This window comes from Moheibacter stercoris (genome assembly GCF_040545805.1).
Classification (GTDB): Bacteria; Bacteroidota; Bacteroidia; order Flavobacteriales; family Weeksellaceae; genus Moheibacter; species Moheibacter stercoris.
Map to the genome: position 1 here is coordinate 1 of NZ_JBEPMO010000005.1, position 57671 is coordinate 57671.

Genomic DNA, 57671 nt, shown 5'->3' on the forward strand with positions numbered 1-57671 from the left:
TAAAGTATAATCTCGTTGCGTCCGTTTGTTCCTTTCGGAATTTAATTCTTTCATAATAAGTCGATTTTGTGTCAACTTATTTTAGGACGGGACAAGATATCAAAAAAAAGCCGGAAATAATTCCGGCTTTTTTTATTTAGTTTATAATTAATTTTTGTGTTGATCTTGTTGAATTTGATTGGATTTCAATTAAATAAATTCCTTTTTCCAAATTCAATTGAATTGGTTGCTTTGTTAATTCTTTCTTGGATGTAAACACTAATTTTCCATTTACATCATAAATTCGAATGATTCCTTTTTCCAAAGAATCTACTACCAGATTAGACTTGGTTGGATTTGGATAAATTTTGAAAGGAGTTAATTCTTCATTTTCTATTCCCATTACTTCTCCACAAAGGAAAGGATCAAAACTAACTTGCCCTAAACCTTGATCATCAACTTGGTGAAAAATGACATTTTCGACATCTTCATAAGTTGATTCTTGGCCTTCAATCCAACAATTTTGCAAAGCAGAAATAGAATTCGTTGAATTATTATACAATGCATAAATCTCACCTCCATTTCCATTTTCGCTGAATATATTATTTCCTGGATCGTCTGTTGTTCCCAGATCCGCGGTGGCTGTTCCGATTACAGTAATTCCCCATAAATTTTGGCGAATTTCGTTCCCACGAATTTTCATCGATTGTGTATTGTACAAAGAAATTCCGCTTCCTCCATTCATAGGATCAATTTCAGCATCGTTCTTTTCTAGTATATTTTCAATAATTTCTCCTCCAACAGGTCCGATTGCGGTAACGCCATATCGATTGTCACGAACGATGTTGTTGTGAACTTCAATTTGGGTTGGAATTCCAGTTAAACTTGCGACGGCAATCCCACCCACCATATGATGTTCTGGATTTCCAATCACTTCGTTATGACGGATGCGTAAAACTCCATCTTCACCTGATGGGCCCATATTGATTTGAGGACGATTGTTATTGGTCAAATTATTATTCGAAAAATAATTGTTTTCTATGATAGCATACACGCGTGCATTGGCTGCAGATCCTAAAGCTGGATGAATGTTGTTTTCAAAAACTGAATTTCGTACGATGGGTTCTCCGTTTGAAAAAGTGATTGCGCCTCCTGTTGAAGATCCTGTTGAGTTGTGGTTATTGGATACGACAGAATTCTCCAAAATGAACTTTGGTGTAATAACTCTTAATCCACCTCCATGTTCAATACGAGATCTTCTAATGATGACCTCAGACGTGTCAAATAACCAGAAACCTTTGTAAGGGTTTGCTATTTCTGAAGAAGTTATAAAAACGGAGTCTTGGGATTCTGTAGGTTCAGATTTGAAAAATCCTCTAACTCCAATTTCGATTCCTGCATCAATTTTCAAGGTTAATTGACGGTCCAACACCAAAGAGTCATTTGTTTCAACTACTAAATTTTCATGCAATGTATACACATTATCTTCAACTGTTAAAGTAGTTGGCGAATGAAGTGCAATGGAGTCCAATGACCATTTAACACCTGTATTGGGTGTTGAAAATTGAGCCATAGTGGGGATAGAAAAGCCTATTAAAATAAGCGAGTAAATTTTTGATTTCATATAATTTAATCGTAAAAATTAGGAATATGTTGCAAGTTAGAATAAATTGACGAAATTTGTGGGATTGGGTAATTTGAAATTGGTTTAACTAAAGATTGATATTCGGAAAAAATGCTTTCAAAGAAAACGAAGTATGGTCTAAAAGCAATGGCTTATTTAGCGAGGAAAATGGATGGAAATCCAATCTTAATTTCTGAAATTTCAGCTCAGGAAAGAATCCCACTAAAATTTCTAGAAGGAATCTTATTGGATCTTAAAAAGAACGGACTTCTGGAGTCAAAAAAGGGAAAAGGAGGCGGATATTTTTTGAATAAACCTGCGAATGATATCACAATTGCATCCATCATTCGAGTACTCGATGGTCCCATTGCCTTACTTCCTTGTGTAAGTTTGAACTATTACCAAAAATGTGAAGATTGTATCGATGAAGAATCTTGTTCGTTGAACAGAGTGATGGTAAAAGTTAGAGATAAAACATTAAAAGTTCTTGAAAGTCAGTCACTTTCGGACCTTATTTAGAATCGATTTAATTTGTAAAATTACTATACTATTTTACTAGACTTTTGTATATTTGTTATAAGCAATATGAAAATACAGTAGTTTATCTACTTTAAGATATTAAGTCTTATTATTAAGATTTTTTGTGTGTTAGTTATTTATGCCTCATGGTGAACTCTCTGCTGTGAGGTTTTTTTATACCCGAATATTTCGAAGTATTTCTAAGAATTCATCAGTTCTTTGGCTTGATTAATCGCAGTTTCTGTGATGTTAGATCCACTTAACAATTCGGCAATTTCTAGCGTTCGATCTTCTTCCGTTAACGGGAATACTTGAGTTGTGGTCACACCATCGACCTCTTTTTTCTGTACTTTGAAATGATGACTGGCTTTGGCTGCTACTTGCGGTAAATGGGTAATGCTGATCAATTGTAATTCTTCAGCCATTTCTTTCATCAAATTTCCAACTTCATTGGCTACTTTTCCAGAAACTCCTGTGTCAATTTCATCTAAAATCAAAGTAGGTAATTCCATTTTTCCAGCCATCAATTTTTTAATAGCAAGCATCAATCTCGAGCGTTCTCCGCCCGAAACATTTTTCTCAATTGATTTTGGTGTTGATCCTTTATTGGCGCTGAACAAGAATTCTACATGATCCATTCCAAAGGAATTCAATTTTGCTGTAGATTTAAGATCAATTTTTAAAACTGAATTTTCCATTCCCAATTTGGAAAGAGACTGAACCACTTCTTTTTCAATTGCTGGAATTACGCTTTTTCTTTGTTTTGAAATTTCCGATGCAAATTGATTCAAATCTTTGTCCAATTTTTGGATGTCCTTCTCAACTTGTTCAATCTTCTGTTCCAATTCTTGTAAGTTGGAATTCTCCGATTCTAATTGATGTTGAATAGCAATCAATTCTTCAACGGATGTAACACGATGTTTGGAAAGCAAAGATTGAATTAAATCCATACGATCATTTATCAAATTTAATCGTTCGGGATTTGCTTCGAGTCTTTCGATTTTAAAGGAAATTTCTTTTTGGATATCGTCCAATTCTATTTTTGTGGATTGAATTCTTTGGGAAAAATCTTCCAAATCTGAATTCAGTCCTGAAATTTTATTGATTTGAGTAGATAATTCATGTAACTGAGACAATATTCCGAATTCGGGTGTATCCAGTTTTAATTGGATTTCTGCCAAAACTGTTTGAATTTCATCAACATTTTGCAATTCCTTTTGCTCTTTTTCCAATTCGTTCCATTCGTCGGCCTTCAGTTGAGCTTGATCTAGTTCTTGCCACAAAAAGTTTTTATAGTCCGATTCTTTACTAGCTTGGTCTAATTCTGCTCTTAGTTTCGACAAAAATGAATTTTTTTCAGCCCTTGAAGAATAGAGGCTTTGGTAATTTTTGACTTGCTGAATTTGACCTGCATAACCATCCAAAATATTTAATTGGTAATCTTGTTCCAATAAATTGGCGGTATTAAATTGCGAATGGATATCAATCAAATTTCCACTTAATTCTTGAAGAATATGTAAAGTAACGGGCGTATCGTTTACAAATGCTCTTGATTTTCCAGAAGGTAAAAGTTCACGACGTAAAATACTTTGGGGCTCGTAATCCAAATCATTTTCTTCGAAGAACTTTTCCAATTCCAATTTACTTACATCGAAATGTGCTTCAATCACACATTTTTTTTCTTGGTTGTTGAGTTGTTTCAAATCGGCTCTTTCTCCAAGAATTAAACGTAATGCACCCAATAGAATAGATTTACCAGCACCCGTTTCACCTGTGATGATGGTTAATCCTCTTTGGAACTGCAATTGCAGATTATCAATAATGGCAAAATTGGATACCGAAAGTTTGGTAAGCATTATTTTTTCAAATTATTCCAAATAGAACTATTGGTTGGAGATAAAGCTGTTAAGGTCTCTTTGATGGCTGTGATATTGACAGAAGACATCATACCACCACCAAATATTTTCGAAATTTCATCCTTTTTAGCCATGAAGAAAATGTCCAACGGATAAAACAAGGCATAGTTTCCACTGGAATAGAAATTCAAGGTTTCCAACGTATTTCCAATAGCATTTTTGGCTCTTGATTCATTTTCACTCATTGCATCCAAACCTACACGGTGGTATTGATAATACACATTTCGTAAGGTTTTATTGGTAGGTTTCAGAACGTTGTTGATTAAACTTCCACGAGATTTATTTCCATCCATTTCTCCCCAACCGGAATAACTTGTACCCATTGCATTCATGGCAATTTGTTGAGCCGTTTTAAAATGATTGGTTCCTCCTTCCAATTGAAACGTATCTGCATCCATTCCCAATGCGTAATACACATAAAAGGCAATCACATCGGTTAAGTTTTTATTGCTGAATTTTCTCGGATTGAAAATTAATTCTTCGAATTCGGTATATTCAAAACTGAAATTATTGTCCACAAAATTCAAAATAGGAGTGAAGTAAGTGGAATTAAAAACAGGTCTTCTCGTTTGAATTTGTAATCTACCTTTATAAGTTGTAGAGCTTCTTTCTGTGATGATAATCAAAAAATTGGCTTCAATTTTTTCGTGTACTTTGTAACGACTATCTGTCCATTTAGTCGTGTTGATAAAATCACTCAAGGATTTCTCCAATGTTTGAAAAACCTGGTTATTGGAAGCTTGTACTGACGAATAATCCACTGTAACGCGTGCCATGAATTCTTGTGCAGAAACAGAAAATGAAATCAATAATACAACTAACAATGCTTTCAGTTTACTCATAGTATGTGTTTTTCAAGGATAAATGTAAGAATATCTTTTGCAACTTCCGATTTATTTTTTGCTTGAAAGGATATCGGATCTCCTTCCTTTGGTAGGATCGTAATTTTGTTCGTGTCTTTTTGAAAGCCAGCTTCCTCATCTTGAAGCGTGTTCATCACGATGAGATCTAAATTTTTCTTTTCCAATTTGCCTTGGGCATATTCCATCGCATTGTTGGTTTCCAAGGCAAACCCAGCCAAAATTTGATGAGTTTTCTTTTCACCTAAACCTTTTAAAATATCAGGATTTTTGACCAATTCTATGGTCATATTCTCATCGTTCTTTTTGATTTTTTGTTCGGCTTTTGTCGCAGGACGATAATCAGCAACCGCAGCTGACATGATGACGATATCGGCATTTTCGTAATTGTCTTCCATGGATTTTTGCATTTCCAAAGCCGAAATTACATTAATACGTTGAAGGTCATAGCCCGATGTAGAAATATTGGAAGGTCCGCAAACCAAGGTTACATTTGCGCCCATTTCTAAAGCAGATTTGGCGATTTCAATTCCCATTTTTCCTGAGGAGAAATTTCCAATAAATCGAACCGGATCTAACAATTCGTAGGTAGGACCAGCTGAAACCAAAACATTTTTTCCGAATAAGGGTGCTTGGGTTTCCAAATCTTTCTCAAGAAAACTAACAATGTTTTCGGGTTCGGCCATACGACCTTCACCTGATAAACCACTTGCCAATTCTCCAGATTCAGCTGGAATAATTTTATTCCCGTACGATTCTAGTTTGGAAAGATTTTCTTTGGTGGTGGGATGCTGATACATATCCAAGTCCATTGCGGGTGCAATATAGACAGGACACTTCGCGGAAAGATAGGTTGCCAAGAGCAAATTATTGGATGCTCCATCGGCCATTTTGGAAAGTGAATTAGCGGTTGCAGGAGCAACAATCATAAAATCTGCCCATAATCCTAATTCCACATGATTGTTCCAATTTCCATTTTCCTCAGCAAATTCCCATTCGACTGGGTTTTTGGATAAAGTGGAAAGCGTAAGAGGCGTGACAAATTCTCTGGCTTCTGGCGTGAGAATTACTTTTACTTCGGCCCCTTTTTTAATAAGCAAACGAACCAGAAAAGCAGATTTGTAAGCAGCTATCCCTGCGGTAACAGCCAACAAAACTTTTTTCCGGTTCAGTATTGACATAATAGTTTGTTCTTATTTTGCGCTATCTTCCTCTGGATTTCTGAAATAGATATCGTTGTTCATCCATTCTTTGATGGCAATAGATGTAGCTTTTGGAAGACGTTCGTAAAATTTAGAAACTTCAATTTGCTCGCGGTTTTCAAAGATTTCTTCTAAAGAATCTGTGTGAGATGCGAACTCATCTAATTTCTGAATCAATTCAGTTTTCATTTCCTGATTGATTTGTTCAGCACGTTTTCCCATGATTACGATTGACTCGTAAATGTTTCCGGTTTTTTCTTCAATCTTACCTCTGTTGTAAGTTTCTGTTGAAGTAGGTGCGTCGATGTCTTTAAAGTTCATATGATATTCTTTAATACTTTACGTAATTTATTAAGATTTATTGTCTTGGTTAGCAGCTTCTGCATCTGCTTTTGCTTTTTCAATCTTCGCAGCAATTTCTTTGTGTTTCACCATTTCGGCTTCAACTTTTTGATTGATTTTATCTGCTTCTGATTTGAATTTTGAATCAGGATAGGCTTTGACAAACAATTTGTATTGAGTCATAGCATTTTGTAAACGCAATTCTTGAGTTTCGAAACGGCTATAATTCACACCCAATTCATATTTAGAACGCAATGAGTACATCATCGCTTCTTCACGCAATTTGGTGTCAGGATAATCATCCAACATATTGTCAAATGCAATTGCCGCTGCTTTGTATTTTAAAGTTTTGTAATAAATTTTCGCTATCTCAAAATATTTCTTTTCTAATTTTTCGCGCAATTCATTGATGTAACCATTTGCTTCAGGAACACGAGAAGATTCTGGATACATATTGATGAACGACTGCAATTCATTAATTGCACTTAAAGTACTTGTTTGATCTAAATTGTACACCGGTGAATCGGTATAGAATGCATAAGCTGAACGATAAGCAGCTTCTTCTGCACGAGGATCAGTTGGATTGGTGATATAAAAGGTTTTGAACTGGTGCGCAGCCAAACGATAGTTTTTATCTTGGAAATTAGCATCTGCTTGTTTAAAAGCAATATCTGCAGCTTGTTCTGTTCCAGAAAAAGCGGAATTCACTTTTTGATATAATTCAATTGCATTGGCGTATTTTTTTTCTGCATAAAATTCATCTGCAATTTGTAGAATATAGTCCTTATCTGAGCTTTTCATCGCAGATTCAAATCGCTTGTTACAAGATACTAGCCAACATGAGGCAATCAATAGTATTCCTAATTTTTTAAACATTTTGCAAAGGTATAAAAATATTGCCACAAACATAAGATAAATGCTTGTGGCAAAATGTTAAGGTTTTACAAAATTAATTTTCTGCATTGAAAGTTGAAATATCCCTGTCAAATAGATACATTCCACCTTTGTCGTCACCAATTAATTTTAATTTATCCAAGATAATTCTTGCCAATCTTTCTTCTTCAATTTGTTCAGAAACATACCATTGCAAAAAGTTATGGGTTGCATAATCTTTTTCTGCCAATGTCAAGTCCACGATTTGATTGATATGTTCCGAAACTTTGATTTCATGATCCAATACCATTTGGAACACTTCATGCAAATTATTGAAATCTTGTTTTGGCATATGCAAAGATGGAATAATCGCCATTCCACCACGTTCGTTGATGAAACGAACCAATTTCAACATATGCATTCTTTCTTCGTCCGAATGTGCAAATAAAAATTCAGAAACTCCTTCTAAACCTTTTGCATCTGCCCATGATGCCATTGCCAAATACAATTGTGAAGCTCCAGCTTCCATTTCTACTTGGTTGTTCAAGGCATCAATTATACTTTGTTTGATCATAATTCTATATTAATTTTGTTAGTTAAACTTGTCCAATAAGGATTTAATTTTCATTGATAAATTGTCAGTAGCAGGCATCAATGGCAACCTTGTATAAGCATGACAAATTCCTTTGTGAGCCAATAAAGATTTGATTCCTGCTGGATTTCCTTCTACATAAATGGAACGTGTAATGTCCATCAATTCATAATGCAATTTATATGCCTCATCTACCTTTTTGTCCAATCCCAAACGAATCATTTCGGTATATTCCTTTGGCAATCCTTGTGCAATAACAGAAATTACACCCATTCCTCCCGCTAAGGTCATAGGCAATCCAAATTCATCATCGCCCGATAAAACCATGAAATCCGAAGGCTTGTCTTTGATGATTTCTGTGCTTTGCAAGAAATTGGGCGAAGCTTCTTTGATGGCGATGATGTTTTGAAAATCATTGGCTAAACGCAAAGTTGTTTCCGGATTGATGTTAGATGACGTTCTTCCTGGAACATTGTATAAAATGATGTCAGAATCTGTGGATTCTGCCAAAGCTTTGTAATGCTGATAAATTCCTTCTTGCGAAGGTTTGTTGTAGGCAGGTGAAGCTGATAATATGGCGTCAAAATCTTGTAAATCTGTTGATTTAAATTCTTCTACCAATTCCATCGTATTATTTCCACCAATTCCTAAAACCATTGGTAATCTTCCCGAATTGGCTGCTTTTATGGTTGAAAGCACTTCTTGTTTTTCCTGTTTGGTTAAGGTAGGGGTTTCGGCTGTTGTTCCCAAACACACCAAATATTCAACTCCTCCTTCTACTGCATAATCGACTAATTTTTCCAATCCAGAAAAATCAATGCTTCTATCTTCCTTAAAAGGAGTAATCAACGCAATACCTGTTCCTGTGAATTTTTTCATTCTATATCGAATTCAATTTTTTAATGATTTCATAGGTTTTCGCACCTATATTTTACAAATTTAAGGATTAATTACTCAAAAATTTCATGATAATGGCTATTTAATTTAAGTCCAATTTAATCTAAAAAAGATTCATTCTTGCTTGAAAATTTCTCAACTTTGTAGGGTTTAAAAATTAGTCAAAATGAGAAAATCCTTTTTCATTCTCAGTATACCTTTTTTGTTTTTGGCTTGTGCCAAACAGTCTTATAAGGTAACCAATATAGTTCATCCAGCCAATAAATCCATTGATGCATCTATTGAAGCCGATAAGGAAATTGAAGCCTTTATTTTGCCCTTTAAAGAAAAAATGGATGGGGAAATGAACAAAATTTTGACTTATGCCAAAATAGATCTTCCCAAAGATGGATTCAATTCTCCTTTGGCAAATTTTAATTGTGACATGATTTTGGAAGAAGCCAATTTCATATACGAAAAACGTCACGGAAAGAAAATTGATTTATGTCTTTTGAACTGGGGTGGGATGAGAAGAGCTTTTGGGAAAGGTGATTTGACCTTGAAAAATGCCTACGAATTAATGCCATTTGATAATATGGCTTGGGTCGTGACCATGAAAGGAAAGGATTTAGAACCAATGGTCAATTATCTATCGGAATCCGATTTTGGACATCCGATTGCAGGAATGACGTTTTCTCCTTTTGACTTTAAGTCTTTGAAAATTAATGGAAAACCAGTCGATGTAAATGCAACTTATACCATCGTGACCAATGATTTCTTATTGAATGGTGGAGATAAAATGACCTTTTTCAATGCAGCAGAATCCAAAGAAGACTTGGATATTAAGTTGCGCGATATGATTATCGATCATTTCACCAAAAACGATACCTTGAAAATTAATACGGACAAAAGAATTTTGAAATAATGGAAAACAGAAGATCATTCCTTAAAAAAGCAGGAGCAGCGTCTTTATTGACGATGATTCCAGCTGTTGATTTGTTGGCAGGTCAAAATCAAGAAATTAAAAAAGTCACGATTTTGCATACCAATGACCAACATTCTAGAATTGAACCTTTCGAAATTTCCACCAACGAAAGATTGTCCAACAAAGGCGGATTTGCCAGAAGAGCCAATCTTTTGCAAAGCATTCGTCAGCAAGAAAAAAACGTTTTGCTTCTCGATGCGGGTGATGCCTTTCAAGGAACTCCTTATTTCAATATGTTTGGAGGTGAATTGGAATTCAAACTCATGAGCAAACTTGGCTACGACGTCATGACGCTCGGAAATCATGAATTTGACAATGGTTTAGAAGGTTTGAAAAAACAATTTCCGCATAAAAATTTCCCAATTGTCAACGCCAATTACGATTTTACCAACACCATTATGGATGGTTTGGTCAAACCTTACGAGATTTTTTGGCGCGATGGCATCAAAATCGGTGTCTTTGGGTTGGGCGTTCATTTGAAAGGTTTGGTGGGTGACAATGCTTTTGGAGAAACCAAATTCTTGAATCCGATTGAAATCGCGCAGGATTATTCGCGCATCTTAAACGAAGACGAAAAATGTGATTTGGTCATTTGTTTGTCGCATTTGGGATACGAATATTCCGATCCCGAAACGCCTTCAGATATCCTATTGGCTCGAAAAACTTCGGGCATAAACTTGATTATTGGTGGTCATACCCATACGTTTTTAGAAAAACCAGAAAGCCTATTGAACAAGGACGGAAAAATGGTTTTGGTCAACCAAGTGGGTTATGCAGGCTTGTTTTTAGGGCGCATTGATTTCTATTTCCAATACGGGAAAGTCGTACAGACAAAAAGTTTTGCTCTGAACGATTATGCGGTTGACGAAACTTGGGCATAGATTTTTTTGGAGCCAATCCCGCTTTCTGCTTCTATCTTTTAAAATTTCACAAAAATTTTAAAAGGATATCCGCGACAATCGGGGCTATAAATTCAGATCTAAAAGAAAATCAGTTCAAGAAATTCTAGCTTTCTTTTGAAGGAGTCGGATGTTCAATATCGTCATTTTTACTTTCGTTCTTTTCTTTCAAAATTTCTCCTTTTTCCACATCGGTATCTTTACCCGTTTTGACAGCAATTTCGGTGTGGGCAACGAGAACGGCAAAGGAAGAAGGTTTAATGCCATTGTCGTAAAATTTCGCGTGTTCTTTGGTAAATTCCGCTCCGAAATACAAAATAGCCGCTGAAAAATATACCCACAAAAGAAGAATGATCACACTTCCCGCTGCACCAAAAGTACTTGCGGTTGCATTGAATTGTAAGTACATGGAAATTCCATATTGACCCAACATAAACAAAATCGCAGTGAAAATAGCACCTCCAATGATGTGTTTGTTGTTCACTTTTGCGTCAGGAAGAATTTTGAAAATACAACCAAATAATAAAGCTATGACCAAGAAAGTAATTCCATTATTGATCCAATTCAAGGTGCTCAAGGTTATTGCAGGGAAGATTTTGTTGATGTATTCAGTCATCAACATGACGATTGAATTTACCATTAACGAAGTGATTAACAAAAATCCCAATCCCAGAACCATAGATAAAGACAATAAACGATTCAATATAAATTTAAGCCAACCTTTTTTGGGTTTGGGTTTTACGCCCCAAATGGTATTGATGGAATCTTGAATTTCCACAAAAATGGTCGTGGATGTGAAGATTAAGGTGCCAATACCAATCATTAATCCCACATTGGAATCTGTTTCCAGACTTAACTTCTCAATGATGCTCTGAATTTGCAAAGCGACTCTGATTCCAAAAAGATCGGTCATTTCGCTCATCAATTCTTTTTTCGCATCATAATTCCCTACGCGTTCTCCATAAAAAAATCCGATACACCAAATCACTATCAACAACAAGGGACCCAATGAAAATAAGGTATAGTAGGCGAGGGAAGCTGCCATTTTCATACACTTGTCATCGATAAATCCCATGGCCGATTTGTAAATCAAATGAGCCATGTTTTTCCAATACTCAAGCGTGAATTTGTTTCGGATGTTAATCATAATGATTGATTTATTTCGAAATTTTTGCGGTTTTTTCCATTTTCAAAAAACACATGATGATGAAACTAACAATGAACGAGAAGCCCATCGTCAAAGTCGAAACTTTCATTCCATCGGTCATTTCAATGATAATTCCAAAGATGAAAAGTCCCAAACACAATGCCACTTTTTCAAACACATCATAAAAACTAAAAAAGGTTGTATGATCTTCAGTTGGTGGCAAAAGTTTCGCATAGGTCGAACGCGATAATGCTTGAATTCCGCCCATAACCAATCCAACCAATGCTGCCATCAAGTAAAATTGCATCTCAACGCTCGGACTGTCTTTGTTGATTAAATATCCGATTAAACAAACAATGACCCAAATGAAAATTCCAATCAATAAAGTATTTCGGTTTCCGATTTTTCCCGATAAAAAAGAAAATAACCATGCGCCTAAAATCGCTTCCAATTGAATCAACAAAATCGTCATAATCAATTTGTCGGTACTCAATCCGATTTCCTTTTCGCCAAAAATCGCTGCAATCAAGAAAATCGTTTGCATTCCCAAACTATAAAAGAAAAAGGAGCCCAGAAAAATTCTGATTCGGGAAATGCTTTTCAATTGATTCCAAGTTTTATTCAATTCCTTAAAACTCGATTGAATGATATTTTTCGGAATTTTTTTATCGTAAACTGTGTTGGGAAGTCGATTGAAGGTAATTTGAGCAAATCCCATCCACCACAATCCGACCAAAACAAAACTCAATCTTGTATAAAATCCGGAGTTTTCTTTGCCAATGAACATGATCATTACCAAACAAATCACCAATAAAATCACAGAACCAACATATCCCACCATAAATCCTTGCGCCGAAGTCTTGTCAATGCGATCTTCGGTGACAATTTCGGGCAAATAGGAATTGTAAAATACCAAACTTCCCCAGTAACCAATCGCTGCCAAAAGGTTGAGCAATAATCCCAACCAAATATTTTCCGATGTGAAAAAGAAAAGCCCAATACAACTAAAGGAACCCAAATAACAGAAAAATTGTAAAAATCTTTTTTTATTTCCAACGGTGTCGGCAATAGACGATAAAATAGGCGATAAAATGATGACCAAGAAAAAACAAATTGCCAACGAAAAGGTAAACGCAGAAGCAGGGTCAAAACCCAAAAAACGGATGGGTTCCAAGGAATCTGATTTGGTAACCGTGCTATAATAAATCGGGAAAACAGCCGACGCAATTACCAAGGAATGGACAGAATTGGCCCAATCATAAAACTTCCAAGCATTGACTATTTTTGGATTGTTCTTTTCAATCATATTGAGATTTTGATGAGTAAAGATAAAAATTCAAGTTCAACCTAAATAAATTAATCAAAATTCTGATTGAATTCTTTGAAAACTTGACTGGTTATTTCGTAGGATTTCAATTTGGATTCAAAATCATAAATATTGGAATACACCATGATTTCGTCCAAATTCAAATCTTGAATAAGTTGCGAGATTTTCGATTTTAAAATTTCCTTGTCCCCAATTAAACTTAAGGCAGTCATTTGCATCACACGCTGGTAAAGCATTTCGCTCATGTCTTCCAAATTTGTGTTTTCTGGATGCACAAGTGGCGCACGTTGATCCAACAATAAATTGACGATTGCTTGATAATGGGAGAGGGAAATGTATTGGGCTTCGTCTTCGGTTTCTGCTGCAAAAACACTCACACATAGCATGGAATAAGGTTTGTCTAAAAATTTGCTTGGTGTAAATCTGGACTGATAAATTTCAAACGCTTGTCGAAATTGTCCTGGCGCAAAATGTCCAGCAAACGCATAAGGCATCCCTAATTTCGCTGCCAAATATGCACTATCGGTACTCGATCCTAAAATATACAAGGGAACATTGGCTCCTTCACCTGGAAAAGCACGGACTTTCGCATTTGCATTTTCAGTGCTGAAATAGCGCAATAATTCCTGAATATGGTATTCAAAATTGTAATTGAAATTTTCATCGCCTCGTCTCAAAACACTTGCCGTTAGAGGATCCGTTCCCGGAGCTCGGCCCAATCCCAAATCAATTCGGTTGGGAAACATCGCATCCAAAGTTCCAAATTGTTCAGCAATGGACAAAGTGGTATGATTGGGCAGCATAATTCCTCCAGAACCTACGCGGATGCTTTGGGTTTGTTGAGCTACATGACCGATCAATAGGGAAGTAGCAGCGCTGATGACGCTTGGCATATTGTGATGTTCAGAAAACCAATAACGCTCATAGCCAAATTTCTCGGCAGCTTGTGCAGACAAAACCGACTTTTCAAATGTTTGCGTGTAAGTATCTCCTTCTAAAACAGTAGCTAAATCAAGAATCGAATAACGTATTTCCTTTGACATTGAATTCAATTTGCTTCAAAAATACAAATACTCTTTTCGAATATCGAATGGAATGCTAGCATTAACTAATTCTTAAAATCTTCTGCTTTTAATTTGTATATCAACCGAAGAGAAAGCTTCCTCGCCAGTGTATCGAATAACATTGGGATTCAGATTCAATTTGTAGAAATTAGAGGCATCTTTTGTTTCAAATTCACGTAAAATCAAACGTTCGGTTTCCAAAATTTGTTTCATTCTAAAAATCTCAGTCTTTATAGGCTTCGTTGTGCACATTGGCTACGGCACGTCCCGAAGGGTCATTTAGATTTTGAAAAGAAGCATCCCAAAGCAAAGCTTGAGGTGTTGAACACGCCACAGATTTGGCATAGGGAACTGTCAAAGCTGCTGTATTGGATGGGAAATGTTCTTCAAAAATGGTTCGGTAGAAATATTCTTCTTTGCTCATTGGCGGATTCACTGGAAATCTTGATTCAGTATTTAACAATTGATTATCGGTCACTTTTTCATTGACTAATTTTTTCAAGGTATCAATCCAATTGTAGCCAACGCCATCGGAAAATTGTTCTTTTTGACGCCAAGCGATTTCTTTCGGCAAATAATCTTCAAATGCTTTGCGAACCACCCATTTTTCAATTCGTCCGTTTTTGATCATTTTATCGTCGGGATTCAATCGCATCGCGACATCGATGAATTCTTTGTCCAAAAAGGGAACGCGCGCTTCAATTCCCCAAGCCGCCATTGATTTGTTGGCGCGTAAGTTATCGTACAAATACAATTTGCTTAGTTTTCGAACATTTTCTTCGTGAAATTCTTGGGCATTGGGTGCTTTGTGGAAATACAAATATCCGCCAAAAATTTCATCTGATCCTTCACCCGATAAAACCATTTTGATTCCCATTGACTTGATGACACGCGCCATTAAATACATTGGAGTAGAAGCACGAACGGTGGTCACATCGTAGGTTTCGAGGAAATAAATCACATCGCGTATGGCATCCAATCCTTCTTGAATGGTGAAATGGATTTCGTGGTGAATTGTTCCGATATGTTCGGCTGCTAATTTCGCTGCTTTCAAATCGGGTGAGCCTTCCAAACCTACTGCAAAGGAATGCAATTGTGGATACCAAGCTTCTTCCTTGTCCTCGGATTCAATTCGATTTCTGGCAAATTTTTTGGTAATCGCAGCGATAACCGAAGAATCCAATCCGCCTGAAAGCAAAACGCCATAGGGAACATCGGACATCAATTGGCGATGAACAGCATCTTCCAACGCTTTTCGAAGTTCTGAAATATCAGTTGTGTTGTTTTTTACATTTTCAAATTCTTCCCAATCTCGTTGGTACCATTTTTTAGGTTCCAAACTTTCGGAACTATCGATGTAATGCCCTGGAGGGAAGGTTTTGATGGTGGAACAAACGCCTTCCAAAGCTTTTAATTCGGAGGCGACAAAAAATTGGCCGTTATTATCCGTTCCATAATACAAAGGAATAATTCCCATATGGTCACGCGCAATGAGGAACGAATTTTTCTCTTCATCGTAAAGCGCAAACGCGAAAATTCCATTGAGATCATCTAAGAATTTGTTTCCTTTTTCTTGGTACAAAGCCAAAATCACTTCACAATCACTTTGGGTTTTGAAGGGATAATTTGGAAATAAATTTCGAAGTTCTTTATGGTTGTAAATTTCGCCGTTTACGGCTAAAATGAATTGGTTGTTATTTCCGTACAAAGGTTGTTTTCCCGAAGTCGGATCGACAATTGCCAAACGCTCGTGCGATAAAATGGCTTGGTCGTTTGTATAAATTCCCGACCAATCGGGTCCTCTATGACGAATTCGTTTGGACATCTCCAAGACTTTCGGACGAAGCATCTCAGAGGGTTCTTGCAATAAAAATGCACCTATAATTCCACACATATTGTTTGATTTAAGTTGAGTTAGAATGAATTTAGACTGCAATTTAGGTATATTTTACTCGAATTATTTCATTTTTTAATAAGGAATTTACCTTTGATCAAATAGGAATATTCCTTATTTCATCTTAGGAAAACGGCTTCATTTCCCTAAGTTTGTAAGAACTAAAGCACAAAAATGAGGACACATAATTTTTTATTTCTTTTTCTAATTTTTCAATTCACTTGGGCACAGATAAAGTTTCAATCACCAACGGTTACCCAAATTACCTATTTGGTTTCGAGTAATGGTACAGAAATTCCCCATCAAAATCCAATTTGGGTTTTTGCAAATTCAAATTCGTTTTTGATCACAACACAAAATAATTTTTCTGGAAAAGGTCCCTATCCATTTGAGCAAAATTTTGTCGAACCATCTTCCAAAAAAATAGCGCAATTCGCATTTCTTTCAGAGAACGAAATCTTCAAATTCATCGATGATGAATCTATTTCCAAACAAACATTTGAATTCTTACCTGAAACCAAAACGATTTTGGGTTACAAATGCAAAAAAGCGAAAACAGTTATCAATTCCAATACAATTGAAATTTGGTACAACGATGAATCCAAATTGAAAGCAAGTCCATCTATTTTAGGAGCGAATTTAGGATTGGTTTTGGAAGTGATTCGAAATGGTAACCATAGCATCAAAGCATCAGAAATAAAGAAAGAAAAAACGAAACTTCCTGAATTTTTGAGCAATTCATCCATTCCTGAATTGGAAAAAATTGAATACCAAGATCGCATTTGGAAAGCCCGATTTACGACCATTCCGGTTTTTGAGAATCAATTGATTCATTGGTCCGAAGAATTTGAACCCAAAGAAGGCGTGATGCGATTTGCCAACGGAACAATTGCCGTGAAAAAACTAAAATTTCCAAAAATTGAAGCTTCTGATTTGGTTTTCTTGGATTTATTGGAAGAATCCAATGGTGATGCCTACGATAGAACAGGAACGGTATTTTTAATTCCAACCGATAAAAAGCAAAGTTTCTTAGATGGATTAGAGAATGGAGCCGAAACCTTACCGATTTATGACAATGGAAACGGCAAAAAATACCAAGGTGTTGGGGCGACGGATAATTATTCACCATTGATTGAATTAATGCGTTTCTTCACGCCTTTTGGTGTGAAGCATTTCAATGATCGCGTAACCTTAAAAGATAAAGTCTGGCACGAAGTCGTTCCGTATCGTCAAGATATTTCAAGCTATTCTTCTTTGTTAAGCGAGAAGGAAGTCTATTTAGGTGTGTTCATCGGAAACTACGACAAAGGCGGTCACCGAATCTCGATGAACGTCACGATTCATAAAAGTTTTGGGGAAGAAAAAGAAACGAAAAAAGTCGTTCCCTTATTCAATACCTTAAATGTGATGGAAATGGCCGGACAAGAATATGCGACAATGTTCAATGTGGACAAAGGTTTAGAAATGGAATTTGAACTAAAGGAACCTTTGAAAAACGCTCAATTGCGTTACATCACCACGGGACACGGCGGATGGGGAAATGGTGACGAATTCGTTCCAAAGAAAAACACGATTTTACTCAATGGAAAAATAATTTTCGATTTGATTCCTTGGCGGGAAGATTGTGGTTCTTATCGTCTGTTCAATCCTGTTTCGGGAAATTTTGGCAATGGATTGTCATCTTCCGATTTGAGTCGATCCAATTGGTGTCCCGCAACAGTGACCAATCCCTACATCATTGAACTAGGGAATTTGCCTGCAGGAAAGCATAAAATCCAAGTGAAAATTCCTCAGGGTGAGCCCGAAGGAACAAGTTTTAGCTCTTGGAATATTTCGGGAATTTTAATTGGGAATTAATTCGTTCAATTCCTTACTTTTGCAATCAATTTTCAAAACAAACTAAAAAGAATGAACACCGATTACTTTCAAATAGATGACTTATTAACCGAAGAAAATAAGTTGGTACGTCAAAGTGTACGTGAATTCGTCAACCAAGAAATTAAACCTATCATTGATAACGCTGCGCATGAACATACCGATATCCCTGGATTGATGCCAAAATTGGGTGCAATTGGAGCTTTAGGCCCCTATATTCCGGAACAATACGGAGGAGCAGGATTAGATCAAATTTCGTATGGATTGATTATGCAAGAATTGGAAGCGGGAGACAGTGCTGTACGTTCAGCGGCTTCTGTTCAATCTTCTTTGGTAATGTATCCGATTTATACGTTTGGATCAGAAGAGCAACGTATGAAATACTTACCAAAATTGGCAAGTGGAGAAATGATTGGATGTTTTGGTTTGACAGAACCTAACCACGGATCAAATCCAGCAGGAATGGAAACGCGCGTTGTGGACAAAGGCGATCATTATGTTTTAAATGGAGCCAAAATGTGGATCACGAATTCTCCAATTGCCGATATCGCTGTGGTTTGGGCGAGAGACGAAGAAGGAAAAATCCGCGGAATGATTGTAGAACGTGGAATGGAAGGATTCTCAACTCCAGAAACACATCATAAATGGTCGTTACGTGCATCAAAAACAGGTGAATTGGTTTTTGAAAACGTGATCGTTCCAAAAGAAAATGTATTGCCAAACGTGAGCAGCTTAAGAGGACCACTTTCTTGTTTGAATTCTGCTCGTTACGGAATTTCTTGGGGTGTAATCGGAGCCGCAATTGATTGTTATGAAGTAGCTTTAAAATATTCATTGGAAAGAAATCAATTCGGGAAACCAATCGCTTCCTTCCAATTGCAACAAAAGAAATTAGCTGAATTCATCACCGAAATCACCAAAGCACAATTATTGGCTTGGAGATTGGGAACGTTGAAAAATGAAGACAAAGCTTCACCAGCGCAAATTTCAATGGCAAAACGTAATAACGTGAAAATGGCAATCGATATCGCACGCGAATCACGTCAGATTTTAGGTGGAATGGGTATCGTTGGAGATTATCCGATGATGCGTCACGCTGCGAACCTCGAATCCGTTATTACCTACGAAGGAACACACGATATTCATTTGTTGATTACGGGTAACGACATTACGGGAATCAACGCATTCGAATAAATAAACTAGTATCAAGTATCGAGTAGCAGGAAAAATTCTTACTGCTCGATACTTACTACTTGATACTTCAGCAAAATGAAAGAAATTCAAATTCTACTTCCCAAAATGGGGGAGAGCGTTATGGAAGCAACCATCACCAATTGGTTGAAGCAACCTGGCGATAAAATTGAAAAAGACGAACTTTTCGTGACCATCGGTACCGATAAAGTGGATTCCGATTTGCCTTCTGAATACGAAGGAATTCTAAAAGAAATCTTGGTTCAAGAAGGAGAAGAAACCAAAGTCGGAAGACCGATTGCTATTTTGGAAGTTTCGGCGGATACCGTTGTTCATACTGAAAAGGTAGAAATCCAAGAAGCTGAAATTGCTACGTCAAATTCCTCAGTGGAATTATTGGAAACCAAATCTTTGGATGGGAAATCCTTTCTTTCGCCGGTCGTTCGTAGAATTGCAGCAGAAATCGGATTGGAAATCGAAGATTTGAAGAAAATCGTTCCAACAGGAGAAAACGGTCGCATCAGAAAAGTCGATATTTTAAAATACTTAAAAAAGGACGAAAAACCTGTTCAAGCAGGTCCGGTTTCGACAAAATTAAATTTGAATATTCAACCTGAAGATACCGTTGAGGCTTTGCCGAGAATTCGACAAATTGCTGCGCAACATTTGCAATCTTCCTATCAAATCATTCCGCACGTTACGACTTTTTGCGAAGTAAATGTGTCGAATTTGGTAGCACATCGAGAAGCCATAAAAGATTCCTTTCAAAAGGAAAATGGGGTGAAAGTAACCTATACGCATTTCATTATGAAAGCGGTTGTTGACACCTTGATAGAATTCCCGAAATTCAATGCTTGGATGAACGAAGACGAATTGATTACGAAAGCGGACATCAATTTAGGTTTTGCTACGGCACTTCCAGATGGGAATTTAATCGTTCCCAATGTGAAGAAAGTCAACGAAATGAGTTTGAAGGAAATCATCGAAAACGTGAATTTAATTGGAAACAATGCCAAATCGAACCAATTGAAATCAACCGATATTCAAGACACGACGTTTACTGTTTCCAATACAGGAATTTTTGGAAGCTTGATGGGAACACCGATCATCAGCCGACCACAAGTAGCGGTTTTGGCTTTGGGCGAAATTCGTTCAGGAGCTGGAGTAGTTGTGATAAACAGAAAAGAAGAATTGGCTGTTTGTAAAATGATGATGCTTTCTTTGTCCTATGACCATCGCGTGATTGACGGTGCCTTAGCGTCTCAGTTCTTAAGTTCGTTAAAGAAACGATTGGAGAATATTCAATAAAAAATCAATGAAATGAGCAATAACGATATCATGAAAAAATTGCGCGTAGCGCTGAAACTAAGAGACGATGAAATTATTGCCATTTGTGCGTTGGTCGATTTTAAAATCTCTAAAAGTGAGTTAGGAGCAATTTTCAGACATGAAGATCATCCGAATTTCAAACCTTGCGGAGATCAGTTTTTACGAAATTTTTTAAATGGTTTGGTGATCCATATGCGAGGGCCAATACCAGAAAAATAATAAGTTGAAAGGTTCAGTTTGAACCTTTTTTTCATTTATATAAAGGTTTAATTTCATTGAACTACCTTTGCAAAAATTCAATTTTCATGGAATCATTTCAAGATTTTAATTTATCGAAACAAATTCATAACGCTTTAGATGAATTAAATTTAACGCAACCAACTCCCATTCAGGCTCAATCTTATTCGGTCATTCAATCGGGAAAAGATATGGTGGGTATCGCCCAAACTGGAACGGGGAAAACTTTGGCGTATTTGCTTCCATTGATTCAAAATTTGACTTATTCCAAACAAGGACAACCCCGAATTTTGATTTTGGTTCCTACGCGTGAACTGGTTTTGCAAGTTGTGGAAGAAATCGAAAAGCTAACGGTTTACAAATTTGTTCGCGTCAAAGGCGTTTACGGAGGAGTGAACATGAATACCCAGAAAATTGAATTGGAAGAAGGTGCCGATATTTTGGTGGCGACTCCAGGTCGTTTGTATGATTTGGCTTTGAGCAAAGCAGTGAATTTGAAAACGATTAAAAAATTGGTTTTAGATGAGGTAGATGTGATGTTGGATTTAGGATTTCGATTCCAAATCAATAATATTTTTGAATTGATGCCCGAAAAACGTCAGAACATTATGTTTTCGGCGACGATGACCGATGAGATTGATCAAATGATTACGGATTCTTTCTATGATCCGATTCGTGTTTCGGTTGCCATGAGTGGAAAGCCTTTGGAAAACATTTCGCAAGAAGTGTATTGGGTGAAAAATTTCAATACCAAAGTCAATTTATTGTCCTATTTGCTTTCTGACAGAGAAGCTTTTCATAAAGTAATGGTGTTCGTTTCCAATAAAAAACGTGCCGATTTATTGTTTGAATCTCTGCAAGAAAATTTTGGTGAAGAAATGGCGATTATTCATTCCAATAAATCCCAAAATTACCGTATTAGATCTATCCGTCAATTTGATGAAGGTTTCAATCGAATTTTAATCGCAACTGACGTAATGGCTCGAGGATTGGATTTGGAAAATGTTTCGCATGTTATCAATTTCGACACACCTGATTTCCCTGAAAATTACATTCATCGAATTGGTCGAAGTGGACGAGCAGGAAAAAAAGGACATTCGATTTTGTTTTATACCGAAGCCGAATCAAAATTCAAAGATGCGATTGAAGAATTGATGCAATACAAAATTCCTCAAAAAGATTTTCCAGAAGAGGTCGAGATTTCCAATGAATTGATTTACGAAGAAAAACCAAAAATTGAACAACCGGTTGTCGTTATTCCAAAAAAAGTGGAAGGTGGTGCGAGCTTCCATGAAAAAAAGGAAAAGAACAAAAAAGTTAATTTAGGCGGTTCTTACAAACGAAAATTGGCAGAAAAATACAAGAAGCCGAAAACACGTGGTGATAAGAATTTTAACAAGCGAAATAAAAAGAAATAATCCATTTTCTTTTTTGTTGAATTCTTAATAAATGTGAAAGTTTCATAGGTTTTCATTTAATCTATTCCATATTTCCTATACAAAATCGTACTTTTGTCCATATTCGTATAAAAAATATGGAATACAATACTGCGAGAACCAATCTCATCATCCCAGAATATGGTCGTCACATCCAAAAAATGGTGGATCATTGTATGTCAATTGAGGATGAAAAAGAACGAAATGAATTTGCTCAAATTATCATAGAAGTGATGGGAGAATTAAATCCGCATTTGCGTGATATCCCTGACTTTCAACATAAATTATGGGACCAATTGTTTATCATGTCCAAGTTCAAATTGGATGTGAAGTCTCCATATCCGATTCCGACTCAAGAAGAGGTATATAGCAAACCCAACAAAGTTGCTTATCCAAAAGATGAGTACAAGTACAAATACTACGGAAAAAACATTCGTCGTATGATCAAAGTTGCCTTAGAATGGGAAGGTGATAAACAAGAAGGATTGGTCATGGTGATTGCCAATCACATGAAGAAATGTTATTTGATTTGGAATAAAGACACTGTTGATGATAAAACGATTTTCAACCATTTGTACGAATTGTCTGACAGTAAAATTGATTTGCGTAACACAGAAGAAACTCTTCTTTCACCAGATCGTTTACAAGTCAATACCGTAAATACTTCTCGCAAAAACACCAACAACAAGCAGAAGAATCAAAATAATCGCAACAATAATTTCAAACAAAAAAAATAAGTTCCGTCAATGTCTGTATTTCAAATCAGAGGAGGTAATCGTTTAAGTGGAGAAATCATCCCGCAAGGTGCCAAAAACGAAGTCTTACAAATTTTATGTGCAGTGCTTTTAACAACAGAGCCAGTACGTATCAAAAATATTCCAGATATCCGAGACGTCAATCGTTTGATTGAAATTTTGGCTGATTTAGGTGTGAAAATCCAGAAAAATGCCAAAGGTGATTATACCTTCCAAGCAGACAATATTCAGATGGATTATTTGCAATCCAAAGAATTCAAAAAAGATGGTGCTTCTTTACGAGGATCCATTATGTTGATGGGGCCATTATTAGCGAAATATGGGAAAGCCTATATGCCAAAACCTGGTGGAGATAAAATTGGAAGAAGACGTTTGGATACGCACTTCCAAGGATTCATCAATTTAGGCGCAAATTATCGATTTGTTGATGGTGAAGATTTTTATGGAGTTGAAATCGATGAGAAAAAAGGATTGGTTGGAACCTATATGTTACTGGAAGAAGCTTCCGTTACAGGAACAGCAAATATTGTAATGGCTGCTGTTTTGGCAAAAGGAAAAACAACGATTTACAATGCGGCTTGTGAACCTTATTTACAGCAATTATGTAAAATGTTGGTGCGAATGGGCGCCAAAATAGAAGGGATTGGTTCCAATTTGTTAACAATTGAAGGAGTCGAATATTTAGGAGGAACGGAACATACTGTCTTGCCCGATATGATTGAAATTGGCTCATGGATTGGATTGGCAGCGATGACCAAATCTGAATTGACCATCAAAGATGTTTCTTGGGAAAATTTGGGAGTGATTCCAGATGTTTTCCGAAAAATGGGAATTCAATTGGAAAAATCCAATGACGATATTTACATTCCAGCACAAGAACATTATAAAATACAAAAATTCATGGACGGTTCTATTTTGACTGTTTCAGATGCGCCTTGGCCTGGGTTTACACCCGATTTATTAAGTATTATCTTGGTCATAGCAACCCAAGCGAAAGGTAGCGTTTTGGTGCACCAAAAAATGTTTGAAAGCCGATTGTTTTTTGTCGATAAATTGATAGACATGGGAGCGCAGATAATTTTGTGTGACCCACATAGGGCAACGGTTATCGGTTTGAACCATGAAACCCCATTACGTGGAACAACCATGAGTTCACCTGACATCAGAGCCGGAATTTCACTTTTGATTGCTGCACTATCAGCCAAAGGTAAAAGTGTGATTCATAATATTGAACAAATTGACAGAGGGTACGAACAAATCGATACAAGATTACGAGCAATTGGGGCCGATATCATTCGTGCATAGTTTTTGCTAAACTAAATTAAAAAACATCCATGCAAGAAATTTTTGACTTTATTGCAAATTTCGTTTCTCGACCCGATAAGGTCTTGATGGATTTTATCAATAATTATGGCAATTGGATTTATGTATTTCTTTTTGTTATCATTTTTGCCGAAACAGGATTGATTATCGCTTCTTTTATTATGCCTTTTCTTCCAGGAGATGCTTTAATCTTTGCCATTGGGATGATTGCCGCGAACGATAGCCAAAACCATTTGCATATCGAATACATTATTCCGATTTTAATGGCGGCAGCTATTTTAGGAGACACTGTTAATTATTATGTAGGAAGCCGATTTGGAAATTGGTTGTTGGCCAATCCTGGGAAATTTTACATTCAACCGAAACACATAGAAAAAGCTACGGAATTTTTCAACGAACACGGAAAAAAAGCGATTATCATTGCACGATTTATGCCTGTCGTTAGAACCATCATTCCGTTTATTTGCGGCACAACTCGATTGGATTATAGAACCTTTATCACCTATAGTTTTATTGGTGCAGTTTTATGGGTAGGAGTGATTTCCATGTTGGGTTATTTTTTAGGCGGATTTGAAATTGTTCAAAATAATTTAGAATATTTCATCTTCGGAATTATTGTTGCTGCCAATTTACCATTGATAAGTCGTCTGATTAAAGGCGCTTTGAACAAATCAAAAACCTCATGAAAGAATTTGGATTAATCGGTCGAAATATTTCGTACTCATTTTCTGAGAAATATTTCGCTGAAAAATTCCAAAAAGAAAATATTTCGGATTCAACTTATCAAATCTTTGATTTGGACTCAATTGAAGAAGTAGAACAACTTTTTCGGAATCCCAATTTAATCGGATTGAACGTTACGATTCCGTATAAAGAAGCCATTTTGCCATATTTAGATGAATTGGATCATGTTGCCCAAGAAATTGGAGCAGTTAATTGTGTGAAAATCATAAATGGGCGTAGAATTGGATTCAATACTGATGCTTATGGATTTGAAAAATCACTCGAACCTTTATTAGAATTTTGCCATCAGGATGCATTAATATTGGGTGATGGTGGAGCTGCAAAAGCAGTGAAATTTTGTCTCAATAAGCATTTAATTAATTTTAAAACCGTTACTCGTCAAGGTGATTTGAAATTTTCCGATCTAACAGATGAACTTATTTCCAATCATTTACTCATCATCAATTGTACACCCATTGGAACCTTTCCAAAAGTTGATGCCTATCCAGATATTCCGTACAATTCTATTTCTTCACAGCATTTATTGTACGATTTGATTTACAATCCAGATAAGACCGAATTTTTAAAAAGAGGAGAAAAAAAGGGAGCGAAAATCAAAAATGGTTTGGAAATGTTGATTTTGCAAGCCGAAAAATCTTGGGAAATTTGGAATTCTTCTTTGTAAATCCCATCTGTTTTAGTTAGATTTGTTAACCAAAAACTATTATTTGTTATGACGACTGAATTGGATAACCTGCACAATGAGGCAGATGGAGAAAAAGCTCAAAACCTAAATTCTCAAGAAAATACTCAAGATTCTACCGAAAATCAACCGGTTGAAAATGAGAATTCAACTCCTGAGGAAAGCCCTGTTAATACTCCATCTGAAGAAGCGGAAGATTACAAAGTAGAATCTCATGAAGAGGAAGCAGAAGAAGTAGAAAATGTGGAAGAAGAAATTCCATTTAAAAATTACGACGATTTCTCTGTTGCCATTTTGATTGGGGAAGCCAAAGATTTGTTGGCCAAACATCCTGCGCGAAAGTTACGTGAACATTTCAATCAAATTCGTGATGCGGTAAAACGTAAATTGGACGAAGAAGAATCCATGAAACGTGATGCATTTCTAGAAGAAGGTGGTGAAGCAGCAGATTTTCATTATGATAATCCGGCACGTAGAGAATTCAACGCTGTTTACAATGATTATAGAAGGCAAATAGATAGTTTCTACAAAGAGCAAGAAAAAAATCAACAAGAAAATTTGAAAGAAAGACTTCAAATCATTGATGAGTTGAAAGCTCTTTATCAAGAACAAAATACAGAAAATACCAATATTTTCTCCATATTTAGAAATTTGAAAACACGTTGGCACAATGCAGGTCCAGTACCAAAAGCTCAAGCCGGAAATGTTTTCAAAACCTATTTTCACCATTTGGATAATTTCTATGAATATTTAGATTTTAACAAAGAACTTCGTGAATTGGATTATGCGCATAACTTACAAGTAAGAGAATCCATCATCAAACGCGCAGAGGAATTGGTAGGAGAGGAGAATGTTCAAAAAGCTTTGAATGAACTTCAATACTTACACAGACTTTGGAAGGAAGAAGCGGTTCCTGTTGCAGAAGAAATGCGCGAAGTGACTTGGCAGAAATTCAAAGATTTGACGCATAAGATTCATGATCGTAAAGCGGAATTAGGTGAAAAAATCAAAGCAGAACAAGAAGAAAATTTAACCAAGAAACAAGCTATTTTGGATGAGATTGCTGTCTTGTCTCAAAATCCTGAGAAAAAATCACATGGTGAATGGCAATCAGGAATCAAACGTTTGAATACCTTACGTGAAAATTTCTTGGCAATTGGACGAGTTCCAAAAGAATACAACCAAAAAATGTGGGATGCTTTCAAAGCAGCTACACGTGATTTTAACCATAGCAAAAACGAATTCTACAAATCTCTAAAATCTGAACAACAAACGAATTTGGAGAAAAAACAAGAATTGTTACGTATTGCGAAAGAACACGCCAATAGTACGGATTGGAATGCTTCTGTTCAAGTAATCAAACGTATTCAAGCCGATTGGAAGAAAATTGGGCACGTTCCACGTAAATTTTCCGATTCCATTTGGAAAGAATTCAAAGATGCATGTAATTTATTTTTCGATAACTACAAAGAACGCGGAAATCAAGTTAACCAAGCGTTTGAAGAGAATTTTGTGAAGAAAGAAGCGCTTTTAGAAGAAGTGAGAAATTTCAAAACTCAAGGAAATGCAGAAGCAGATTTATCAGCTGTGAATGATTTCAATGTTCGTTGGAATAGTATTGGAAAGGTGCCTGCTGCAAAAATGAGCATCAACCAAGACTTTAATAAAGCGATAAACGAAATTGTGAAATCCCTTGGTTTGTCTGACAATGAAATTCAAGATTTCAAAATGGCTGCTTTGGTGGACCAAATTAAATCTGGGCAAGATGGACGATTATTGGATGATGAAATCCGTAAGTCGCGCAAAATGATCGACGATTTAGAGAAGGAAATTAATCAATTGGAAACCAATGTTGGGTTTTTCGCCAATGCCAATGCCGATAGTCCTTTGTTGAAAGACGTTTTCAAACAGATTGAAGAAAAAAGATCTCGCTTGGTTGATACCGAAATTCGATTGAGAAAATTGCTTCAAATTGATTTCAACGATGAGGTAGAAGAAAATCAATCCAATCAAGGAGAGGAACAATCTGAAGATTAAAAAGAAATAAAATAGATATATACACCTCATGAGTTTTTGGCTTATGAGGTGTTTTTTTAATAGATAGATCAATGAATTTTGATGAGCAAATGATGCAAAGATGCTTAGAACTTGCCAATTTGGGACTTGGACTGACTTATCCAAATCCTTTGGTTGGTTGTGTCATTGTACATGAAAACAAAATTATCGCAGAAGGATGGCATAAAAAAGCAGGAAGTCCACATGCCGAAGTCTATGCTATACAGCAGATTCAAGATGTGGAAATTTTGAAAAACTCAACGCTTTATGTTTCTTTAGAACCCTGTGCGCACTTTGGGAAAACGCCTCCTTGTGCAGATTTGATTGTCAAACATCAAATACCAAAAGTTGTGATAGGTACACAAGATCCTTTTTCCAAAGTAAATGGTTTGGGGATTGAGAAATTGCGTAATGCTGGAATCGAGGTGAAGGTTGGTGTTTTAGAAAAAGATTGTCAAGAAGTAAACAAACGGTTTTTTCATTTTCATCAATTTAAACGTCCTTATGTGATTTTAAAGTGGGCAGAAACTGCAAATGGTAGGATGGGAAGCTTAGATGATAAACAAAAGTGGATCTCAAATTCCTATTCCAAACAACTTGTTCATCTTTGGAGAACTCAGGAACAAGCAATTTTGGTGGGTACCAATACAGCTAAAATTGATAATCCTCAACTAAATGCTCGTTTGTGGTCGGGAAATCAACCCATTCGAGTGGTTGTAGATCGAAAATTAGAATTATCAAAAGATTTGCATTTGTTTGATAAAAGTCAGCCTACATTAGTTTTGACAGAAAAGGAGCAAGAAAATGAATCGAATCTTCAGTTTGAACAAATTTCATTTGGTGATGATTTTATAGAATCTATTGTGAAGAAATTATATGAAAGCAATATTCAGTCAGTTATAATTGAAGGAGGGAAAAAAGTCTTGGAACAATTTATAGAGTCTGGAAATTGGGATGAAGCAAGAATTATAACATCCAACAAAGTATGGGAAGAGGGATTGGTCGCGCCCAAAATTGACGGAATCTTGCAGAAAGAATGGAAGGTTGAACAGGATAATATTAAGATTCTGACAAGATGATATATTCGTATAAAACAATCGATCAGGCAATTGAAAATATTGATTTTAAAGAAAAGGGAAGTAAATTCATAGGATTTGGTTATCCGGTCGAAGATGAGGGAGAAGTAAAAGAAAAGTTGATTGAATTATGGGAACGATTTCCCGATGCTACGCATATTTGTTACGCCTATCGTTTGGGATTAAACGGTGAGATTTATCGAGCAAATGATGATGGTGAACCTTCAGGAAGTGCTGGATTGCCCATTTACAATCAGATTGTATCCAAAGAAATTACCAATGTTTTGGTTGCAAGCGTGAGATTTTATGGTGGAACGAAATTGGGTGTGAGTGGATTGGTAAAAGCCTATAAATTATCAGCTCAAATGGTTTTGGAAGAAGCTATTTTGGTTGAGAAACACTTAACAGAAAAGATATTGATTGAATTTACCTATGAAGATCAAGGAAATGTGATGAGAAATATTGATAAATCACAAGTAGAAGTTTTGAAAACGAATTTTGGAATGTCCTGTACATTAGAGGTTAAGGTTAGGAAAGATCAGAAAGAGAAATTTATTTCCTTATTTGAACCTTTATATCAAGTAAAATTAACCGATTTAAACTGATTTATCCTTATCTTTCAGTCAGTTTAATATTTATATTAATCTATGAGGTGTTTCTATAAATTACCTTCTCTACTACTACTATTTTTATTGTTTGTTGCTTGTAATTTCAATTCAGAAAATTACAATTTTATAAATAAGCCTGGAATTATTTCTAGTGATGATGCTGTTGCTATTATCCATTATAACAATGGATTGGTAGAGTTGACAGATGCGCAATTGGAATACATAACCTATGTCAATCGAAATTTAAAGCTAATCGAAACGGGTTTAGTAAAAAGCAATGAACCCATTTTGATTTCAAAAATTACCGATGTTTTTTATTTCAACATCAAAGAATTGTCAGATGTTAACAAAGAACTTCCTAGGTCTGTCTTTGATAAATCTCAAATTGAATATTTTGAAAAGAATGTTCAATTAATGAATCAAACATTTGAAGATGTTCGTATGAGATATCAAATTTTGGAGAACTATATTTTGAACCAAGAGTATCTCGCAGATAAGGGAATAGAAGGAGTTAGTCAATTAAAAGCTTTGCAAAAAGTCATTGACGTATATTTTGATATGAGCGATTTGGTCATGGATAGAATTGTGGATTTGTCCAATGAGGCAGAAAAGGAAGTTATCAAAGATCATCCATTAAAAGATTTTATCTATGCCATGCAGGAAAGCTCTGATTTGGTTTCTTTTTTTGTTGATCGTGCAGTAGATCGTTCCAACTTGTATGAAGAAGATAAAGCAGTTTATAAACAGTTATTAGTTGAACTTAAAATTCATCATAAAAAAATAGCCGAAATGGATCAAAATGTATTCAAAGAATTTTCAGAAAAACGAATCTTTTTTGAAGGCTATTTAGGGGCTTTAAATGATTTCATCATACTGGGAGAAAAAGTAACAAAACAAACCAATATTTCTGGAAATTTCAGCAATGAACAAATCAATGAATTGTTAATAAGTGAAGAGTTCTTGCGAAACTTTTACAACGATTTTGTGGACTAATTTTGGTTAGCGTAATCCTCCATTTTTTTCGTTAAATATTCGGGACAACGTATAGGTTTTCGCGTATCTTTATCGATGAATGCTAACACAACAAAACCTTCGGTGATGACTTCGCCGAGATCGTTGGTAATACTGTACTCAAATCGAAATCTAACGCTCTTTGGAATTTCAGGAATTCGCGTGTTGATGTGTAATAAATCATCGTAATAGGCAGGTTTTAAATATTTTATACCCAAATCTACAACAGGTAGCATAATGCCATTGGCTTCTAATTCTTTATACGGTAGACCCAATTCACGGAAAAATTCTACTCTTGCAACTTCAAAATAAGATGGATAATTACCGTGGTAAACTACTCCCATTTGGTCGGTTTCACCATATCTTACGCGTACTGAAATTTTTGTCGAAATCATCTTAAAGTAAAGGATTAAATCGTTACAAAGATATTTTGAAAAAGTCAATAGGCAATTGGTTTTTTTTACTAAAAATTTATGAGCACTTTTGCTTTAACGAAAAAACCAACTATATTAGTAGGCTAATCGCTTGTGTGACCTAATATTAACCTTTAAGAAAACTAGAATTTTAATAACTATGGGAAAAACTGCAGAATCGGTTTGGAAAAATTGTTTGAATTTTGTGAAAGACAACATTCAAGAACAAGCTTTCAAAACTTGGTTTTCTCCTATTCAGCCTATTAAGCTAAATGAAAACATTTTAACAATTCAAGTGCCAAGTAAATTCTTTTACGAGTGGTTAGAAGAGCATTATATTAAATTGTTGAAAATAGCTTTACAAAAGGAATTAGGAAAGGACGCTAAATTAGTGTATAGTATTGTCATGGATCAGAAATATTCTGGTAAAGATCCTTATACAGTAAAAATTCCTAGTTCTAATCGTGAGAAATTGCAATTGCAAGAAGTAGATGCGCCTTTGCCTATAGATAGCAAAAAGGTGAAAAATCCATTTATCATTCCTGGATTGCAAAAAATCAAAATTGATTCACAATTAAATACCAATAACAACTTCCATAACTTCATTGAAGGGGAAACCAACCGATTGGCTCGTTCTGCAGGGAAAGCGGTTGCAAAACGCCCTGGTGGAACTTCCTTTAACCCATTGTTTATTTACGGTGGAGTAGGATTGGGGAAAACGCATTTGGCACATGCCATTGGATTGGAAGCAAAAGAAAATCATCCCGATAAAACAGTATTGTACGTTTCAACCGAAAAGTTTACCCAACAATTCATTGATTCAGTACAAAGTAACAACCGAAATGATTTCATTCATTTCTATCAAATGATCGATATTTTAATCATCGATGATGTGCAATTTTTATCAGGTAAAAAAGCAACGCAAGAAGCATTCTTCCATATATTCAATCATTTGCATCAAAAAGGGAATCAGATTATTTTAACGTCTGATAAACCACCTGTTGATATTCAAGATATGGAACAACGATTAATCTCTCGTTTCAAATGGGGATTGTCTGCAGATCTTCAAGCGCCAGATTATGAAACCCGTTTGGCCATCTTAAAGCACAAAGTCGAAAAAGACGGTTTGGAGATGCCAGAAGAAGTGGTAGACCATATTGCGAAAAACATCAAAACCAATGTTCGTGAGTTGGAAGGTTGTTTGAATTCGATCATAGCACAAGCAACTTTAAACAAAAAGGAAATTACCTTGGAATTGACACAAAAAACTTTGTCCAATTTCATTAACAATACGAGAAAGGAAATTTCCATTGATTATATCCAACGTTTGGTATGTGATTATTTCAAAATTCCAGTAGATCAAATTCAGTCCAAAACCAGAAAACGTGATGTAGTTCAAGCTCGACAATTGGCGATGTTCTTTGCGAAGAAATACACCAAAGCCTCTTTGTCAAGCATTGGTTCACAGATTGGAAACCGTGATCATGCTACCGTTTTGCATGCGTGTAAGACCGTTAAAAACTTGTCCGAAACCGATAAGATTTTTAGAGGATACGTGGAGGATATCAATCGAAAAATTACGATCGAATAATTGACTCCATGAAAATTTTAATGGTCTGTTTGGGTAACATTTGTCGTTCGCCATTGGCAGAAGGCATTATGAGACATCGAACAGATGGAAATTGGATAGTAGATTCTGCAGGTACAGGTAATTGGCATGTTGGAAACCGTCCCGATAAGCGTTCCATTGCAATTGCACAAAAATATGGAATCGATATCTCTACTCAGAGAGCAAGACAATTTTCCTCAAAAGATTTCGATCAATTTGATCTGATATTTGCGATGGATTCTTCCAATTATACTGATATTTTGGAATTAGCAAAGACAGATGAGCATCGATCCAAAGTAAAACTCATGCTAGGTGAAGGAAATGTTCCCGATCCTTATTATGGAGGAGATGATGGTTTTGAACATGTTTTTCAATTATTGGATGAAGCAATTCAGGACTTCATTCTTCAACATAGATCTTAATGGCATCAAAATTATATTTAATTCCAACTTTGTTGGGAAATGATGATTTTCAACGTTCTTTACCGGCTTACAATCTTTCGATTGTGGAGTCAATCCAAATTTTTGTCGTTGAAAACGAAAAGTCCGCACGAAAATTTATCAAAACAATTTTACCAGAAAAGAAACAATCCGAATTGGAAATACATCTATTGGATAAAAATACTTCTGGTGAAGAGTTGCATGAATTGAGCAAATTGTTTCAACGAAATCAGCCCATTGGAATTTTGTCCGAAGCTGGTCTTCCAGCTGTTGCTGATCCTGGTGCGAGATTGGTTCGTTTGGCTCATCAACAATCCATTCAAGTTGTACCATTGGTTGGCCCATCTTCCATACTACTTGCTTTAATGGCTTCTGGAATGAATGGGCAACAATTTAGTTTTCATGGATATTTGCCAATTGATAAAGTGGAACGTAAAAAAGCCATTCAAAAATTGGAAGCGGATAGTCGTAAAAATCGGTCTACGATGATTTTTATGGAAACGCCTTATCGAAACAACCAATTGCTAGAAGATTTGGTAAAAATTTGTCAACCCAATACTTCTGTTTGTGTTGCTGCCAATATTACAATGGAGGATGAGTTTATCCTCACTTTACCAATCAAAGAATGGAGCAAAAAAAAGACGGACTTTCATAAAAAGCCCGCCATTTTTATTTTAGAATCGTATTGATTTACATTCTTAGTTAGTTTCTGGAGCTTGTCCAATCAATTCCATGAACTCATCTAACTGAGGAGTAATGATAATTTGTGTACGACGGTTTTTCGCTCTACCTTGATCGGTTGCGTTAGAAGCCACTGGATTGTATTCTCCACGTCCTCCTGCTGTCATACGTTTTGGATCAACACCGTGTTGATTTTGTAATGCTTGTACAACAGAAGATGCACGTAAAGCACTTAAATCCCAGTTATTACGGATATTTTCTTTCTTAATTGGCACATTGTCTGTGTTTCCTTCAATGATTACATCATAATCTTTGTAATCTTTGATGATTTTGGCAATTTTCGATAATGTTTCGTTAGCAGCTGGGCTAATTTCGTAGCTTCCAGATCTGTATAACATATTGTCAGACAATGAAATAAATACCACACCTTTTAAAACCTGAACATCAACGTCTTTTAATTCTTCACGACTTAAAGAGCGTGTCAAGTTGTTGGTTAACACCATGTTTAAGGAATCATTCTTACGATTGATTTCAGTTAAGTGTTTGATGTATTTGTTGGAAGCATTGATTTCATCAACTAATTTTGCAATATTAGCTCCTCCTTGTTTGCTACCAGCTAAACACTCTGTAAGAGCATTTTGTAGGCTAGTCATATTGTTTCTTTCAGCTTGAATAGCATCTTGTAAGCCTTCAATTCTAGATTTAGCCGCTGCCAATTCAGTTTGACATCCTTGGTTTTCAGCATAAACGCTATTGAAACGATTTTGAAGTTCATCATACTTCTTTTGAGGAACACATCCTGTTAACACTACCGCTGCTACTGCAACTACTGATAAAATGGATAATCTCATAAAAATTTATTTAGTATACTTTGATTACAACGTGAAAAACTAGGTTTTAGTTTGCTGGTGGTTAAAAACAAAGTTTCAGGAATGGTTACCTGAAATTTTGTTAGAAGTTGGGTTTATCCTACTGGCGGAATGTAAAGAACTTGTCCAGGGTAAATTTTGTCTGGATCAGTTAACATTGGTTTGTTCGCCTCAAAAATGACTGGATATTTGTTAGGGTCACCATAAACTTCTTTTGAAATTTTGGATAAATTATCACCGCTTTTTACGGTATACATCGTTTTAGAAAAATCTGGTAAATCAAATTTTAACGGTTCAATCAATGTTAAATTGTCTTCTACATTGTCGATTCCATCAACATTTCCAGCAGTTGCCAAAATACGTTGTTTTTCATCTAAATTTTTTGCTGAACCAGAAACTACGATAGAATCCCCGTTAGCGGCAAATGTTACGCCTGATAAATCAAACCCATATTTAGATACGTGATCTTTTACTTTTTGTGCTTTTTCTTCTGGACTTTCAGATCCTCCGAAAATTTTCTCACCTGCGTTTTTGATGAATGAAAATAATCCCATAGTTTAAATTATTTTTAAAGGTTAATACTCGGTATAAAAGTAATCAATAATTATTCCATAAATTTTAAAATTTTAACAAAGTTTCCTAAAATTATTAGCCGAATTTGTTAAAATAAAATATTTTCAGCCATTTAAAAAGTAACGCATATTTGGTGATAAGTCCCTAAATTTCTAACTTGGCGGCAAGTTTACGGATATGAAAACAAAGGTATTATTGATTTATACAGGGGGAACAATTGGAATGGTAAAAGATTACGAAACCCAAACTTTGAAACCTTTTGATTTTGATAACCTTCTGAAACAAATTCCCGAAATTTCACTTATTGATTGTGAGATTGGTTTTACCAGTTTTAAAGATCCTATCGATTCTTCTGATATGTCATCCGATCATTGGGTGATTTTAGCAAAAATGATTGAGGAGAATTATGAGCAATATGATGGGTTTGTGATTTTACATGGAACCGATACGATGGCTTATTCTGCTTCTGCGTTGAGTTTTATGTTAAATGGATTGAAAAAACCAATCATTTTTACCGGTTCACAGTTGCCAGTGGGAGATTTGCGTACCGATGCCAAAGAGAATCTAATAACTTCTATTCATTTTGCTAGCCTACACGAAAATGGGCGTCCAAAAATTTCTGAAGTATGTATTTATTTTGAATATAAATTGTTCAGGGCAAATAGGACGACAAAGATGAGTGCAGAAAATTTTGATGCATTTAGCTCGCCCGATTATCCTGAATTAGGAGAATCTGGGATTCATTTAGTAGTTCATGAACATGCCTTGCGAAAAGAAGATTCAGAACAACCTTTTTCAATCAATTATGCTATGAATACAGAGCTAGGATTGCTGAAAATATTTCCTGGAATGCAAAGAGAGTTTATTGAAAGTATCATGAATTCTTCCAATTTAAAAGCGCTTATAATTGAAGCGTTTGGATCTGGGAATATATTTTCCTTTGAATGGTTCAAAGATTTATTGAGAAAAAAATCCCAAGATGGACTAATCTTCATCATCAATACGCAATGTGCAGCTGGTATGGTGGAATTGGGAAGATATGAAACAAGCGAAATTTTCAAAGAAATAAATGCTGTTTCCGGTTACGATTTAACTACCGAAGCTTCTGTTTGTAAAACAATCCATTTATTGGGGCAAGGAATTTCTTCTCATGAGTTTAAGATTTTATATGAGACAGACCTAAGAGGGGAGTTGTCAAAAAAATAAAATGGTTGTCTTAAAGGCAAGCGTAGTTGAGTTAGCTTGTAGAGAGATTTTTAAGACAACCATGGCTATTTAGGTTGGTATAGGTTGGCTGTTCGGTGTTAATTTTTTAAAGCAAAGTTTTTCACTTAACCTTAATTTTGTATTAGTGTTGAGAGTCCCGTTCTTATGGTTTGTATTTTACTATACATTCCGTATTTCGATTAGAGCAATGCAAAGATGTGAAACAACAACGGATTTATAAAATTTAAGGGCGGACAAAGGGCGGACAAAGTGCAAATCATAGAATATGAGCATTTTGTAAAATAAGTTTTGGGGTGTGAATTTTATGATTTTGTAAAACTACTTCAGTTTTTCACGGTACCAATCAATGAAATCTTGATCTTTTGGGATGTTTAAAACATTTTTTAATCTACGATTTGTTCTTGCCACACTGTCTTTGCTAATACCAAGTGTATTGGAAATTTCTTGAAAATTTAATCGTAAATATAACAAAGCTGCCAGTCGTTTTAGTGCCGGAGTAATTTGCGTGGATTCATTTCCAAGCGTTTCAAAAAAGTTTGGATATAAAATAGTGAATTCTTTTTTGAATCGAAGCCAATCGTCTTCTGTAAGAATCACCAATTTGTTCAATAATTCATGATCAGTTTCTTGAAAATTCGGATTGGAATGTTGAATTTTAGCCGTCATTTCATCAATGATTTTATTTTTTTCGATGATGTCCGATTTAAATTTTTCAATGAAGCTATTGGCTTGGGAAATTTCTTGTTCCTTTTTTTGTAATATGGTTTGATTTTCGATCAATCGTTTTCGATTTAATTCTTGTTTTCGTTTGAAAATAAATATGAACGTTAGAATGGCAAATACAATCAAAGCAACATAAAAGAAATTCAAGATATACGTAATGTATTTGGATCGATTTAATTCCTTTTCTTTTTGTTGTAATATTTCGAAGTTATTTTGTTCGATTGCGATTTTCACCTCATTTGATTGAATAGTTCGGTCTGATTCCTTTATGGTTTTGAGAAGTTTGTCGGCAATGATTAAGGTATTGTGATAATCAGATTTGCTTTTGTAGTAGGAATATAAAAGGGATAAGAATTCTATTTTATTCATACTACATATTTCCCCTTTCTCGAAATAAGGAATAAGTAATTCCACTTTTTCAAAAAAGTTTGGATAGGTATGACTTGCTAAATAATATTTGGCATATAATATATTGCGCTGTTGATATTGACACGGAAAACGTTCAATGTTTTCCATCGTTAAATCATCTAAATAGGATTTTACTTTGCTGAAATTATTTTGGTTAAAATAAAGCATGGCAATGTCATTATTGGAAATGATATTCCATTCCTCAAACTTGGTGTTTTTGGTTGCATTGTAGACATTGTTATGAATGGAAATGGACATGTCTATATTTCCTAGTTTGTTATAAATAAGGGCTTTGGTGTTGAGGATGTTGTATTTTAATCCTTCTGAATAGCTATAGTTGTATTTTTCAGCTTCTTGTAAATAAAACAATGCTTTGGTTTCAAAACCAACATTATAACAGATGTTGGCGATGTTTAACAAGGCTTCTTGTTTCTCAGGAAAATCTTCTTCCTTCAGGTTTTCTAAATATTCGTAAGATTTTAAAAAATGAAAGATTGCTTTTCCATAATCATTGAGTTCATAAAAATAATGAAAGCCTAATGCTTGTCTCGAACGAACTTGTAATTGTTTGATTTTTAAACGATCAGCTTGGTTGATGAACTCATTAATTTCTTGTAAATAATTGCGGTAATTTCTGGAAGACAGGTAGTTTAATCGCATAAATTTACTTTCCAGGATCAGTTCTTGGTCTTTATGCTTTTTGCCTAATTGGTTAATTTTTTCGATTTCCTTATTGTAGGCAACAGAATCTTTGATTAACGCATGGTTGTTATAATAATTTTTAACCAAAAATTCTTGTCTCTCTCCATAGGATTTGTCTAGCAAAAATTCGGCATAAATTTGTGCTTGTACAAATTGTGGAGAAAATAAAAAAATTAGAATATAAAAATAGTAGAATCCTTGCCCTGTAAACTGAAACTGCTTGCCCATTGCAGACAAATATAAAAATTTATCAAAGAACTTTTTTGCTCGTGCGGATTAATTGAAAAATTCATGTAAATTTGCCATCCCAATTAGAGAGGTGTCCGAGTGGTTGAAGGAGCTACCCTGGAAAGGTAGTATACGGGTAACTGTATCGAGGGTTCGAATCCCTTCCTCTCTGCAAGAAACAATAAAACCCATTGATTTTCAATGGGTTTTATTGTTTTAGTATTCTCGTGGTTATTTGCTTTTCTTTTGAATTTTACCAGATATGGAATCTCCTTTTTCTGTATTGTTTTTAGAAGAATTAGATTCCTGAATATTGTTCATGCTATCTAGCTTTCGTTGCAATTTTTCTACCGAATCACTGCCAGTCTCACCATTCGTTCTAGGACTTTCATCAATTTGAAATGGATAATCACCAAATAAACTTACCAAACGGAACGTACTATAAATGGTTCTGTTTTTTCTATTTCCCAAGGCGATAATGGTTGCTTCATTGGCGAAATCACGTACATAGGCAGTGTTATTTCCATGCCACCAACCATTGTGGTAAAGGATTTTGTTCCCATTTTCCCATTCCATTAATCGGAAGCCTAAACCATAGTTTTTGACACCTCTAGACTCATAACTATATCCTTTCCATGCTTTTTCTTTTAATTCTTTTGGCAAAAATTCATCGGCATACATCGCCATGTCCATTTTGAAAATGTCTCGTGGTGTGGAATAAACATTTTTATCGCCATAGGTTATGTCGAGATGATCGTATTTCCACTCGCGTCCATTGTTGTAATAGGATTTGGAAACGTTGGCTGAATCCTTTTTAAAATCCATGACGAACGTGTTCTTCATTCCAAGTGGATCGAAAACCATATATTTCATAGCTTTAGGGAAATCCATTCCCATTACTTTTTCGATAATTAAGGCCAATAAAACAAAATTGGTATTGTTATAAGCAAAATTTCTTCCAGGTTTGTTCAAAGCTTCTGGTTTCAAATTAACCAGAATATCTAAGACATCTTGGTTGGTGATTTTTTTCTTATTGTCCCAGTATTTTTTATCGTCCGAAAGATGAAGATAATTAGGTAAACCGCTACGGTGGTTTAGTAAATTTTCTACTGTTACATTTTCATAAGGGAAGCCTTCTAAATAAGTAGAAACTTCTGCATCCAAATCAATTTTCTCTTTTTCAACCAATTTTAGTATGGCAAGCGCCGTCATAACTTTGGTAATGGATGCAATGTGAAGAGGAGTTTCAGCGGTCATGGCAATTTGGTTTTCAATATCTGAATAACCCGAATATCCTTCATATAGTATTTTACCATGTTGAGCTACTAAAAAGCCTCCGCTGACATTATTTTTTAGCCAAAAGTCAGTGTAGAATTGATCAAGAAATTGTTTTTTGGAAGCAAAATCTTGTGGATCGGTCGATGAGAATTTGACTTTTGAACTCCAATTAACCGAATCGTACCTTGGAATCGTGTCATTTTGTGTCTCTGTATTTAAAACTTGGTCTTTATCGGTTTTTTTACAACTGGTTAGGTTAAAAATAAAAGGGATAACAAGTATCCACAACCAATTTTTCATATCTCTTTTTCTCGTTAGCAAGGCAAATTACTCAATTCTCTTTATTGAATGAAAAATTTTAACTTTTCTATAAGATAGTTTAAAACATAAAATTCTGACCATCAATTAACCAGATTTTAGATGATCATTCTGATTTTGGATTTGTTTCGATTGAATTCAATTCGATGATGGTCCAAATTTAACTAGGAATTATTAGTAACCTAGTGTTGAACTTGAATTTTCATCATTCATTCCTCTTCATAATCATTTTGAGAAAAAAGGAATTTATGTCAAAATTTCATCGATTAAAAACGACCTTATTGCTTTTTTTTGAGGAAGGTATATATTGTAGTTAAAACATTTGAGAAGCTCGTTGACCCAAGATAATACTAGTTGCCATGGCAACATTTAGGCTTTCTGTCATTTGAGTTTTTCCCAATCTTGGAATTGAAATTTTATGAGACACAAACTGCATCAAATCTTCAGAAATTCCATTGGCTTCATTGCCCATTAGCAATAAAGCATCTTTTGGAAAATCAATTTGGTATATATTCTCACCTTCCATAAAGGTGCCCAAAATAGGATGGGAGTAATTTTGAAAAAATTCTTCTAAATCAATGTAATGTAGTTGTACTCTCGTAAAAGATCCCATAGTCGATTGAATCACTTTCGGATTGTAGACATCGACCGTTTCTTTGGAACAAATAATTTGGGCAATCCCAAACCAATCTGCCATTCTGATGATGGTTCCCAAATTTCCAGGGTCGCGTATGTCGTCCAGGCCTATGATAAATCCAGATTTTACGATCGTTTTAGGTTGGGGAATTTCACATAAAGCCAATGCTGTATTGGGTTGTACTAGTTGACTAATTTTCTGCAATTCGCGTTCTGAAATGATGGAAATTTCCGTTTTTGGAGCGTGAAAAATATCTTCAGTCGTAAAGATTTTGGAAACCAAAATTTCACTATTTATGACTTCTTGAATGTTTTTAACACCTTCAACTATAAACTTGTTGTATTTTTGCCTAAATTTTTTTTTAACCAAAGAATTGATTAGTTTGGTTTCATTATTTGTAAGCATTTGACATGAGATTTCTGGGAACAAAGATACTATTATTCATTATAATGAGCTTCGTTGTCTACAGCTGTAGTACGACCAAGAAAGTTCCAGAAGGAGAATTCCTTTTAACCAAAAACAAATTTGAATTTGAGGGGAAAGAAAAACCTTTCAATGGAGTTCTTCAAGATTATGTCAAACAACGTCCCAATGCTGGAGCTTTGTTTGGATTTTTGCCTTTAAAGTTAATGTTATATAACTCTGTACATGAGAAGTTTGATACAACTTTTATGGAGTACTATGATTTGACCAAAAAGAGAAGAACCCAAAAATCCTTGGATAGTTTGTTGGTAAAAAATGGCTTGGAAGAATATGTGGGGAACAACTTATGGATCAGACGATTTTTATTCAACCAAGGTGAACCTCCTGTTATCATCGATACTGCTTTAACGGCTTTTTCTGAAGAAAATCTGGAAACTTTTTATTTTGATCGTGGATATTTTGACGCAGAAGTAAAGTCTGAACATGATTTGGATAGTACGTCCAAAAAAGGAAAGGTTGTTTATGAAATTAATCCAGGTGAGGAATCCATCATCCAAGACTATGCCTACAATATTTCGGATTCAGCTATATATAATCATTATCAAACCTTGATGTTGAGAGGTGGCGAAATCAAAGTAGGTGAGCGTTATGACATGGATAATTTCATTTTGGAACGCAACCGAATTACAGAATATTTGCAAAACCGCGGATATTATCGTTTCAATGAAGATGGGCAAGACATAGAATTCACGGCAGATACAACGATTTCCAACAAGGCTTTAGATGTTGCCTTGTTAATCCCAAAAGGTATCGACAAGGATACAGTAAAAGCAAAACAACAATTTTCGAAATATAGATACGGAACCATTCATATTTATCCGGATTCTAATTATGATAAAAATGCAAGCCCACAACCCAATTATTTGGATACTATTTACGAAGGCTATCATTTGCATTATGTAGATCCCAAAATGAAATATCGTCCGAAATTCTTTACAGATGCGATTGTATTGCGTGAAAATGGACTGTATCGCATCAATTCAGAACAACAAACCAAACGAAATATTTTCAAGAGAGAAGGAGTTTCCATGACGGGTTTTATCAATGAATGGAATCCTGAAAATCCTGAACTGATACAAGGTGATAGTATTATTGATGTTCGAATTTCATTTCGACCAAAGAAAAAATACGATTTGTTCTATGGAGCAGAATTGTCTTGGTCTGAATTTATGAATTTTGGGGTTTCTCCAAGGGTTTCTTTGATCGCACGGAATTTATTTCGAGGGGGAGAGAATTTAGAAACTACCTTAAGGGGAACCTTGGGAAATGTCAACAAAAAATTTACCGATGAAGGAAGTTTTTTCAATGCATTTGAAATGGCTTTTCAAACCAAAATTGGATTTCCTTATTTGTTATTTCCCTTCAACTTAGATCCAGTATTTCCGAAACGATATTACAAACAATCTGATTTTCGAATTGGTGCATCAGTTCAGCGAAACATTGGACTTGGGCGCGTGACCTATTCATCGGGATTGGATTACAACATTTCCTTTCGAGATGCTCAGACGCATATGATAAGCATCTTAAACAATGAATTTGTCAACAATCTTCAACGCGATAATTACTTCAATGTATTTAGTGGAGATAATTCCATTTTGAACAATTTTATCAATCAATATTATTTCCCTTATAATCCAGCAGCTGGAATTCAACATTTTCATGGAGAATTAACAGATGACCAAATCATCCAAATGGTTATCAATGACCAAGCCTTTCAATCCTCCTTAAATGATGATGGAATGTCTGATTATTCCTTGTTTCAAAACATGAATTTCAGAAAGCAATCCATCACACAAAATGTTTTCATTTCTTCCATGTTTTATCAGTATACGCTCAATCAAGCGGAGCGTGCGAGCATTAAAAATCCATGGTTTTTCAGAGGAAAGATTGAATTGGCAGGAAATATTTTGGGATTAATGGACAAGGCTTTCGGATTTTATAAATCGGAATCCGCTTCTGGAAACGAACAAGGAATGGTGTTCAATGTTCCATATTCTCAATTTGTGAAATTGGATTTAGACGTGAGGAAATATTTCAATTTCGGACCCAAAACTACATGGGCAAATCGTTTATTTGTCGGAATCATTCAACCTTATGGAAATTCAGATTTTGTACCTTTTGTACGTAGCTATACAGCAGGTGGCGCCAATGATATTCGTGCTTGGGCTGCCGCAACATTAGGTCCAGCAGATATTCCAAGATTCAAAGGAGGAGATGATGTTTTTGCGATTGAACAATTAAAACTTTTGTTTAGTACCGAGTATCGATTCAATATGATGGGAATGTTCAATGGAGCGTTTTTTGTGGATGCCGGAAACATTTGGGGAACCGACAAAAAGAATGAGTTGACCTTGTTTAAGTTCGATGAATTTTACAAACAATTGGGGATTGGTGGTGGATTCGGCTTAAGATTGGATTTAACATTTTTGATCGCACGATTGGATTTTGCCTACAAATTACATGATCCTAGTTATGCAGAAGGAGATCGTTGGAGATTTGATAATTTCAATATTTTGAAACCGAGAATTGCCTTTGGAATTAATTACCCATTTTAACATAGATTCTCTATATTTGTACCAATTTAAAAGCACTTAATTATATATCCTATGAGTAGAAAGTTTCCTGCCGGAGTTGCAACCGGTTCGTTAGTTAAAGAAATCATTCAAGACGCTAAAGCAAATCAATATGCATTGCCTGCATGTAATGTGATTGGATCTAGTTCGGTTAATGCTGCGATGGAAGCTGCAGTTCAAGTTAATTCACCCGTTATCATTCAGTTTTCAAATGGTGGTGCGGCTTTTAATGCTGGTAAAGGATTGAAAGGAGATAATCAATTGGCTGCAATCAAAGGATCTATTGCGGGTGCATTGCACATCCATACATTAGCAGAAGCTTATGGTGCAACGGTTATTTTACATACCGACCACTGTGCGAAAAATTTAATGCCTTGGATTGATGGTGTGATGGATGCCAATGAAGATTTTTACCACAAAACGGGTAAATCATTGTTCAGCTCTCATATGTTGGATTTGTCAGAAGAACCATTGGAAGAAAACATGGAAATTTCCAAAAGATACTTAGAGAGAATGTCCAAAATCGGAATGACTTTAGAAGTTGAATTAGGAATTACAGGCGGTGAAGAAGATGGTGTTGACAACAGTGGAGTAGATAATTCCTTGTTGTATACACAACCAGAAGAAGTAGCATATGTGTACGAGCAATTGAAATCTGTAAGTGATAATTTCTGGGTTGCTGCAGCATTTGGAAATGTTCATGGTGTATACAAACCAGGAAATGTTGTGTTGACGCCTAAAATTTTGGATAATTCTCAGAAATTTATTGAAGAGAAATTTAATACATCTAAAAATCCAGTGGATTTTGTTTTCCATGGTGGATCTGGTTCTTCTTTGGAAGAAATTAGAGAAGCGATCGGATATGGTGTAATCAAAATGAACATTGATACAGACTTGCAATTTGCCTTTATGGAAGGAGTAAGAAAGTATTTCGATGCGAAAAAGGATTATTTGCAAGGACAAATTGGAAATCCAGAAGGAGCAGACAAACCAAATAAAAAACAATATGACCCTCGCGTTTGGGTTAGAGAAGGAGAAGTTTCCTTCAAAGACCGCTTGATACAAGCGTTTGAGGATTTAAATAATATCAATAGACTTGGATAATTTAGATAATATTTACGAAAACGGAGGAGAAGAGAAAAAGAAGATGGCTTGGTTTAGAAGAACAAAGAAAAATATTACCACAGAACATAAGAAGGATGTGCCAAAAGGACTTTGGTACAAATCACCTAGTGGTAAAATCATTGATACAGAAGAGTTAAAAGCAAATGCTTACGTCAGTCCAGAAGATGATTTTCACGTTCAAATTGGAAGTCAAGAATACTTTGAAATTCTCTTTGATGATTCCAAATTTAAGGAGCTTGACACGAAAGTAGAAAGCAAAGACCCTTTGAGTTGGTCCGATACCCAAAAGTATAAGGACCGATTAAAAGATGTCAAAAAGAAAACAGGCTTAACAGACGCTTTGCGTACTGCTACGGGTGATATGAATGGTCGTGGAGTAGTGGTTAGTGCGATGGATTTTAAATTTATTGGAGGTTCTTTGGGATCTGCCATGGGAGAAAAGATTGTTCGTGCTATGGACTATGCCTTGAAACATAAAATGCCTTACATTTTGATTTCTCAATCGGGTGGGGCACGTATGATGGAGGCTGCTATTTCCTTGATGCAAATGGCGAAAGTTGAAGCCAAATTAACGCAATTAGCTGACGCCAAGATTCCATACATTTCTGTTTTGACCAATCCTACGTACGGTGGGGTAACTGCTTCATTTGCTTCGGTTGGAGATTTGGTCATAGCAGAACCACAAGCCTTGATTGGTTTTGCTGGACCACGCGTTATCAAAGAAACCATTGGTCGAGACCTTCCAGAAGGATTCCAAACCTCTGAATTTCTTTTGGAGAAAGGCTTTGTAGACATGATTGTACACAGAAAAATGTTGAAACGACAGCTTTCTGAGTCCATTAATATGCTGATGCCGATATAAGTACGAAAAATCGATAAAAAACTTCTGAAATAGTTTGTTTTTACCGATTCGGTTTTCTTATATTTGCAACCGCAATGCGAGAATAGCTCAGCTGGTAGAGCACGACCTTGCCAAGGTCGGGGTCGCGGGTTCGAGTCCCGTTTCTCGCTCAAATTGAAAAATTGAAAAGTACCTAAGCCCTGGTGGTGGAATTGGTAGACACGCAGGACTTAAAATCCTGTGCTCATTAGAGCGTGCGGGTTCAAGTCCCGCCTGGGGTACTTAAAAAGGCTGTTAATCTCAAGATTACAGCCTTTTTTTATCAAAATTTCAATTATTCTAAATGATTTTACCATGCCCTGGTGGTGGAATTGGTAGACACGCAGGACTTAAAATCCTGTGTCCATTAGGACGTGCGGGTTCAAGTCCCGCCTGGGGTACTTAAAAAGCTGTAATCTTTGATTGCAGCTTTTTTTTGTTTGGAATCTACAATTTGTTTAATGATACCAATATTCACCTATTATTTCATATCCCGCTTTTGAAAAAGCCTTGATCATTTTCCCTTGTATAGATTCATCTTTTCTATCTTTTCGTAGCTCCGTAAAAAAAATATCAGTAGTACTCTGATGTACTATTTCTTTCTTTCCAGAACTTTTTTCCAAATAGATTGTCTCTATTACCGAATTTTCTTCAGTTAAAAATAGAATGGAATAGTCCTTACTGAAATCATTTATATCCTTTAGATGAACAACCCTTCTCATGATTTCTTTTTGTTGGTTTTCCAATTGTGGCGCATAGTAAAATTCAAAACTTATAGAATCATTTTCAATTCGAAATTCCTGATGTAAATAAGGCTTTTCCAGATCAAATTCATCATAAAATTTTTGTTCTTTCTGGAATTGTTTGTTGAGTAAATCTGTAATTTTTTTTGTCTGAGCCAAACAAGAAAATCCAATTAAAAAGGATAAAAGAAAGAGGAAGTGCATTTTCATTGAAACTATAGAATGATTTACACTTAAAACGTATAATTCAATAATTCATTGTGTTTTACAAATTTCAAATTTTTGTTCTAATTGATTTTAAAAGAAATAGAAACAAAACCAAAATCATCGAATCCTATCTAGAAGTCGATTATCTTTGTACTTAATTTAGAATTCAATTCATGATCTTTCATTATTCCACATCAAGATTGCTAACCTTGTTTATCATTCGATTTTTGCCCACGATTCCTTTTTTCTTTTTAGCCATTGGGATTGGCGAAGTTTTTTGGGTAGGAATTGCGTTTTTATGGGTTTTGCTTTTAGCAGAAATGATCTGGTACATCAAATTTGGATACCGAAAGATTGACTCCGAACAATTGGAAAACTTTTCTCTATTCAATAAAAAAATCATCAAACGAGCAGAATTGCAAAATATCCTTTCGTATAATAACGAATGGGCATTTCGAACCCATGATACCGAAGTTCGATTCAACAGAAATCACATCAAAAAACAACAACGAGAAGAATTTGACCGATTGCTACTAGAAGTTCAACAAGAATTGAAAACTAAACAAAGTCACTCCTAATAAAAAGATAAAAAAAAACCTTGATCCATTGGACCAAGGTTTTTTTTATTTAGTGATAATTTCTTATTTCACTTCTTCGAAATCAACATCTTGCACATTGTCATCTGTTTTCGCATCTGCTGTTGCATCTGCTCCAGGCGTTGCACCTCCTTGTTGCTCATTCATTGCCGCATAAATTTCTTGAGAAGCAGCAGCCCAAACTTCGTTTAATTTTTCAACTGCTGGATCGATTTGAGAAATTTCTTGAGAAGCATGTGCCACTTTTAAGTTAGCCAATGCAGACTCAATCGGTTCTTTTTTATCCGCTGGGATTTTGTCTCCATAATCCTTCAATTGTTTTTCCGTTTGGAAAATCAAAGCGTCAGCTCCGTTGATTTTTTCAATCTTTTCTTTCGCTTCTGCATCTTTCGCTGCATTTTCTTGCGCCTCTTTCTTCATTCTTTCAATATCTGCATCGCTCAATCCTGAAGAAGCTTCGATTTTGATGGATTGTTCTTTTCCAGTTCCTTTGTCTTTCGCAGAAACATTCAAGATACCATTTGCATCGATGTCAAAAGTAACTTCAATTTGAGGAACTCCTCTTGGTGCTGGTGGAATGTCCACTAAGTCAAAACGTCCAATTTCTTTGTTGTCGTTGAACATAGAACGTTCCCCTTGACCGATTCTTAAGGTAACCGCAGGTTGATTATCTGCTGCAGTTGAGAAAGTTTCAGACTTTTTGGTAGGAATCGTTGTGTTCGCATCGATCAATTTCGTGAAAACACCACCCAAGGTTTCAATTCCTAAAGACAATGGCGTAACGTCCAACAATAAAACGTCTTTTACATCACCTGTCAAAACACCACCTTGGATAGCAGCACCAATTGCTACAACTTCATCTGGATTCACTCCTTTAGAAGGAACTTTTCCGAAGAATTTTTCAACTTCTTCTTGGATTTTTGGGATACGTGTTGATCCACCTACCAAGATTACTTCATCAATATCAGAAGCTGACAATCCTGCATCGCTCAAAGCTTTCTTACAAGGCTCCATTGAACGACGTACCAAATCGTCTGTCAATTGCTCAAATTTTGCACGAGTCAAAGTTTGAACCAAGTGTTTAGGTCCAGTTTCATTTGCCGTGATATAAGGCAAGTTGATTTCCGTTTGAGAAGAAGAAGACAATTCAATTTTTGCTTTTTCAGCCGCTTCACGTAAACGTTGCAAAGCCATTGCGTCTTTTTTTAAATCTACACCTTCTGCCGCTTGAAATTCTGAAGCCAACCAGTTGATGATTGCATTGTCAAAGTCATCACCACCTAAGTGCGTATCACCATTTGTAGACAATACTTCAAAAACTCCGTCACCCAATTCCAAGATAGAAATATCAAATGTACCTCCACCTAAGTCATACACTGCAATCTTTTTGTCGCTATTGGATTTATCCAATCCATACGCCAAAGCTGCAGCTGTAGGTTCGTTGATAATACGTTCTACTTTCAAACCAGCGATTTCACCCGCTTCTTTTGTTGCTTGACGTTGTGCGTCGTTAAAGTAAGCAGGAACTGTAATAACCGCTCTTGTTACTTCTTGTCCTAAATAATCTTCAGCTGTTTTCTTCATTTTTTGAAGTGTCATCGCTGAGATTTCTTGTGGAGTATAGTTACGACCATCGATTTCAACACGTGGTGTATCATTGTCTCCTTTTACCATTTTATATGGAACTTGATCAAATTCCTTCAACATTTCTGAGTATTTTGTACCCATGAAACGTTTGATCGAATAAATCGTTTTATGTGGATTGGTTACTGCTTGACGTTTCGCAGCATCACCAACTTTTCTCTCGCCGCCTTCTACAAATGCCACGATAGATGGGGTCGTTCTCTTACCCTCAGCGTTTGGAATAACAGTCGGGTCACTACCTTCCATTACCGCAACACAAGAGTTCGTCGTACCTAAGTCAATACCAATAATTTTGCTCATATCGTTTTTTATTTTCTAAATTCTAAATTGTTTAATTTGTCAGTTTATAGTCAATCATTATGCCAACGCATAGATTTTTCCTTTTTGGCAGATTTCGGGTGACAGATTGACATAAACCTTCAATATCGGATTTAGAAATACGACAAAATGAATCCTTTTATTACCTATTGGGCGTGCCCTTGTTGCCAAAATACTAGATTGCCATATCAGAAATTTTGTATGGCAACAAGGTCGTGCTATCCGCTGCAATCTTTTCAAACTTTCAAAGTTTAAAAAGGATTTCCGCTACTATCACTCACGCGTATTTGAGAATCCTTACACTCAATGATCCAAAAAAATTCTAAACAATAGCTGATCCTTTCAGACTGAAAATTCTATCCGTTTCAAATTCGTCGATAAAATTCCCGAGTTGGTCGATTGTTTTTTTTCAATACAAGAATTAATGAGAAGTTTGCGTCAGAATTCCATAAATCAAGAGCGGTTAGGGTATTCTGAGATTAAAGAATTTGAAGGATTAGGGTGGGGAGCAAAAATTGAAAAGCCAAATGTAAATTTTCTCCATCCTTTTTTTATACACGAAATTTTCTATCAACCCTAAATTCCAACTAAATTGATAAATTTGTTAGGTATGACAAATCAAAAACAAGTTTCCAAAATCATCATCCACCTCTTGGTATGGTTAGTTTTGATGTCGATGCCTTATTTACTATCGCTAGGAACCGATGCTCCCAATTTTGACCGAATCATCAAATTCAATTTGATTCCCTTATTGCTTTTTGCCATCGTATTTTATGCCAACTATTTGTACTTGATCGATAAATTTCTGTTTCAGCGGAAGTTTCTCATCTTCATTCTTGCGAATTTGCTCTTGTTCTTTTTGACGATTTTATTTCGTCAAACCATTCTCATTCAGGTCTTAGAATATTTTGAAATTTATTACCAAAACAAACAAGGAGGAAGCAAATCCTTGATCATTTACTTAAATACATTGTCCTTATTTGTTCCTTTGATTTTCTCCATTGCACTCAAAATGGGGGAAAGGTGGTCCAATTTGGAAAGTCAACGAAAGGAAGTTCAAAACACCAAACTTCAATCAGAAATTCAACATTTGAAATACCAATTACAACCCCATTTCTTTTTCAATTCGCTGAACAATATTTATTCATTAGTCGATTTGTCACCAGAAAAAGCCAAAGTGACGATTCATTCTTTGGGGAAATTGATGCGTTACCTTTTGTACGAATCCAATACCGAAAAGGTGGAATTGCGCAAGGAAATCGATTTTTTGGAGAAATACATTGAACTGATGAACCTCAGAACTTCTGAAAATGTGGAAGTAACAAAAGAATTTGAACAAGTGAAATCATCTATTCAAGTTGCTCCTTTGTTGTTTATATCCTTGATAGAAAATGCGTATAAACATGGAATTTCTTCTACTCAAAAAAGTGTCATTCAGTTTGATTTACAGGTTCAAAATGACACCATCATCTTTAAATCCAAAAATTCAAATTTCCCAAAGTCTTCTGAAGATCAATCGGGTTCAGGGATTGGTTTGGATAATTTGAAAAAACGATTGACCTTGTTGTATCCCAATCGTCATGAATTGAAAATTTCTTCCGATGAAAATTGGTTTCAAACCGAATTAATTCTCGATATAGGTTCGTAAAATTACACGGAGAATCTTTTTACCTTTGGTAAATGGATCGGAAAATCAAATGCGTACTAGTAGACGATGAGCCAATTGCGTTGGCTTTATTGGAGAAATATGTCAGTCAAACGCACTTCTTGGAGTTGGTTGGTAAATTCTCCAATGCCAAAACTGCTTTGGAATTTGTGGAAAACAATGAAGTAGAAGTCGTTTTTACCGATATTCAAATGCCTGATTTAAGCGGAATGGAATTCTCTAAAATGATTCCTAAAAACATCAAACTTGTATTTACCACCGCTTTTGATGAATATGCTGTTGAGGGTTTCCGAGTAGATGCGATGGATTATTTATTGAAACCTTTTGATTTGATCGAATTCCAAAAAGCAGCTTTTAAAGTAAAAGAATGGATTGAGTTGGTGCAGTCCAAAAATTCTCCAACAGGAGAGGAAGAAAACGCTAAAAAATTCCTTTTTGTGAAATCTGAATACAAACAAATCAAAATTGATCTCGACAAAATTGATTTCATAGAAGGTCTAAAAGATTATGCGAAAATTTGGATAACTGACCAGCCAAAACCCATTTTGACCTTGATGAGTTTGAAAAAATTAGAAGAAGAATTACCTGTCAATCAATTCATGCGAATTCATCGATCTTTTATCATTTCCTTGGATAAAATCGAAAAAATCGAACGAAATCAAGTTGTGATTCGTGATAAATTCGTACCCATTTCCGATCAACACAAAGAAGTTTTTCAGGAATATGTGAAAAGAAATTCTGTGTAACTATTCTTAAATTCCAATTTCAACTTGGAATCGTACATACCAGTTGTTCTTGTCTTGATTCAACATGAAATCCTGCATTTCATAGGTTCCTTCCGCTTGGATTTTGAAAGCATGTTCCCAAATGTATTTGGTTAAACCCAAAGAGAATTGTTGTGTATTGGGCTCAAATGGTCGAATCTTGTCATCAACCCATTGGTTGGAATAACGACCAATCAACTCATAATTATTGCGGAACAAATAACTAGTTTGAAAATCCAAACCTTCCCCTACAAAAACATAACGAACATCGTTTGCATCTTCAGGATTATACGTAATCGGATTTTTTGCTGTTCTGTTCATATAAGCCGATTGAAACGACCAACCATTGTATTTGAAAATTAAATCCCCAAACAATGATTGCATGGTTCTAGCTTCAAATAATTCATTTCCCGTTTGTCCACGTTCGCGTCTTGCTTTGTTATTTTGGTGGAAAGCTGCTGACAACATCAACTTTGGTTTTTCTTCACGTTGGATATCTCCTTCAAAGAAGGCTCCAGTTTTTTTGAAAGCACCCAATGGAAAAATCTCAGCTTTACCCGTTAGTGCCAAACCTGTATCGCTGTTATCGGTCCAATTTCGACCTTCTCCCAAACTTATGGCTCCTCTAAAGTTATAAGAAAATTTGTTTGAAAACTCATTCGAATTGTGGATTTGTAATCCAAAATCACGGTCAATATTGAATTTTGAGTTGTTGATGCTACGATCGGTTAATTGTAAGGCTCCCGATGAATTCAATCGTTGTCTATTACCTGGTAATTTGGTTTGACCAAAAGAAAAATCCCAATGTTCGTTTGGTTTGTAAACGATGACCGCATCTCGAATTACATTCAAATTTCCTCCATCTTCAACTTCTCCTACATCTTCAGGTGCAAAAGATAACTGAATAGAGTACATGAATTCTGGGCTTCCTACATATCCATCAAAACGCAATCTTAAACGTCTAATTTGCGCATCGATTGATTCTTCATCACCTTCTCTGTCCCAATAAGTCACACGATTTTGCATTCGGAATCGAATGTTCAATTGGAAAATACTATCAGGCGAGGTTAAGCCTAAACCTTTCCCATAACTATAGTAGGGTAAAGCAGCATGTTTTACTTCTTTGTCAATGGTGTCAAATTTAATAATTTGAGCGTTTGAGAATACTCCCAAACATATGATAAATACAAGGATAATAAAATTTTTCATTGAGGTAAATTTCGATTTGCAAAACTAATTGATTTCACTGCTATCTGTCGTTAGGATTTCAATAAATAAATTCTATCGTTGCCAAATTTCTCATAAATCTGATTTTTTTGTTCATTGATTCGGTCAATTAACAAAATCCCATCTAAATGATCTCGTTCATGTTGAAAAATAACTGCAGTAAAACCTTCTAAATTTTCTTCGATCGTTTTTCCTTCTAAATTCTGATAGCGAACTTGAATTGCATAATGTCTATATACCAAACCACGATCGTCAAATGACAAATCACCTTCAGGACCAATTTGCATTAAATTAGAAGCCCAAATAATTTCGGGGTTGATGAAAACCTCATAGGGTTGATTGGGTTTGTCAAATCGTTGAACCAACATCATTCTTCGATTGATTCCTACTTGTGGAGCTGCGATTCCAACACCTGTGTTTAAAGGATCTTGAACGGATTTTAACATACGTTCGTACAACAATTTTGTCAACTTATGTTTCGGACTGATGGGTTTGGAAACCGATTTTAAGATGATAGAATCTTCTGGAATGGGCAATTGTGTTACACGCATCATTTCGGAAGAATTCGTTTCGATTAAGGATTTTTCCTCTTTGGTGAATTTTTCAAATTTTTGTCCGAATCCAATTAATGAAATCCCCAAAAAGAAGATGATGAAACAATTTTTCATGTATACTAGGATCTATATTTTAATACCAATGCCTTTAAAATTGCCCAAGTTTCGGCATCGATAATTCCATCGTATTTTTCTGGACGGAAGTGATATTGAAAGGCTTGCAAAACTTTTTGAGTTTGAGGGTCCCAAATTCCTGTTTTTTGAATTTCATAGCCGTATTTCTCTAAATCGGCTTGAACCGATTGGATGAAACTCATCGAATCTTTTTCAGCATAGGGGAATTGTCCCAAATAGGTTTGTTTGTGGAAATCTTCGTACCATGCACCAATTCTATGTTTTTCGTACATATATTTCCAAGGGAATTTCGGTCCTGGATCATGCTTTCTTCCTGGTGCAACATCGGAATGAGCCAATACATTGACAGGGTCAATTTTGTATCGCGTTATGATATCCTTGCAAAGTTCGGCAACTTTGTCCACTTGTTTTTGTGGGAAATCGTAAAAATAGCGGGTGTCGGTGATGGTTCCATCGGCATTTGTGTTAAATGTTCCGGTGTAACCTTGGTTCACGATTTCAATTCCAATTGAAGAAAAATTCAAGTTATTGATCCCTTTCCAGAAACTTGCTCCTGCATGCCAAGAACGTTTGGATTCATCGACCAACAAATAAATGGAATCTGAACCATCATTGGGAATTAAATAATGCGAGCTGACTTCCTGTTGTGTCAAAACTTTCATGGATAGAGAATCATTTAACGCGGTATAGTGAAGAATTAAGAATCGTACGCGATCATCTTGTCCTTTTGCTGGATATTTAGATGTTGAGATATGAAAGTTGTCTAGTTTCGCCATACGAACCGATTCATACCTATCTGTGGTTTGGTTAATAATGACGGTATCTCGTACAACCTGCTTGATCACTTTTGGGGGTTGCGATGCGCAAGAACTGATGATAAAAACGACCAAAAGGCCGATGTAGTAAGAAAATTTCACTTTTTTGAGGATTTAATATTTTGCTGATACAAAAATAGTTAAAAAGAATTTTACGAAAAAAGTAAAAAAACTTGTCAAAATATTTGCGAAACTTAAATAAACACTATAGTTTTGCATCCGCTTTCACAGTATAACTGTTGTGATCGCAGGAAGACAGGAGGAGAGGTGCCAGAGTGGTAATGGAGCAGATTGCTAATCTGTCGACGCGAAAGTGTCGCCAGGGTTCGAGTCCCTGTCTCTCCGCAACTTGAAATACTCGGGGTGTAGCGTAGCCCGGTCATCGCGCCTGGTTTGGGACCAGGAGGTCGCAGGTTCGAATCCTGCCACCCCGACTTTTTTAATCTCAAAATTTCAAGTAACATTTGTGAAACGAATTTTGAGATTTTTATTTGATTCTAATCCCAATAGAATCAAGAAATAAAATATCCAGGTCGCGTAGCTCAGCTGGATAGAGCATCTGCCTTCTAAGCAGACGGTCAGGGGTTCGAATCCCTTCGCGATCACAGAAAAGCCACCATACGGTGGCTTTTTTGTTTTTATTTCTTTTCATATTTCTTTAAAACATATCTGGATAGTGCATCCCGACTTTTTGTCGGGACGGTCAGGGGTTCTCCCGATAGTTATCGGGACTTCGCGATCACAAAAAAGTCACCTTTCCGGTGGCTTTTTTGTTTTTCCATAGTTTCGTATTCCTCTTTTACATTTTTAATCATAATTTTAATTGAATAAGCTCAGCTGAATATAGCATTCCGAACTTTAGTCGGGACGGTCAAGGATTCTCCCGATAGCTATCCCCGCTCCCGCACTCCCGAAGCGTCGGGAGCATCCTGTGGTTTAAGATATACAAATCTCCGCCCCCCCGCTGCCATACGATTGCATCGTGTGGCTTAAGATTAAACCAAGAAACCTTCCTTTCATTGAATAATTGAATTACATATTAAAGCTTCAGATTTGTTCTTAAATTCCCCCCGCTGCCGCACTCCCGAAGCGTCGGGAGTATCGTGTGGATAAAGATATACATGCCTCCGCTACCGCACTTCCGAAGCATCGGGATTTCGTTTGGTTTAAGAAAAAACCAAAAAGCCTTCCATTGATTTAATTATCAAAATAAATAATTCAGTTTCTAATTAATTCTTAAATTCATCATTAATAAACTTAAAACCAAAATGCTAAAATTGTGTTCTTTAAAAGTATTAAAAGCCACACGATACACTTCGTTAATCGTGCGGGAGCGGGGGGATTAATATAATAAATAGGACTTTTAGTGTTGGGAGAAGAAATAATGTACTAAATAAAAATTATTCGGGTACATTAGGAATCATTAATTTCAATGTGACGGGTGAATATAAAGGTGAAAATTTTACAGCAGGAACACTAAATATAATAAAAAAATGACAATGAAATTTTTAATTTTAATATATATTCTATTACCAATTATTGGATTTGGTCAAATCATAAATGAAGATGTCATATATGTTGGAAAAGAAAAAGTCGAAAATAATAAATTTTACGTAGGTCTATTGTTATACGAAATATGTCCAGGAGTAACTAGTATTAGTTGTTCTAGAGATATATCTATTTTATATGATGAAACTTTAAAAATAAATGATTTCGTAAGTAACAAAGGTATTTTAAGTTATAAGCTAAACGATAAAGATACATTAGTCCTATACGTTAATTTTTTAGGCAAGAGTGACGGTTTTTGGGCAAAGAATTTTCAAATAAAAAATATCAGTAATTTAAAGTATAACATTAAAAAAAGAATTGACATAAATAAAAAGATTAGTTATCAAAAATTGCAATTTAAAACATCGGAAATATTAGTATATAAAATCAAGGTTGAATTTCTAAACCGTGAACTTTTTTCCAGAAATATTGAAGTTGCAACTGAATCCACATATGTGACAGTTTATGTAATTGGAGGTGAAAGAAAGGAAATGTTAGGAAACAAAACATCCATTCATGAAACAGAACATATTAACGAATTAAATAAAAGGGGGTAAAGGGTACCCCCGCGTCCGCACGATTACGTCGTGTGATTGTATGAAACAGGAACAAAAGATGATTATACCTATGATGCAAATGATTTTCGAGTAAATGACTTTGAGAAAGTTATTTACGAAGAAACCGAGCGAAGCTCCATGATCTCCGATTTAAACAAAGGAATTTCCGAAATTAAATATAATCACCTAAATTTACCTACAGAGATTAGTTGGGCCGGAAGTTCAAATAAGATAAGATATGTTTATCCCGAAAGCTATCGGGACAGCAGGTCAAAAAGTTAAAAAGACAGTGGTGGACGGCTCTACAACGAAAATAGTAGATTATTTAGATGGTTTTCAAACCGAGGAACGAGGTTCGCGAATACCCGTTGGAGCGATAGCGACACAACTAAGCAACAATGAGCAATATGCAGGAGAAGTTTTACAATTCTTCCCGCATCCGGAAGGTTACGTCAAAGCAACACCAGGAACTGCTTCGATTAATTCTCCCCCCGCTGCCGCACGATTGCATCGTGTGGTCTAAGATATACAAGCCACTTCTTTTACGGAGTGGTTTTCTTACTTATAAGCTAGTCGAGTTTTAGCATCGCGGATAAGCGCATCGAGGTTGTAAAGGATCCCCGCTCCCGCACGATTGTATCGTGTGGTAAAAAATAAACAGAAAGCCACTAGTTTTTGGTTTTTTAATAGTACTTCTTTTGTCTTAATTTTCTTTTTTGGTCATAACTATAGCAACCTCTTGTTTTAGGTCGTAGCAATAACAGGTCATGAAAAATTGAATGCAATAGAAAATAAAAAAGGGATCAAAGGGTCTCCCTTGCAAGTGCAAATTAGACCGGTCACGGGGTAATTTGCTAACTTGCAACCCTCACACTACATCATTTTGAGTTTCCCGAGTTCGTCCTGATTTAATCATTCCATCTAACAATTTATTGATATAAAATATCATAAAAAAAATCCGAAGACATTTATCTTCGGATTTCTATTTTTAAAGCTTTTTGAGCTTATACAAACATCGTAATTGGATTTTCAAGGTACATCACCAAAGTTTGTAAGAATTGCGCTCCCGTAGCTCCGTCTACGGTTCTATGGTCACAAGCCATACTTAACTTCATCGTGTTCCCAATCAGAATCTGACTGTTTTTTACAATCGGTTTTTCAATAATCGCACCTACCGACAAAATACAAGAGTTCGGTTGGTTGATGATCGAGGTGAACGATTCAATTCCAAACATTCCCAAATTGGAAACAGAGAAGGTACTTCCTTCCATTTCGTCTGCTTTCAATTTTCTATCGCGTGCACGTTTTG

At 35.6% G+C, this 57671-nt stretch carries 53 protein-coding genes and 7 tRNA genes (1 of these 60 running past the window's edge); 35 read left to right on the forward strand and 25 right to left on the reverse strand.

From position 1 onward, the window contains the following. Positions 1 to 136 precede the first annotated feature (136 nt). Positions 137 to 1552, reverse strand: coding sequence for a T9SS type A sorting domain-containing protein (locus ABID46_RS05580; protein WP_354507929.1), 1416 nt, complete (start codon positions 1550 to 1552; stop codon positions 137 to 139). Positions 1553 to 1714: 162 nt separating this feature from the next. Between ABID46_RS05580 and ABID46_RS05585 the strand changes: the two genes are divergently transcribed. Beyond that, positions 1715 to 2122, forward strand: a complete 408-nt coding sequence (locus ABID46_RS05585) for an RrF2 family transcriptional regulator (protein ID WP_354507931.1) — start codon at positions 1715 to 1717, stop codon at positions 2120 to 2122. Between the two features lie 200 nt (positions 2123 to 2322). Here ABID46_RS05585 and recN read toward each other — a convergent pair whose 3' ends face one another. Genes recN through dapA form a run of 7 tightly spaced genes read right to left on the reverse strand, consistent with a single transcriptional unit; the run spans position 2323 to position 8786 of the window. Further along, positions 2323 to 3978, reverse strand: a complete 1656-nt coding sequence (gene recN / locus ABID46_RS05590) for a DNA repair protein RecN (protein ID WP_354507933.1) — start codon at positions 3976 to 3978, stop codon at positions 2323 to 2325. Next, positions 3978 to 4880, reverse strand: coding sequence for a type IX secretion system protein PorD (gene porD / locus ABID46_RS05595; RefSeq protein ID WP_354507935.1), 903 nt, complete (start codon positions 4878 to 4880; stop codon positions 3978 to 3980). The genes recN and porD overlap by 1 nt, the downstream gene beginning before the upstream one ends. Continuing rightward, positions 4877 to 6079 carry a bifunctional phosphopantothenoylcysteine decarboxylase/phosphopantothenate--cysteine ligase CoaBC gene (coaBC, locus tag ABID46_RS05600; protein WP_354507937.1) on the reverse strand — a complete coding sequence of 401 codons (1203 nt, stop codon included), beginning with the start codon at positions 6077 to 6079 and terminating at the stop codon, positions 4877 to 4879. The genes porD and coaBC overlap by 4 nt, the downstream gene beginning before the upstream one ends. A gap of 12 nt (positions 6080 to 6091) precedes the next feature. Continuing rightward, complete coding sequence (locus tag ABID46_RS05605; protein WP_354507939.1) at positions 6092 to 6421, reverse strand: DNA-directed RNA polymerase subunit omega; 330 nt, start codon at positions 6419 to 6421, stop codon at positions 6092 to 6094. A gap of 30 nt (positions 6422 to 6451) precedes the next feature. Further along, entirely contained in the window at positions 6452 to 7351 is a 900-nt protein-coding gene (locus ABID46_RS05610) for an outer membrane protein assembly factor BamD (RefSeq protein ID WP_354507941.1), read from the reverse strand. A 40-nt stretch (positions 7352 to 7391) separates the two neighbouring features. Beyond that, on the reverse strand, positions 7392 to 7889 hold the full coding sequence (locus ABID46_RS05615; RefSeq protein WP_354507943.1) for a ferritin: 498 nt from the start codon (positions 7887 to 7889) through the stop codon (positions 7392 to 7394). An 18-nt stretch (positions 7890 to 7907) separates the two neighbouring features. Next, positions 7908 to 8786, reverse strand: a complete 879-nt coding sequence (gene dapA / locus ABID46_RS05620) for a 4-hydroxy-tetrahydrodipicolinate synthase (RefSeq protein ID WP_354507945.1) — start codon at positions 8784 to 8786, stop codon at positions 7908 to 7910. A 184-nt stretch (positions 8787 to 8970) separates the two neighbouring features. Between dapA and ABID46_RS05625 the strand changes: the two genes are divergently transcribed. Then, positions 8971 to 9708: a 5'-nucleotidase C-terminal domain-containing protein gene (locus ABID46_RS05625; RefSeq protein ID WP_354507947.1), complete on the forward strand. Its 738-nt coding sequence runs from the start codon at positions 8971 to 8973 to the stop codon at positions 9706 to 9708. Then, positions 9708 to 10649 (forward strand): bifunctional metallophosphatase/5'-nucleotidase, encoded by a 942-nt coding sequence (locus ABID46_RS05630; protein ID WP_354507949.1) that lies wholly within the window; start codon positions 9708 to 9710, stop codon positions 10647 to 10649. Before ABID46_RS05625 ends, ABID46_RS05630 begins: the two co-directional genes overlap by 1 nt. Positions 10650 to 10773: 124 nt before the next feature. Here ABID46_RS05630 and ABID46_RS05635 read toward each other — a convergent pair whose 3' ends face one another. The 5 genes from ABID46_RS05635 to asnB form a co-directional block, all read right to left on the reverse strand. Next, the gene (locus ABID46_RS05635; protein ID WP_354507951.1) at positions 10774 to 11814 is read right to left on the reverse strand and encodes a YihY/virulence factor BrkB family protein; all 1041 of its coding nucleotides are present in this window, start codon (positions 11812 to 11814) and stop codon (positions 10774 to 10776) included. A 10-nt stretch (positions 11815 to 11824) separates the two neighbouring features. Continuing rightward, the gene (locus ABID46_RS05640; protein ID WP_354507953.1) at positions 11825 to 13120 is read right to left on the reverse strand and encodes an MFS transporter; all 1296 of its coding nucleotides are present in this window, start codon (positions 13118 to 13120) and stop codon (positions 11825 to 11827) included. A gap of 50 nt (positions 13121 to 13170) precedes the next feature. Further along, a complete protein-coding gene (locus tag ABID46_RS05645; RefSeq protein ID WP_354507955.1) occupies positions 13171 to 14184 on the reverse strand; it encodes an LLM class flavin-dependent oxidoreductase in 1014 nt (337 codons plus the stop codon). Positions 14185 to 14256: 72 nt separating this feature from the next. Further along, positions 14257 to 14418, reverse strand: coding sequence for a GNAT family N-acetyltransferase (locus ABID46_RS05650; protein ID WP_354507957.1), 162 nt, complete (start codon positions 14416 to 14418; stop codon positions 14257 to 14259). Positions 14419 to 14428: 10 nt separating this feature from the next. Continuing rightward, the gene (gene asnB, locus ABID46_RS05655) at positions 14429 to 16099 is read right to left on the reverse strand and encodes an asparagine synthase B (protein ID WP_354507959.1); all 1671 of its coding nucleotides are present in this window, start codon (positions 16097 to 16099) and stop codon (positions 14429 to 14431) included. Between the two features lie 174 nt (positions 16100 to 16273). Here asnB and ABID46_RS05660 point away from each other — a divergent pair, with 174 nt between their 5' ends. The 13 genes from ABID46_RS05660 to ABID46_RS05720 all read left to right on the forward strand — a co-directional run bounded on the left by ABID46_RS05660 (position 16274) and on the right by ABID46_RS05720 (position 30403). Next, on the forward strand, positions 16274 to 17956 hold the full coding sequence (locus ABID46_RS05660) for a PNGase F N-terminal domain-containing protein (RefSeq protein ID WP_354507961.1): 1683 nt from the start codon (positions 16274 to 16276) through the stop codon (positions 17954 to 17956). 51 nt (positions 17957 to 18007) lie between these two features. Further along, positions 18008 to 19168 (forward strand): acyl-CoA dehydrogenase family protein, encoded by a 1161-nt coding sequence (locus tag ABID46_RS05665; protein WP_354507963.1) that lies wholly within the window; start codon positions 18008 to 18010, stop codon positions 19166 to 19168. A gap of 105 nt (positions 19169 to 19273) precedes the next feature. Then, positions 19274 to 20473: a dihydrolipoamide acetyltransferase family protein gene (locus ABID46_RS05670; RefSeq protein WP_435529323.1), complete on the forward strand. Its 1200-nt coding sequence runs from the start codon at positions 19274 to 19276 to the stop codon at positions 20471 to 20473. Positions 20474 to 20485: 12 nt separating this feature from the next. After that, a complete protein-coding gene (locus ABID46_RS05675; protein ID WP_354507967.1) occupies positions 20486 to 20713 on the forward strand; it encodes a DUF1456 family protein in 228 nt (75 codons plus the stop codon). An 86-nt stretch (positions 20714 to 20799) separates the two neighbouring features. After that, a complete protein-coding gene (locus ABID46_RS05680) occupies positions 20800 to 22149 on the forward strand; it encodes a DEAD/DEAH box helicase (RefSeq protein ID WP_354507969.1) in 1350 nt (449 codons plus the stop codon). 116 nt (positions 22150 to 22265) lie between these two features. After that, positions 22266 to 22904: a DUF4290 domain-containing protein gene (locus ABID46_RS05685; RefSeq protein WP_354507971.1), complete on the forward strand. Its 639-nt coding sequence runs from the start codon at positions 22266 to 22268 to the stop codon at positions 22902 to 22904. 9 nt (positions 22905 to 22913) lie between these two features. Then, a complete protein-coding gene (gene murA / locus ABID46_RS05690) occupies positions 22914 to 24227 on the forward strand; it encodes a UDP-N-acetylglucosamine 1-carboxyvinyltransferase (protein WP_354507973.1) in 1314 nt (437 codons plus the stop codon). Between the two features lie 29 nt (positions 24228 to 24256). Further along, on the forward strand, positions 24257 to 24931 hold the full coding sequence (locus ABID46_RS05695; protein WP_354507975.1) for a VTT domain-containing protein: 675 nt from the start codon (positions 24257 to 24259) through the stop codon (positions 24929 to 24931). Continuing rightward, positions 24928 to 25653, forward strand: coding sequence for a shikimate dehydrogenase family protein (locus ABID46_RS05700; RefSeq protein WP_354507977.1), 726 nt, complete (start codon positions 24928 to 24930; stop codon positions 25651 to 25653). Before ABID46_RS05695 ends, ABID46_RS05700 begins: the two co-directional genes overlap by 4 nt. Before the next feature lie 48 nt (positions 25654 to 25701). After that, positions 25702 to 27708: a DUF349 domain-containing protein gene (locus ABID46_RS05705; protein WP_354507979.1), complete on the forward strand. Its 2007-nt coding sequence runs from the start codon at positions 25702 to 25704 to the stop codon at positions 27706 to 27708. Positions 27709 to 27779: 71 nt separating this feature from the next. Then, positions 27780 to 28805 carry a bifunctional diaminohydroxyphosphoribosylaminopyrimidine deaminase/5-amino-6-(5-phosphoribosylamino)uracil reductase RibD gene (ribD, locus tag ABID46_RS05710; protein WP_354507981.1) on the forward strand — a complete coding sequence of 342 codons (1026 nt, stop codon included), beginning with the start codon at positions 27780 to 27782 and terminating at the stop codon, positions 28803 to 28805. Beyond that, complete coding sequence (locus ABID46_RS05715) at positions 28802 to 29407, forward strand: IMPACT family protein (protein ID WP_354507983.1); 606 nt, start codon at positions 28802 to 28804, stop codon at positions 29405 to 29407. Before ribD ends, ABID46_RS05715 begins: the two co-directional genes overlap by 4 nt. 42 nt (positions 29408 to 29449) lie before the next feature. Then, positions 29450 to 30403: a YiiG family protein gene (locus tag ABID46_RS05720; protein ID WP_354507985.1), complete on the forward strand. Its 954-nt coding sequence runs from the start codon at positions 29450 to 29452 to the stop codon at positions 30401 to 30403. Here ABID46_RS05720 and ABID46_RS05725 read toward each other — a convergent pair. Next, positions 30400 to 30816 (reverse strand): acyl-CoA thioesterase, encoded by a 417-nt coding sequence (locus tag ABID46_RS05725; protein ID WP_354507987.1) that lies wholly within the window; start codon positions 30814 to 30816, stop codon positions 30400 to 30402. The two genes, ABID46_RS05720 and ABID46_RS05725, sit on opposite strands and share 4 nt — an antisense overlap. A gap of 178 nt (positions 30817 to 30994) precedes the next feature. Here ABID46_RS05725 and dnaA point away from each other — a divergent pair, with 178 nt between their 5' ends. From dnaA to ABID46_RS05740, 3 genes are read left to right on the forward strand one after another with little or no spacing between them, the layout of a single operon-like run. Beyond that, positions 30995 to 32425: a chromosomal replication initiator protein DnaA gene (dnaA, locus tag ABID46_RS05730; RefSeq protein WP_354507989.1), complete on the forward strand. Its 1431-nt coding sequence runs from the start codon at positions 30995 to 30997 to the stop codon at positions 32423 to 32425. 8 nt (positions 32426 to 32433) lie between these two features. Then, positions 32434 to 32865, forward strand: coding sequence for a low molecular weight protein-tyrosine-phosphatase (locus tag ABID46_RS05735; RefSeq protein WP_354507991.1), 432 nt, complete (start codon positions 32434 to 32436; stop codon positions 32863 to 32865). Continuing rightward, positions 32865 to 33572 carry an SAM-dependent methyltransferase gene (locus ABID46_RS05740; protein WP_354507993.1) on the forward strand — a complete coding sequence of 236 codons (708 nt, stop codon included), beginning with the start codon at positions 32865 to 32867 and terminating at the stop codon, positions 33570 to 33572. Before ABID46_RS05735 ends, ABID46_RS05740 begins: the two co-directional genes overlap by 1 nt. A 9-nt stretch (positions 33573 to 33581) precedes the next feature. On the opposite strand, the gene ABID46_RS05745 is transcribed toward ABID46_RS05740, so the two are convergent. Together ABID46_RS05745 and lysM are read right to left on the reverse strand one after the other, a co-directional pair. After that, on the reverse strand, positions 33582 to 34415 hold the full coding sequence (locus ABID46_RS05745) for an OmpA/MotB family protein (RefSeq protein ID WP_354507995.1): 834 nt from the start codon (positions 34413 to 34415) through the stop codon (positions 33582 to 33584). A gap of 113 nt (positions 34416 to 34528) precedes the next feature. After that, positions 34529 to 34987 (reverse strand): peptidoglycan-binding protein LysM, encoded by a 459-nt coding sequence (lysM, locus tag ABID46_RS05750; RefSeq protein ID WP_354507997.1) that lies wholly within the window; start codon positions 34985 to 34987, stop codon positions 34529 to 34531. Positions 34988 to 35183: 196 nt separating this feature from the next. Here lysM and ABID46_RS05755 point away from each other — a divergent pair, with 196 nt between their 5' ends. Beyond that, a complete protein-coding gene (locus tag ABID46_RS05755) occupies positions 35184 to 36212 on the forward strand; it encodes an asparaginase (protein WP_354507999.1) in 1029 nt (342 codons plus the stop codon). A gap of 339 nt (positions 36213 to 36551) precedes the next feature. Here the strand turns inward: ABID46_RS05755 and ABID46_RS05760 are convergent, their stop codons facing one another. After that, complete coding sequence (locus ABID46_RS05760; RefSeq protein ID WP_354508001.1) at positions 36552 to 38294, reverse strand: hypothetical protein; 1743 nt, start codon at positions 38292 to 38294, stop codon at positions 36552 to 36554. An 85-nt stretch (positions 38295 to 38379) separates the two neighbouring features. Between ABID46_RS05760 and ABID46_RS05765 the strand changes: the two genes are divergently transcribed. Further along, positions 38380 to 38466 (forward strand) — tRNA-Ser (locus ABID46_RS05765). Positions 38467 to 38525: 59 nt separating this feature from the next. Here ABID46_RS05765 and ABID46_RS05770 read toward each other — a convergent pair. Both ABID46_RS05770 and ABID46_RS05775 read right to left on the reverse strand, forming a co-directional pair. Continuing rightward, positions 38526 to 39872, reverse strand: a complete 1347-nt coding sequence (locus ABID46_RS05770) for a serine hydrolase domain-containing protein (RefSeq protein WP_354508003.1) — start codon at positions 39870 to 39872, stop codon at positions 38526 to 38528. A gap of 331 nt (positions 39873 to 40203) precedes the next feature. After that, positions 40204 to 40932, reverse strand: a complete 729-nt coding sequence (locus ABID46_RS05775) for a TrmH family RNA methyltransferase (protein WP_354508005.1) — start codon at positions 40930 to 40932, stop codon at positions 40204 to 40206. A 44-nt stretch (positions 40933 to 40976) separates the two neighbouring features. Between ABID46_RS05775 and tamL the strand changes: the two genes are divergently transcribed. The 6 genes from tamL (at position 40977) to ABID46_RS05805 (ending at position 45989) form a co-directional block, all read left to right on the forward strand. Then, positions 40977 to 43565 (forward strand): translocation and assembly module lipoprotein TamL, encoded by a 2589-nt coding sequence (tamL, locus tag ABID46_RS05780; protein WP_354508007.1) that lies wholly within the window; start codon positions 40977 to 40979, stop codon positions 43563 to 43565. A 51-nt stretch (positions 43566 to 43616) separates the two neighbouring features. Then, on the forward strand, positions 43617 to 44687 hold the full coding sequence (gene fbaA / locus ABID46_RS05785) for a class II fructose-bisphosphate aldolase (protein ID WP_354508009.1): 1071 nt from the start codon (positions 43617 to 43619) through the stop codon (positions 44685 to 44687). 43 nt (positions 44688 to 44730) lie between these two features. Further along, positions 44731 to 45570, forward strand: coding sequence for an acetyl-CoA carboxylase, carboxyltransferase subunit beta (gene accD, locus ABID46_RS05790; RefSeq protein ID WP_354508250.1), 840 nt, complete (start codon positions 44731 to 44733; stop codon positions 45568 to 45570). Between the two features lie 76 nt (positions 45571 to 45646). Then, positions 45647 to 45719: transfer RNA gene (locus ABID46_RS05795), tRNA-Gly, on the forward strand. A 27-nt stretch (positions 45720 to 45746) separates the two neighbouring features. Continuing rightward, positions 45747 to 45830 (forward strand) — tRNA-Leu (locus ABID46_RS05800). A 75-nt stretch (positions 45831 to 45905) separates the two neighbouring features. Next, positions 45906 to 45989, forward strand: a tRNA-Leu gene (locus ABID46_RS05805). A gap of 57 nt (positions 45990 to 46046) precedes the next feature. Here ABID46_RS05805 and ABID46_RS05810 read toward each other — a convergent pair. After that, on the reverse strand, positions 46047 to 46490 hold the full coding sequence (locus tag ABID46_RS05810; RefSeq protein ID WP_354508011.1) for a hypothetical protein: 444 nt from the start codon (positions 46488 to 46490) through the stop codon (positions 46047 to 46049). Between the two features lie 221 nt (positions 46491 to 46711). Between ABID46_RS05810 and ABID46_RS05815 the strand changes: the two genes are divergently transcribed. Further along, a complete protein-coding gene (locus tag ABID46_RS05815; RefSeq protein ID WP_354508013.1) occupies positions 46712 to 47116 on the forward strand; it encodes a hypothetical protein in 405 nt (134 codons plus the stop codon). A gap of 63 nt (positions 47117 to 47179) precedes the next feature. Here the strand turns inward: ABID46_RS05815 and dnaK are convergent, their stop codons facing one another. Next, positions 47180 to 49078: a molecular chaperone DnaK gene (gene dnaK / locus ABID46_RS05820; RefSeq protein WP_354508015.1), complete on the reverse strand. Its 1899-nt coding sequence runs from the start codon at positions 49076 to 49078 to the stop codon at positions 47180 to 47182. A gap of 628 nt (positions 49079 to 49706) precedes the next feature. Between dnaK and ABID46_RS05825 the strand changes: the two genes are divergently transcribed. Both ABID46_RS05825 and ABID46_RS05830 read left to right on the forward strand, forming a co-directional pair. Next, positions 49707 to 50744, forward strand: coding sequence for a sensor histidine kinase (locus ABID46_RS05825; protein WP_354508017.1), 1038 nt, complete (start codon positions 49707 to 49709; stop codon positions 50742 to 50744). A gap of 32 nt (positions 50745 to 50776) precedes the next feature. Beyond that, positions 50777 to 51508 carry a LytR/AlgR family response regulator transcription factor gene (locus ABID46_RS05830; RefSeq protein ID WP_354508019.1) on the forward strand — a complete coding sequence of 244 codons (732 nt, stop codon included), beginning with the start codon at positions 50777 to 50779 and terminating at the stop codon, positions 51506 to 51508. A 6-nt stretch (positions 51509 to 51514) separates the two neighbouring features. Here ABID46_RS05830 and ABID46_RS05835 read toward each other — a convergent pair whose 3' ends face one another. From ABID46_RS05835 to ABID46_RS05845, 3 genes are read right to left on the reverse strand one after another with little or no spacing between them, the layout of a single operon-like run. Next, positions 51515 to 52735 (reverse strand): porin, encoded by a 1221-nt coding sequence (locus tag ABID46_RS05835; protein WP_354508021.1) that lies wholly within the window; start codon positions 52733 to 52735, stop codon positions 51515 to 51517. 50 nt (positions 52736 to 52785) lie between these two features. Beyond that, positions 52786 to 53421 carry a peptide deformylase gene (gene def / locus ABID46_RS05840; protein WP_354508023.1) on the reverse strand — a complete coding sequence of 212 codons (636 nt, stop codon included), beginning with the start codon at positions 53419 to 53421 and terminating at the stop codon, positions 52786 to 52788. A 5-nt stretch (positions 53422 to 53426) separates the two neighbouring features. Next, positions 53427 to 54359 (reverse strand): N-acetylmuramoyl-L-alanine amidase, encoded by a 933-nt coding sequence (locus ABID46_RS05845; RefSeq protein WP_354508025.1) that lies wholly within the window; start codon positions 54357 to 54359, stop codon positions 53427 to 53429. A 159-nt stretch (positions 54360 to 54518) separates the two neighbouring features. Between ABID46_RS05845 and ABID46_RS05850 the strand changes: the two genes are divergently transcribed. From ABID46_RS05850 to ABID46_RS05870, 5 genes are all read left to right on the forward strand, one after another. Next, positions 54519 to 54602 (forward strand) — tRNA-Ser (locus ABID46_RS05850). A 14-nt stretch (positions 54603 to 54616) separates the two neighbouring features. Further along, positions 54617 to 54691, forward strand: a tRNA-Pro gene (locus tag ABID46_RS05855). 97 nt (positions 54692 to 54788) lie between these two features. Next, positions 54789 to 54862, forward strand: a tRNA-Arg gene (locus tag ABID46_RS05860). 894 nt (positions 54863 to 55756) lie between these two features. Beyond that, positions 55757 to 56362 carry a hypothetical protein gene (locus tag ABID46_RS05865; RefSeq protein WP_354508027.1) on the forward strand — a complete coding sequence of 202 codons (606 nt, stop codon included), beginning with the start codon at positions 55757 to 55759 and terminating at the stop codon, positions 56360 to 56362. A gap of 292 nt (positions 56363 to 56654) precedes the next feature. After that, positions 56655 to 56885 (forward strand): hypothetical protein, encoded by a 231-nt coding sequence (locus tag ABID46_RS05870; RefSeq protein ID WP_354508029.1) that lies wholly within the window; start codon positions 56655 to 56657, stop codon positions 56883 to 56885. A gap of 481 nt (positions 56886 to 57366) precedes the next feature. On the opposite strand, the gene ABID46_RS05875 is transcribed toward ABID46_RS05870, so the two are convergent. Continuing rightward, positions 57367 to 57671, reverse strand: the 3' portion of a protein-coding gene (locus ABID46_RS05875; protein WP_354508031.1) for a pyruvate dehydrogenase complex dihydrolipoamide acetyltransferase. 1312 nt of this gene lie beyond the right edge of the window; 305 of the gene's 1617 nt are visible here — the last part of the coding sequence; its start codon lies beyond the right edge, outside the window; its stop codon occupies positions 57367 to 57369.

Coding starts and splice junctions, on each gene's coding strand:
- ABID46_RS05580 (WP_354507929.1), bottom strand. CDS start 1,552: ATGGCTCAATTTTCAACACCCAATACAGGTGTTAAATGGTCATTGGAC.
- ABID46_RS05585 (WP_354507931.1), top strand. CDS start 1,715: ATGCTTTCAAAGAAAACGAAGTATGGTCTAAAAGCAATGGCTTATTTA.
- recN (WP_354507933.1), bottom strand. CDS start 3,978: ATGCTTACCAAACTTTCGGTATCCAATTTTGCCATTATTGATAATCTG.
- porD (WP_354507935.1), bottom strand. CDS start 4,880: ATGAGTAAACTGAAAGCATTGTTAGTTGTATTATTGATTTCATTTTCT.
- coaBC (WP_354507937.1), bottom strand. CDS start 6,079: ATGTCAATACTGAACCGGAAAAAAGTTTTGTTGGCTGTTACCGCAGGG.
- ABID46_RS05605 (WP_354507939.1), bottom strand. CDS start 6,421: ATGAACTTTAAAGACATCGACGCACCTACTTCAACAGAAACTTACAAC.
- ABID46_RS05610 (WP_354507941.1), bottom strand. CDS start 7,351: ATGTTTGTGGCAATATTTTTATACCTTTGCAAAATGTTTAAAAAATTA.
- ABID46_RS05615 (WP_354507943.1), bottom strand. CDS start 7,889: ATGATCAAACAAAGTATAATTGATGCCTTGAACAACCAAGTAGAAATG.
- dapA (WP_354507945.1), bottom strand. CDS start 8,786: ATGAAAAAATTCACAGGAACAGGTATTGCGTTGATTACTCCTTTTAAG.
- ABID46_RS05625 (WP_354507947.1), top strand. CDS start 8,971: ATGAGAAAATCCTTTTTCATTCTCAGTATACCTTTTTTGTTTTTGGCT.
- ABID46_RS05630 (WP_354507949.1), top strand. CDS start 9,708: ATGGAAAACAGAAGATCATTCCTTAAAAAAGCAGGAGCAGCGTCTTTA.
- ABID46_RS05635 (WP_354507951.1), bottom strand. CDS start 11,814: ATGATTAACATCCGAAACAAATTCACGCTTGAGTATTGGAAAAACATG.
- ABID46_RS05640 (WP_354507953.1), bottom strand. CDS start 13,120: ATGATTGAAAAGAACAATCCAAAAATAGTCAATGCTTGGAAGTTTTAT.
- ABID46_RS05645 (WP_354507955.1), bottom strand. CDS start 14,184: ATGTCAAAGGAAATACGTTATTCGATTCTTGATTTAGCTACTGTTTTA.
- ABID46_RS05650 (WP_354507957.1), bottom strand. CDS start 14,418: ATGAAACAAATTTTGGAAACCGAACGTTTGATTTTACGTGAATTTGAA.
- asnB (WP_354507959.1), bottom strand. CDS start 16,099: ATGTGTGGAATTATAGGTGCATTTTTATTGCAAGAACCCTCTGAGATG.
- ABID46_RS05660 (WP_354507961.1), top strand. CDS start 16,274: ATGAGGACACATAATTTTTTATTTCTTTTTCTAATTTTTCAATTCACT.
- ABID46_RS05665 (WP_354507963.1), top strand. CDS start 18,008: ATGAACACCGATTACTTTCAAATAGATGACTTATTAACCGAAGAAAAT.
- ABID46_RS05670 (WP_435529323.1), top strand. CDS start 19,274: ATGGGGGAGAGCGTTATGGAAGCAACCATCACCAATTGGTTGAAGCAA.
- ABID46_RS05675 (WP_354507967.1), top strand. CDS start 20,486: ATGAGCAATAACGATATCATGAAAAAATTGCGCGTAGCGCTGAAACTA.
- ABID46_RS05680 (WP_354507969.1), top strand. CDS start 20,800: ATGGAATCATTTCAAGATTTTAATTTATCGAAACAAATTCATAACGCT.
- ABID46_RS05685 (WP_354507971.1), top strand. CDS start 22,266: ATGGAATACAATACTGCGAGAACCAATCTCATCATCCCAGAATATGGT.
- murA (WP_354507973.1), top strand. CDS start 22,914: ATGTCTGTATTTCAAATCAGAGGAGGTAATCGTTTAAGTGGAGAAATC.
- ABID46_RS05695 (WP_354507975.1), top strand. CDS start 24,257: ATGCAAGAAATTTTTGACTTTATTGCAAATTTCGTTTCTCGACCCGAT.
- ABID46_RS05700 (WP_354507977.1), top strand. CDS start 24,928: ATGAAAGAATTTGGATTAATCGGTCGAAATATTTCGTACTCATTTTCT.
- ABID46_RS05705 (WP_354507979.1), top strand. CDS start 25,702: ATGACGACTGAATTGGATAACCTGCACAATGAGGCAGATGGAGAAAAA.
- ribD (WP_354507981.1), top strand. CDS start 27,780: ATGAATTTTGATGAGCAAATGATGCAAAGATGCTTAGAACTTGCCAAT.
- ABID46_RS05715 (WP_354507983.1), top strand. CDS start 28,802: ATGATATATTCGTATAAAACAATCGATCAGGCAATTGAAAATATTGAT.
- ABID46_RS05720 (WP_354507985.1), top strand. CDS start 29,450: ATGAGGTGTTTCTATAAATTACCTTCTCTACTACTACTATTTTTATTG.
- ABID46_RS05725 (WP_354507987.1), bottom strand. CDS start 30,816: ATGATTTCGACAAAAATTTCAGTACGCGTAAGATATGGTGAAACCGAC.
- dnaA (WP_354507989.1), top strand. CDS start 30,995: ATGGGAAAAACTGCAGAATCGGTTTGGAAAAATTGTTTGAATTTTGTG.
- ABID46_RS05735 (WP_354507991.1), top strand. CDS start 32,434: ATGAAAATTTTAATGGTCTGTTTGGGTAACATTTGTCGTTCGCCATTG.
- ABID46_RS05740 (WP_354507993.1), top strand. CDS start 32,865: ATGGCATCAAAATTATATTTAATTCCAACTTTGTTGGGAAATGATGAT.
- ABID46_RS05745 (WP_354507995.1), bottom strand. CDS start 34,415: ATGAGATTATCCATTTTATCAGTAGTTGCAGTAGCAGCGGTAGTGTTA.
- lysM (WP_354507997.1), bottom strand. CDS start 34,987: ATGGGATTATTTTCATTCATCAAAAACGCAGGTGAGAAAATTTTCGGA.
- ABID46_RS05755 (WP_354507999.1), top strand. CDS start 35,184: ATGAAAACAAAGGTATTATTGATTTATACAGGGGGAACAATTGGAATG.
- ABID46_RS05760 (WP_354508001.1), bottom strand. CDS start 38,294: ATGGGCAAGCAGTTTCAGTTTACAGGGCAAGGATTCTACTATTTTTAT.
- ABID46_RS05770 (WP_354508003.1), bottom strand. CDS start 39,872: ATGAAAAATTGGTTGTGGATACTTGTTATCCCTTTTATTTTTAACCTA.
- ABID46_RS05775 (WP_354508005.1), bottom strand. CDS start 40,932: ATGCTTACAAATAATGAAACCAAACTAATCAATTCTTTGGTTAAAAAA.
- tamL (WP_354508007.1), top strand. CDS start 40,977: ATGAGCTTCGTTGTCTACAGCTGTAGTACGACCAAGAAAGTTCCAGAA.
- fbaA (WP_354508009.1), top strand. CDS start 43,617: ATGAGTAGAAAGTTTCCTGCCGGAGTTGCAACCGGTTCGTTAGTTAAA.
- accD (WP_354508250.1), top strand. CDS start 44,731: ATGGCTTGGTTTAGAAGAACAAAGAAAAATATTACCACAGAACATAAG.
- ABID46_RS05815 (WP_354508013.1), top strand. CDS start 46,712: ATGATCTTTCATTATTCCACATCAAGATTGCTAACCTTGTTTATCATT.
- dnaK (WP_354508015.1), bottom strand. CDS start 49,078: ATGAGCAAAATTATTGGTATTGACTTAGGTACGACGAACTCTTGTGTT.
- ABID46_RS05825 (WP_354508017.1), top strand. CDS start 49,707: ATGACAAATCAAAAACAAGTTTCCAAAATCATCATCCACCTCTTGGTA.
- ABID46_RS05830 (WP_354508019.1), top strand. CDS start 50,777: ATGGATCGGAAAATCAAATGCGTACTAGTAGACGATGAGCCAATTGCG.
- ABID46_RS05835 (WP_354508021.1), bottom strand. CDS start 52,735: ATGAAAAATTTTATTATCCTTGTATTTATCATATGTTTGGGAGTATTC.
- def (WP_354508023.1), bottom strand. CDS start 53,421: ATGAAAAATTGTTTCATCATCTTCTTTTTGGGGATTTCATTAATTGGA.
- ABID46_RS05865 (WP_354508027.1), top strand. CDS start 55,757: ATGAAATTTTTAATTTTAATATATATTCTATTACCAATTATTGGATTT.